The sequence below is a fragment of the Thalassobius vesicularis genome (assembly GCF_004799325.1).
GTDB classification, from domain to species: Bacteria; Pseudomonadota; Alphaproteobacteria; order Rhodobacterales; family Rhodobacteraceae; genus Thalassobius; species Thalassobius vesicularis.
Window position 1 is genome coordinate 57473 of the sequence record NZ_SSMD01000011.1, and the last position, 57671, is coordinate 115143.

48 protein-coding genes and 1 pseudogene (2 of these 49 running past the window's edge) are annotated in these 57671 nt (G+C 63.3%); 29 read left to right on the forward strand and 20 right to left on the reverse strand.

Annotated elements, in window-relative coordinates:
* Together E7681_RS17440 and E7681_RS17445 are read left to right on the forward strand one after the other, a co-directional pair.
* Positions 1 to 1308 carry the 3' portion of a UbiA family prenyltransferase gene (locus E7681_RS17440; RefSeq protein ID WP_136340544.1) on the forward strand. 162 nt of this gene lie to the left of the window's left edge, so the window shows 1308 of its 1470 coding nt (coding positions 163–1470); its start codon lies off the left edge, out of view; the stop codon is at positions 1306 to 1308.
* Positions 1305 to 1673 (forward strand): DMT family transporter, encoded by a 369-nt coding sequence (locus tag E7681_RS17445; protein ID WP_136340545.1) that lies wholly within the window; start codon positions 1305 to 1307, stop codon positions 1671 to 1673. Before E7681_RS17440 ends, E7681_RS17445 begins: the two co-directional genes overlap by 4 nt.
* Here the strand turns inward: E7681_RS17445 and E7681_RS17450 are convergent.
* The 4 genes from E7681_RS17450 to E7681_RS17465 form a co-directional block, all read right to left on the reverse strand.
* The gene (locus E7681_RS17450; RefSeq protein ID WP_136340546.1) at positions 1670 to 2125 is read right to left on the reverse strand and encodes a hypothetical protein; all 456 of its coding nucleotides are present in this window, start codon (positions 2123 to 2125) and stop codon (positions 1670 to 1672) included. The two genes, E7681_RS17445 and E7681_RS17450, sit on opposite strands and share 4 nt — an antisense overlap.
* A gap of 114 nt (positions 2126 to 2239) precedes the next feature.
* Positions 2240 to 5521: an error-prone DNA polymerase gene (locus E7681_RS17455; RefSeq protein ID WP_136340547.1), complete on the reverse strand. Its 3282-nt coding sequence runs from the start codon at positions 5519 to 5521 to the stop codon at positions 2240 to 2242.
* Positions 5518 to 7005: a Y-family DNA polymerase gene (locus E7681_RS17460; RefSeq protein ID WP_136340548.1), complete on the reverse strand. Its 1488-nt coding sequence runs from the start codon at positions 7003 to 7005 to the stop codon at positions 5518 to 5520. The genes E7681_RS17455 and E7681_RS17460 overlap by 4 nt, the downstream gene beginning before the upstream one ends.
* On the reverse strand, positions 6920 to 7501 hold the full coding sequence (locus tag E7681_RS17465; RefSeq protein ID WP_136340549.1) for an ImuA family protein: 582 nt from the start codon (positions 7499 to 7501) through the stop codon (positions 6920 to 6922). The genes E7681_RS17460 and E7681_RS17465 overlap by 86 nt, the downstream gene beginning before the upstream one ends.
* Positions 7502 to 7731: 230 nt before the next feature.
* On the opposite strand from E7681_RS17465, the gene E7681_RS17470 reads away from it, so the two are divergent.
* The 12 genes from E7681_RS17470 (at position 7732) to E7681_RS17525 (ending at position 17816) form a co-directional block, all read left to right on the forward strand.
* Complete coding sequence (locus tag E7681_RS17470) at positions 7732 to 8250, forward strand: ferredoxin-type protein NapF (RefSeq protein ID WP_136340550.1); 519 nt, start codon at positions 7732 to 7734, stop codon at positions 8248 to 8250.
* Complete coding sequence (locus E7681_RS17475) at positions 8244 to 8507, forward strand: chaperone NapD (RefSeq protein ID WP_136340551.1); 264 nt, start codon at positions 8244 to 8246, stop codon at positions 8505 to 8507. Before E7681_RS17470 ends, E7681_RS17475 begins: the two co-directional genes overlap by 7 nt.
* 13 nt (positions 8508 to 8520) lie before the next feature.
* A complete protein-coding gene (napA, locus tag E7681_RS17480; protein ID WP_136340552.1) occupies positions 8521 to 11010 on the forward strand; it encodes a nitrate reductase catalytic subunit NapA in 2490 nt (829 codons plus the stop codon).
* Positions 11011 to 11036: 26 nt separating this feature from the next.
* Positions 11037 to 11855 carry a ferredoxin-type protein NapG gene (gene napG / locus E7681_RS17485; protein ID WP_136340553.1) on the forward strand — a complete coding sequence of 273 codons (819 nt, stop codon included), beginning with the start codon at positions 11037 to 11039 and terminating at the stop codon, positions 11853 to 11855.
* Positions 11852 to 12772, forward strand: coding sequence for a quinol dehydrogenase ferredoxin subunit NapH (napH, locus tag E7681_RS17490; protein WP_136340554.1), 921 nt, complete (start codon positions 11852 to 11854; stop codon positions 12770 to 12772). Before napG ends, napH begins: the two co-directional genes overlap by 4 nt.
* Positions 12773 to 12792: 20 nt before the next feature.
* Positions 12793 to 13224: a nitrate reductase cytochrome c-type subunit gene (locus tag E7681_RS17495; RefSeq protein ID WP_136340555.1), complete on the forward strand. Its 432-nt coding sequence runs from the start codon at positions 12793 to 12795 to the stop codon at positions 13222 to 13224.
* Between the two features lie 21 nt (positions 13225 to 13245).
* The gene (locus E7681_RS17500) at positions 13246 to 13953 is read left to right on the forward strand and encodes a NapC/NirT family cytochrome c (protein ID WP_136340556.1); all 708 of its coding nucleotides are present in this window, start codon (positions 13246 to 13248) and stop codon (positions 13951 to 13953) included.
* A gap of 51 nt (positions 13954 to 14004) precedes the next feature.
* Positions 14005 to 14511, forward strand: a complete 507-nt coding sequence (locus E7681_RS17505; RefSeq protein ID WP_136340557.1) for a DUF2478 domain-containing protein — start codon at positions 14005 to 14007, stop codon at positions 14509 to 14511.
* Positions 14512 to 14667: 156 nt separating this feature from the next.
* Positions 14668 to 15348: a fused DSP-PTPase phosphatase/NAD kinase-like protein gene (locus E7681_RS17510; protein ID WP_136340558.1), complete on the forward strand. Its 681-nt coding sequence runs from the start codon at positions 14668 to 14670 to the stop codon at positions 15346 to 15348.
* Positions 15349 to 15372: 24 nt separating this feature from the next.
* Entirely contained in the window at positions 15373 to 16326 is a 954-nt protein-coding gene (locus E7681_RS17515) for a Gfo/Idh/MocA family protein (RefSeq protein WP_136340559.1), read from the forward strand.
* A 1-nt stretch (position 16327) separates the two neighbouring features.
* Positions 16328 to 17032 carry an acylneuraminate cytidylyltransferase family protein gene (locus tag E7681_RS17520; RefSeq protein WP_136340560.1) on the forward strand — a complete coding sequence of 235 codons (705 nt, stop codon included), beginning with the start codon at positions 16328 to 16330 and terminating at the stop codon, positions 17030 to 17032.
* Positions 17025 to 17816, forward strand: a complete 792-nt coding sequence (locus E7681_RS17525; RefSeq protein ID WP_136340561.1) for an SDR family NAD(P)-dependent oxidoreductase — start codon at positions 17025 to 17027, stop codon at positions 17814 to 17816. The genes E7681_RS17520 and E7681_RS17525 overlap by 8 nt, the downstream gene beginning before the upstream one ends.
* Here E7681_RS17525 and E7681_RS17530 read toward each other — a convergent pair whose 3' ends face one another.
* Genes E7681_RS17530 through neuC form a run of 3 tightly spaced genes read right to left on the reverse strand, consistent with a single transcriptional unit; the run spans position 17817 to position 21503 of the window.
* Positions 17817 to 19145 carry a 3-deoxy-D-manno-octulosonic acid transferase gene (locus tag E7681_RS17530; RefSeq protein WP_136340562.1) on the reverse strand — a complete coding sequence of 443 codons (1329 nt, stop codon included), beginning with the start codon at positions 19143 to 19145 and terminating at the stop codon, positions 17817 to 17819. It abuts the gene before it with no gap.
* On the reverse strand, positions 19142 to 20395 hold the full coding sequence (locus E7681_RS17535; protein WP_136340563.1) for a 3-deoxy-D-manno-octulosonic acid transferase: 1254 nt from the start codon (positions 20393 to 20395) through the stop codon (positions 19142 to 19144). Before E7681_RS17535 ends, E7681_RS17530 begins: the two co-directional genes overlap by 4 nt.
* Complete coding sequence (gene neuC / locus E7681_RS17540; protein ID WP_136340564.1) at positions 20382 to 21503, reverse strand: UDP-N-acetylglucosamine 2-epimerase; 1122 nt, start codon at positions 21501 to 21503, stop codon at positions 20382 to 20384. The genes E7681_RS17535 and neuC overlap by 14 nt, the downstream gene beginning before the upstream one ends.
* 122 nt (positions 21504 to 21625) lie before the next feature.
* Here neuC and E7681_RS17545 point away from each other — a divergent pair, with 122 nt between their 5' ends.
* Complete coding sequence (locus E7681_RS17545) at positions 21626 to 22378, forward strand: glycosyltransferase (RefSeq protein WP_136340565.1); 753 nt, start codon at positions 21626 to 21628, stop codon at positions 22376 to 22378.
* On the opposite strand, the gene E7681_RS17550 is transcribed toward E7681_RS17545, so the two are convergent.
* The 3 genes from E7681_RS17550 to E7681_RS17560 form a co-directional block, all read right to left on the reverse strand.
* A complete protein-coding gene (locus E7681_RS17550) occupies positions 22375 to 23166 on the reverse strand; it encodes a glycosyltransferase family 25 protein (RefSeq protein ID WP_136340566.1) in 792 nt (263 codons plus the stop codon). The two genes, E7681_RS17545 and E7681_RS17550, sit on opposite strands and share 4 nt — an antisense overlap.
* On the reverse strand, positions 23148 to 24176 hold the full coding sequence (locus E7681_RS17555) for an N-acetylneuraminate synthase family protein (protein WP_136340567.1): 1029 nt from the start codon (positions 24174 to 24176) through the stop codon (positions 23148 to 23150). Before E7681_RS17555 ends, E7681_RS17550 begins: the two co-directional genes overlap by 19 nt.
* A gap of 72 nt (positions 24177 to 24248) precedes the next feature.
* On the reverse strand, positions 24249 to 25547 hold the full coding sequence (locus E7681_RS17560; protein ID WP_168733245.1) for a 3-deoxy-D-manno-octulosonic acid transferase: 1299 nt from the start codon (positions 25545 to 25547) through the stop codon (positions 24249 to 24251).
* 183 nt (positions 25548 to 25730) lie between these two features.
* Here E7681_RS17560 and kdsB point away from each other — a divergent pair, with 183 nt between their 5' ends.
* The 3 genes from kdsB (at position 25731) to E7681_RS17575 (ending at position 28225) form a co-directional block, all read left to right on the forward strand.
* Positions 25731 to 26492: a 3-deoxy-manno-octulosonate cytidylyltransferase gene (kdsB, locus tag E7681_RS17565; protein ID WP_136340569.1), complete on the forward strand. Its 762-nt coding sequence runs from the start codon at positions 25731 to 25733 to the stop codon at positions 26490 to 26492.
* Complete coding sequence (locus E7681_RS17570) at positions 26492 to 27121, forward strand: HAD family hydrolase (protein WP_136340570.1); 630 nt, start codon at positions 26492 to 26494, stop codon at positions 27119 to 27121. Before kdsB ends, E7681_RS17570 begins: the two co-directional genes overlap by 1 nt.
* A gap of 90 nt (positions 27122 to 27211) precedes the next feature.
* Positions 27212 to 28225: a YeiH family protein gene (locus E7681_RS17575; RefSeq protein ID WP_136340571.1), complete on the forward strand. Its 1014-nt coding sequence runs from the start codon at positions 27212 to 27214 to the stop codon at positions 28223 to 28225.
* Positions 28226 to 28273: 48 nt separating this feature from the next.
* Here E7681_RS17575 and E7681_RS17580 read toward each other — a convergent pair whose 3' ends face one another.
* The 5 genes from E7681_RS17580 to E7681_RS17600 form a co-directional block, all read right to left on the reverse strand.
* The gene (locus tag E7681_RS17580; RefSeq protein WP_136340572.1) at positions 28274 to 28606 is read right to left on the reverse strand and encodes a hypothetical protein; all 333 of its coding nucleotides are present in this window, start codon (positions 28604 to 28606) and stop codon (positions 28274 to 28276) included.
* Between the two features lie 10 nt (positions 28607 to 28616).
* Entirely contained in the window at positions 28617 to 29816 is a 1200-nt protein-coding gene (gene pcaF, locus E7681_RS17585) for a 3-oxoadipyl-CoA thiolase (protein WP_136340573.1), read from the reverse strand.
* Between the two features lie 9 nt (positions 29817 to 29825).
* Positions 29826 to 30509 (reverse strand): 3-oxoacid CoA-transferase subunit B, encoded by a 684-nt coding sequence (locus E7681_RS17590; RefSeq protein WP_136340574.1) that lies wholly within the window; start codon positions 30507 to 30509, stop codon positions 29826 to 29828.
* Positions 30506 to 31213, reverse strand: coding sequence for a 3-oxoacid CoA-transferase subunit A (locus E7681_RS17595; protein ID WP_136340575.1), 708 nt, complete (start codon positions 31211 to 31213; stop codon positions 30506 to 30508). The genes E7681_RS17590 and E7681_RS17595 overlap by 4 nt, the downstream gene beginning before the upstream one ends.
* Before the next feature lie 159 nt (positions 31214 to 31372).
* Positions 31373 to 32020, reverse strand: coding sequence for a TetR/AcrR family transcriptional regulator (locus tag E7681_RS17600; protein ID WP_136340576.1), 648 nt, complete (start codon positions 32018 to 32020; stop codon positions 31373 to 31375).
* A gap of 119 nt (positions 32021 to 32139) precedes the next feature.
* Here E7681_RS17600 and E7681_RS17605 point away from each other — a divergent pair, with 119 nt between their 5' ends.
* Genes E7681_RS17605 through E7681_RS17620 form a run of 4 tightly spaced genes read left to right on the forward strand, consistent with a single transcriptional unit; the run spans position 32140 to position 37907 of the window.
* The gene (locus tag E7681_RS17605) at positions 32140 to 34185 is read left to right on the forward strand and encodes an NADH:flavin oxidoreductase (protein ID WP_136340577.1); all 2046 of its coding nucleotides are present in this window, start codon (positions 32140 to 32142) and stop codon (positions 34183 to 34185) included.
* A gap of 1 nt (position 34186) precedes the next feature.
* Positions 34187 to 35203 carry a trans-3-hydroxy-L-proline dehydratase gene (locus E7681_RS17610; protein WP_136340578.1) on the forward strand — a complete coding sequence of 339 codons (1017 nt, stop codon included), beginning with the start codon at positions 34187 to 34189 and terminating at the stop codon, positions 35201 to 35203.
* On the forward strand, positions 35200 to 35931 hold the full coding sequence (locus E7681_RS17615) for an NAD(P)-binding domain-containing protein (RefSeq protein WP_136340579.1): 732 nt from the start codon (positions 35200 to 35202) through the stop codon (positions 35929 to 35931). Before E7681_RS17610 ends, E7681_RS17615 begins: the two co-directional genes overlap by 4 nt.
* On the forward strand, positions 35928 to 37907 hold the full coding sequence (locus E7681_RS17620) for an oxidoreductase (RefSeq protein WP_136340580.1): 1980 nt from the start codon (positions 35928 to 35930) through the stop codon (positions 37905 to 37907). Before E7681_RS17615 ends, E7681_RS17620 begins: the two co-directional genes overlap by 4 nt.
* A gap of 307 nt (positions 37908 to 38214) precedes the next feature.
* Here E7681_RS17620 and E7681_RS17625 read toward each other — a convergent pair whose 3' ends face one another.
* Positions 38215 to 38844 carry a helix-turn-helix domain-containing protein gene (locus tag E7681_RS17625; RefSeq protein WP_136340581.1) on the reverse strand — a complete coding sequence of 210 codons (630 nt, stop codon included), beginning with the start codon at positions 38842 to 38844 and terminating at the stop codon, positions 38215 to 38217.
* A 112-nt stretch (positions 38845 to 38956) separates the two neighbouring features.
* Between E7681_RS17625 and E7681_RS17630 the strand changes: the two genes are divergently transcribed.
* From E7681_RS17630 to E7681_RS17655, 6 genes are read left to right on the forward strand one after another with little or no spacing between them, the layout of a single operon-like run.
* Positions 38957 to 40099 carry an NAD(P)/FAD-dependent oxidoreductase gene (locus E7681_RS17630; RefSeq protein ID WP_211089822.1) on the forward strand — a complete coding sequence of 381 codons (1143 nt, stop codon included), beginning with the start codon at positions 38957 to 38959 and terminating at the stop codon, positions 40097 to 40099.
* Positions 40096 to 41379 (forward strand): TRAP transporter large permease, encoded by a 1284-nt coding sequence (locus tag E7681_RS17635; RefSeq protein WP_136340582.1) that lies wholly within the window; start codon positions 40096 to 40098, stop codon positions 41377 to 41379. The genes E7681_RS17630 and E7681_RS17635 overlap by 4 nt, the downstream gene beginning before the upstream one ends.
* Before the next feature lie 43 nt (positions 41380 to 41422).
* On the forward strand, positions 41423 to 42397 hold the full coding sequence (locus E7681_RS17640) for a TRAP transporter substrate-binding protein (protein WP_246032531.1): 975 nt from the start codon (positions 41423 to 41425) through the stop codon (positions 42395 to 42397).
* 5 nt (positions 42398 to 42402) lie between these two features.
* The gene (locus E7681_RS17645; RefSeq protein ID WP_136340583.1) at positions 42403 to 42933 is read left to right on the forward strand and encodes a TRAP transporter small permease; all 531 of its coding nucleotides are present in this window, start codon (positions 42403 to 42405) and stop codon (positions 42931 to 42933) included.
* A 46-nt stretch (positions 42934 to 42979) separates the two neighbouring features.
* Entirely contained in the window at positions 42980 to 44440 is a 1461-nt protein-coding gene (locus tag E7681_RS17650; protein ID WP_136340584.1) for a M81 family metallopeptidase, read from the forward strand.
* Positions 44440 to 44829, forward strand: coding sequence for a RidA family protein (locus E7681_RS17655; protein WP_136340585.1), 390 nt, complete (start codon positions 44440 to 44442; stop codon positions 44827 to 44829). Before E7681_RS17650 ends, E7681_RS17655 begins: the two co-directional genes overlap by 1 nt.
* A gap of 62 nt (positions 44830 to 44891) precedes the next feature.
* On the opposite strand, the gene ilvD is transcribed toward E7681_RS17655, so the two are convergent.
* Together ilvD and E7681_RS17665 are read right to left on the reverse strand one after the other, a co-directional pair.
* The gene (ilvD, locus tag E7681_RS17660) at positions 44892 to 46763 is read right to left on the reverse strand and encodes a dihydroxy-acid dehydratase (protein ID WP_136340586.1); all 1872 of its coding nucleotides are present in this window, start codon (positions 46761 to 46763) and stop codon (positions 44892 to 44894) included.
* Positions 46764 to 46778: 15 nt separating this feature from the next.
* A complete protein-coding gene (locus tag E7681_RS17665; protein WP_136340587.1) occupies positions 46779 to 50360 on the reverse strand; it encodes an indolepyruvate ferredoxin oxidoreductase family protein in 3582 nt (1193 codons plus the stop codon).
* 62 nt (positions 50361 to 50422) lie between these two features.
* Between E7681_RS17665 and E7681_RS17670 the strand changes: the two genes are divergently transcribed.
* Entirely contained in the window at positions 50423 to 51331 is a 909-nt protein-coding gene (locus E7681_RS17670; protein WP_136340588.1) for a LysR family transcriptional regulator, read from the forward strand.
* 1537 nt (positions 51332 to 52868) lie between these two features.
* Here the strand turns inward: E7681_RS17670 and E7681_RS19195 are convergent.
* Together E7681_RS19195 and E7681_RS17680 are read right to left on the reverse strand one after the other, a co-directional pair.
* A pseudogene (locus E7681_RS19195) lies at positions 52869 to 53063 on the reverse strand (IS6 family transposase); the annotation flags it as partial.
* Positions 53064 to 53093: 30 nt separating this feature from the next.
* Positions 53094 to 57671: the 3' portion of a DEAD/DEAH box helicase gene (locus tag E7681_RS17680; protein ID WP_136340589.1), read on the reverse strand. Its footprint extends 1443 nt past the window's final position; 4578 of the gene's 6021 nt are visible here — the last part of the coding sequence; its start codon lies off the right edge, out of view — the gene reads right to left on this strand; it ends in the stop codon at positions 53094 to 53096.

Here is a 57671-nt window from a genome sequence, read left to right on the forward strand (position 1 = left end):
GGGCTGGGCGGGCTGAAACGGGCGCTCTCGCGCGAGGTCGGCTTTCGCGCCGATCTGTTGCCCTATGACCCGCATGTGATGGACTATATCCGCACTGCCCGCGCCGCCGGGCGTCAGGTGATCCTGGCCACCGCCGCCGACCGCGACGTCGCCGAAGAGGTCGCGGCCTATACCGGCCTGTTCGACGCGATCCTGGCCTCGGACCCCGGCAGCAACCTGAAGGGCGAGGCCAAACTGGCCGCGATCCGCGCGATGGCGGGCAATGGCCCGTTCGAATACCTGGGCGACTCCACTGCCGATCTGCCGATCTGGCAGGCCGCCCCGTGGCGCGGGTTCGCCCGCATCCCGCAGGCCGCACAAGCGCTGGCCACGCCCGACCACACCACCCTGCGCCCCGGCACGCGCCCGGCAATGCTGCCCGCGCTGCGCCGCGCCATGCGCCCGCATCAATGGGCCAAGAACGTGCTGGTGCTGGCACCGCTGCTGTTCACCCATCTTTACGGCGATCCCGTCAGCATCCTGCGCGCGCTGCTGGCCTTTGCCGTGTTCTCGATCTGCGCCTCCTCGGTCTACCTGCTCAACGACGTGCTGGACATCGAGGCCGACCGCGCCCACCCTACCAAGAAGACCCGCCCCTTCGCCGCCGGAGACCTGCTGCCCCGGCACGGCGTCATCGGCTCGGTCGGTTTGCTGGCGATCGCGCTAGGGCTGGCCTTTGGCGTGCTGGGGCCCGCTTTTGGCGTGACCATGCTGGCCTATTTCGGGCTGACCACGGCCTATTCCTTTGTTCTGAAAACCTATTCCACCGTCGATGTGGTCGCGCTGGCGCTTCTGTATACCTTGCGCATCATCGCCGGGGCCGTGGCGCTGCACACCTTCCCCAGCCCGTGGCTGCTGACCTTCTCGATGTTCTTCTTCCTCAGCCTGGCCTACCTCAAACGCTATATCGAGCTGTCAAAGGCGACCGGCACCCAGCGTCTGGCCGCGCGCAATTACTGGGCCTCGGACCTGACCGTGGTGCAGACCTTTGGCATCGCCAACGGCGCGCTGTCGCTGCTGACGCTGGCCGAATACGTCACCAGCGCCGAGGTCATCGCCCGCTACGAGACTCCCGGCATCCTGTGGCTGATGATCCCCGTGATGATGTTCTGGACCTACCGCGCCTGGATGTGGGCGAACCGGGGGATGATCGGGGATGACCCCGTCGTCTTTGCCAGCAAGGACAGGATCAGCCGCATCACCGGGCTGGTCGTGCTGTGCATCTTCATCGCCGCCCGTTACCTCTCGATCCCCTGGATGACGCCATGAACGCTGCTGCCTTTGCCCTTGTCTTCGTCTCGGTCTCGCTGTCGGCGCTGGCCCAGACCGCGTTCAAATACGGCGTCGCGCGGGTGCATCTGCCCGATGGCGCCAGCACCCTGCTCAAGGCCTGGGCCTTCCTCAGTTCGCCCTTCGTGCTGGGCGGGCTGGCGCTGTATGGCATCGGTACGGTGCTGTGGCTGTTCGCCCTGCGTCAGTTGGACCTGTCTCTGGCCTATCCCTTCGTGGCGCTCAGTTTCGTCATGGTCGCCGCCGCCGGCATCCTGGTGCTGGGCGAACCCGTCAGCGCCGGCCGTCTGGCCGGGCTGGGGCTGATCGTTCTGGGCATCCTGGTGATGGCCCGCGCGGGCTAGCCCCCCTGCCCCGCAACCGAGCGCAACCTGGTCTCATGATCCGCGGGCGGCGTATTCCCGCCCGTGTGCTGCATCAGCCAACTGACTGCCTCGGACAGCACCTCGGTGATGGTGATCCGGTCTTCGTTCGTGACGCCGCTCAGGTCCGAATACATGCTGGCCATCCGGATCAAGGCCTGATCCTGCAATGTGCCAACGACATAAGCCACGGGGATATCGGTGATATTCTTGGGCAGCACGCTCTTGCGCATCAGGAAACGGCGCAGGTCCGGTTCGGTCAGGCGCGTCAGGTCCACCTCGCGGAAATCCATTAGCACCGGCTTGCCGGACGAGGGCAACATAGGCTCCCTCAGCGGGGCGCTTACCAGATCGTATAACTCGTCCAGAGAAAACGGCTCGCTCGCCAGGATATAGTTGAAACCAAGGTCTTCCAGATACGCATGTCGTAACATTGCGGCACCTCGCACCAGCACGCAAAATAACTTAGGCAATTGTGGGAAAACCGTAGCGTCAATCCTACGTTGCGTCCATCTGCAAGAAATACCTGTTTTTCCCTTATTTTAACCTCAGTGAAAATCACGGCTGGGGAACAGCTTCTTCGCCTGTTCGCGCGGATGGCGAGCGCGTGGGGCATGGCGCGGCGCGCGCGGCGCGTCGTCGGCGGCCGGTTGGGTGATGCCCACCGCGTCCTCCAGCGGGTGGCCCAGCTCTGACAGGCGCGGCGACAGGTCCTCGATGGTTTCGGCGATGACATGGACCACGATCCCCTCGCGCTGGATCCATCCGTTCACCCGCAGCAGCCGCCCGCCCATCACCACGCGGCGGAACCGTTCATAGACCTTGGGCCAGACGATGACGTTGCTGACGCCGGTCTCGTCCTCCAGCGTCAGGAAAATCACCCCCGAGGCCGTGCCCGGCCGCTGCCGCGTGATCACCAGCCCGCAGACCGACAGCCGCCCCAGCGCCGCAGTCGGCAACTCGGCATGCGGCGTCAGGCCGGGGATCACCGGGCGCAACAGCTCCATCGGGTGGGCGCGCAGGGTCAGCCGGGTGGCGACGTAATCCTCGACCACCTCCTCGCCCAGATGCATGGCGGGCAGATCGACCGCCGGTTCGCGCAGCCCCTCGCCGTCCAGCGGGTCGGAAAACAGCGGCAGCGGCTTGGGCGCCCGGATCGCCCGCACCTGCCACAGCGCATCGCGGCGCGTCAGGCCCATGCCGCTGAAGGCGTCCGCCTCGGCCAGCCGTTCCAGCACCGCCGGGCCGACGCCCGCGCGCAGCCACAGGTTTTCCGGGTCGGGATAGCCGTTGCCCCGCGCCGCCACGATCCAGCCGGCGTCCTCCTCGCGGAAGCCGCGAATCTGCCGGAACCCCAGCCGCAGCGCCAGCGCCCCGTCGGGTCGTCGCTCCAGCCGGTTGTCCCAGTCGGACTGGTTCACGCAGATCGGGCGCACCTCGATCCCGTGCTCGCGCACGTCGCGCACGATCTGGGCGGGGGCGTAGAACCCCATCGGCTGCGCGTTCAGCAAGGCACAGGCAAAGATCGCCGGGTGATGGCATTTCAGCCAGGACGACACGTAGGTCAGCATCGCAAAGGCCGCCGCGTGGCTTTCGGGGAACCCGTATTCGCCGAACCCCTCGATCTGGCCAAAGCACCGTTCCGCGAAATCCGGCGTGTAGCCGCGCGCCAGCATCCCCTTGACGAAACGGTCCCGGAACGTGCCGATCGTGCCCATCTTGCGGAACGTCGCCAACGAGCGGCGCAGCCGGTCCGCCTCTTCCGGGGTGAAGCCCGCGCCCACCACCGCGATCTGCATCGCCTGTTCCTGGAACAGCGGCACGCCCAGCGTCTTGCCCAGCACCGCCTCCAGCGCCTCCGAGGGGAACTCGACCGCCGCCTTGCCCTGCCGGCGGTTGATATAGGGATGCACCATGCCGCCCTGGATCGGGCCGGGCCGCACGATCGCCACCTCGATCACCAGGTCGTAAAAGGTGCGCGGCCGCATCCGGGGCAGGAAATTCATCTGCGCCCGGCTTTCCACCTGGAACACCCCCACCGCGTCGGCCACGCACAACATGTCATAGGTGGCGCGGTCCTCTTGCGGGATGGTGGCCAGCGTCGGGCGGTGGCCCTCGTGCTGCTCCATCAGCTCGAACGCCTTGCGGATGCAGGTCAGCATGCCCAGGCTCAGGATGTCGACCTTCAGGATGCCCAGCGTGTCGATGTCGTCCTTGTCCCACTCGATCACCGTGCGCCCCTCCATCGCGGCGTTCTCGATCGGGCACAGCTCGTCCAGCCGGCCGCGGGTGATGACAAAGCCGCCCACATGCTGCGACAGGTGACGCGGAAAGCCGATGACCTCGCCGATCAGGCGGATGGTCTGCGACAGGCGCCGGTCGGTCAGGTCCAGCCCCAGCTCGCGCAGGCGTTCGGGGTCCGGCCCGCGCCCCGAGATGCCCCAGACCTGCCCCGACAGGCTGGCGGTCACGTCCTGGCTCAGGCCCATGACCTTGCCCACCTCGCGGATCGCGGCGCGGCTCCGGAAATGGATCACCGTCGCGCACAGCCCCGCCCGGTGGCGGCCATAGCGTTCATAGATCCACTGGATCACCTCCTCGCGGCGTTCGTGTTCGAAATCCACGTCGATATCCGGCGGCTCGCCCCGGTATTTCGAGACGAAGCGTTCGAACACCATGCTGATCTGGTCGGGGCGCACATCGGTGATCCCCAGCGCCCAGCACAGGATCGAGTTCGCCGCCGACCCCCGCCCCTGACACAATATCCCGATCGAGCGCGCATAGCTGACGATGTCGAACACCGTCAGGAAATAGGCGGCAAAGCCCAGCTCGCCGACCAGCCGCAACTCCTTGTCGGCCAGCGCGCGATAGCGTTCGGGGATGCCGTCCGGACAGCGCCGCAGCAGCCCCTCGGCGGTCAGCCGGGCCAGCCGTTGCTGGGGCGGCTCGTTGCCCGACACCTCGTCGGGGTATTCATAGCTCAGCTCCGACAGGCAAAAGGCGCAGCGGGCCGCGATCTCCAGCGTGCGGCGCAGCGCGGCGGGGTGACGGCGGTAAAGCCGCGCCATGTCCTCGGCCCCTTTCAGCCGGCGTTCCGCGTTGGGCAGGGCACGGGTGCCGATGCGGTCGATGGTGCAGCCCTCGCGCAGGCAGGTCAGCACATCGGCCAGCTGGCGGCGGCTGGCGTGGTGCATCAGCACGTCCCCCACCGCCACCATCGGCGCGCCAGCGCGCAGCGCCAGCCCGGCGCAGGCATCAAACCACCCCTGATCCGAGCCATCATAGCGCGGCGCCGCCCCCACGAAGACATGCTCGGGGAACCGCCGCCGCAGCCGTTTCAGCACCGAGGCCGCCGCCGCGATCCCGTCCACCGGCGGCAGGCCGATCAGGATCAGGCCCTGTCCGTACTCCTCCAGATCGGCCAGCGTCAGCTCGCACCCGGCCTTTTCGGCGCGCCGTTTGCCCAGCGTCAGCAGGCGCGACAGCCGCTGATAGGCGGCGCGGTCGGTGGGCAGGGCCAGCCAGTTCACCGGATCGTCCCGCAGCACCAGCCGCGCCCCCACGATCAGCTTGGGCAATTGGCGCTCGGGTGCCTCGCGCTGCAATTCGCGCAGCGCCGCATAGGCCCGCACCACCCCGGCAAGCGAGTTCCGGTCCGTCACCGCCATCGCCGTCAGCCCCAGTTCAGCCGCGCGGGTGATCAGTTCCTCGGGGTGCGAGGCCCCGGTCAGGAAGGTGAAATTCGTGGTCACCCCCAACTCGGCATAGCCCGCCATCCGGCCGGGCGGCTCGGGCCCCTCGACCGGCAATGTGAACCGCCGCCCGCTCATGCGAATTCCCCCTGCGCCCACCAGCCCGGGCTTTGCGGGGTGTGGAACAGCCACAGCCGCCGCCCCTCTTGCGTGTCCACCCGCCAGTAATCGCGCACCCCGCTGCGCCAGGCGTCATCCTGCATCCACCATTCCGGCGCGATGCGTTCGGGGCCAATGGCGCGCAGGGTACTCAGCCCCATGCGCCGCCAGCGGAACCGCTTCGGAGGCGTCCCCCCCTGCGCCTGCACCGGCTCGGGCGGGAACAGGATCAACGGGCGCGGACGCGGGGCCGACCAGCCGCTGTCCGGCTCGGACCAGGCGGCGGCGGCCAGCACAAAGGCGCGCTCGGGGATGTGGCTGTCGGCGGGCAGGACGCGCTGGATGTTCTCCAGCCCGATGCGCGTGCCGATCCGGGTCAGCAGATCCTCCAGCCGGTCGCCGCCACGCGGGCGCGCGCTGCTCGACAGCTGCTGCACCGGCAGGGGTTCGACCTGCACCGCCTCCAGCCGCAGCTGGTCGATGCCATAGCCCGCGTCGATCCCGTCCACCCCGCGCTGGAACAGCGGCAGGATGCGGGCCGGGTCGCGCATCGGGCCGGCCAGCCGCAACTCTACCTGCTGGCTGGCCTGATCGACCCGGCGCAGGGTCAGGCACAGCACCCGCGCGCCCGCCTCTTGCGCGTGCAGCTTGTCGCACAGCGCCGCCAGCAGGCGCTCTGTCCCGGCCATCACGTCCTGCTGCCGCCCGATCGGTTCGGGCAGGGTCAGGCGCACGCCGTAATGCGGCGGGTCGGCCTGCGGCGTCACCGCCTCGGCCCGCGCGCCCAGGGCCTGGTCCAGCCGCGCCAGCACATCCGGGCCGAACCGTCGTGCCAGCGGGGCCCGCGCCGTCCCCGCCAGATCCGCGACCGAGCGCAGCCCCAGCCGTTGCAGCCCCGTGACCGCCTCCGGCTCCAGCCGCAGCGCGGCCACCGGCAGCATCCCGATCGCCCCCAGCCCCGCCCCCGGCGGCGCAACCGAGACCCCCTCGCCGTAATGCGCCAGCGCCCAGGCCGCGCCGCGCGTGTCCGCCAGGCCCAGCCGCACCGACAGGCCCGCGCGCTCCAACCGGGCGGCCATGTCGGCCAGCATCCCCGCCTCGCCACCCCACAGATGCGCCGAGCCCGTCACGTCCAGCACCAGCCCGTCCACGCCATCCGTCCCCACCCAGGGGCAATAGCGCGTGGACCAGCGCCGCAGCGCCTGCATGAACCGCGCGTCCTGACGCGGGTTCGCCGGCAGGGTGCGCAGCTGCGGACAGAACGCGCGCGCATCGGCCAGCGGCATCCCCCGCCCCAGCCCCAGCGCCTGCGCGGCCGGGTTCAGGCAGTACAGCCGCTCGGTGTTGTCCTGTTTCAGCGTCAGGGCAAAGGCCCCGTCAGTCGGGCGCGCCCTCAGCGCCCGGTCGCTTGCCAACCGGGGAAACCACATGCACACGACGCGACGCGTGATCCCATCGAACATCCCAAGACCCAATTGTTCCTGTTTTGTTCTTTATAATTTCCCACCGCATCCGAGTCGAGTCCGTCTCCTCTGCGACAGGGCTACAGGACCAGCGGGTTTCGGCCGCATTGCTGCCCATGCCCTCGCCGATCAGGCACAGCCCCGTGGCGCGCCCGGCCTTGGCGGCCAGTTGCAGGCGGCGCCCTTCGCGCAGGTCCAGCGGGCGGCTGATCGCCACGATCACCAGCGGCACCGCCCCGTCGCGCAGCGATTCTTCGGCGACGGCCAGCATGTCGGTCTGGTCTTTGGCCTGCGCCAGCAACAGCCGCGCCGGGTCGAAGAACGCCAACAACCCCAGTGGGTTCGGCATCTCGGGCCGCCAGGATTCGCGAATCCACAGCACCGGCCCCTGCCCCTGGGCCGCGCAAATCGCGGCAAAGGCGGGGGCGGCGGGGCCCGTGGCCTCGTGCACGCGCCCACTGCGCAGGGGGAAAGAGGGAATCTGCCGTTGCGTCATGAAAAAATCATACAGCCCCCCCGGGCCAAGATAAATCCCGTCGCCGGAAATGCTGCGTCGCGGCAAGGTCATGAAACCGCACAACAATTGGGCAATCTGCTTAACGTATTCTAAATAGTGTATGTTTTTCAAACCTTTGCGGTCGAAAAAAACCACCGAAATTTGACAGAGATCAACATGAACCACCGCGCGCCCGGGTAACACATCCGTGATCCAGAGGGTGTCGAACCATGACCCAGACCGCCAGCAGACGTGCTTTCCTTCGGGGGCAGTTCAGCCAGCGACGCGTAATGCGGCCGCTGGGTGCACTTGCGCCCGAGGCTTTTGCGCGCGCCTGCACCGGCTGCATGGACTGCGCCGAGGCCTGCCCCGAGGGCATCATCATCACCGATTCGGACAACCTGCCGGTGGTTGACCTGCGCCTGGGCGCCTGCACCTTCTGCGGCGACTGCCTCAATGCCTGCGAAACCGGCGCGCTGGATGCCGACACCCCCTGGGACTGGAAGGCCACCGTTACCGACGACTGCCTGTCGCTGAACGGCGTCTCGTGCCGCACCTGCGAAGACCAGTGCGACGAGCAAGCCCTGCGTTTCCGACTGATGACCGGCGGGCGCGCCCAGCCGATCGTCGACCCCGAACTGTGCCGCGGATGCGGTGCCTGTGCCGCCGCCTGCCCGGCCGGTGCCGTCACCTTTACCCATCAAGACCCCCGGCCCGACCTTCAACATGACGGAGTGAACCCATGCTGAACATTTGCGGATGCCTAGTGCATGCGATGCCCGGCCTTGTACCCGGCGTCGTCTCCGAGCTTGGCGCCATGGAAGGCGTCGAAGTTCATGCAGAAAAAGACGGGCGCATCGTCGTCACCGTCGAAGACACCGAAACCACACGCGCCTCGGACCAGATCATGGACATGCACAAGATCGCCGGCGTGCTGACCGTCACCCTGACTTATCACCACTTCGAACCGCAGGACGCCGCCGACGTCGCGGTTCCCGCCCTCTGAGGAGACCCTGCCAATGACCCTGCCCACCTCTCGTCGTTCTTTCCTGAAGGCCTCTGCCGCTGCGGCTACCGCATCGGCTGCGGGCATCACCCTGCCTGACGCGGCAACCGCTCAGGTCGGCACCCCCGACATCCGCTGGGATAAAGCGGCCTGCCGTTTCTGCGGCACCGGCTGCTCGGTTCTGGTCGGGGTCAAGGACGGCCGCGTCGTCGCCACCCAAGGCGACCCCAAGGCGCCCGTGAACCGCGGCCTGAACTGCATCAAGGGCTACTTCCTGTCCAAGATCATGTACGGCAAGGACCGCCTGACCCAGCCGATGCTGCGTAAATCCAACGGCGTCTATGACAAGAACGGCGAATTCACCCCGGTCAGCTGGGACGAAGCCTTCGACATCATGGCCGAGAAATGGAAAAAGGCGCTGGCCGAAAAAGGCCCCGATGGCATCGGCATGTTCGGCTCGGGCCAGTGGACCGTCTGGGAAGGCTACGCCGCCGCCAAGCTCTACAAGGCCGGCTTCCGCTCCAACAACATCGACCCGAACGCACGTCACTGCATGGCGTCTGCCGTGGCCGGCTTCATCCGCACCTTCGGCATCGACGAGCCGATGGGCTGCTATGACGACCTGGAACACGCCGACACCTTCGTGCTCTGGGGCTCCAACATGGCCGAGATGCACCCGATCCTGTGGTCGCGTCTGACCAACACCCGCCTGACCAAGCCGGGCGCCGAAGTGCACGTCCTGTCCACCTTCGAGCACCGCTCGTTCGAGCTGGCCGACAACGGCATGATCTTCACGCCGCAGACCGACCTGGCGATCCTGAACTACATCGCGAACTACATCATCGAAAACAACGCGGTGAACTGGGACTTCGTGAACAAGAACGTCAACTTCACCAAGACCCCGACCGACATCGGCTATGGCCTGCGCCCCGAACACGCGCTGGAACAGGCCGCCGCGAACCCCGCCGCGGGCAAGCTGGAACCGATCTCGTTCGACGAGTACAAGGCCTATGTCGCTGAATACACGCTGGAAAAAGTCTCGGAACTCTCCGGCGTGCCTGAGGCAAGCCTGCTGCGTCTGGCCCAGCAATATGCTGACCCGAACCGCAAGGTGATGTCGCTGTGGACCATGGGCTTCAACCAGCACACCCGTGGCTCGTGGGTCAACTCGCTGATGTACAACGTGCACCTGCTGGTCGGTAAAATCTCCGAGCCGGGCAACTCGCCCTTCTCGCTGACCGGTCAGCCCTCGGCTTGCGGCACCGCCCGCGAGGTCGGCACCTTCGCCCACCGTCTGCCCGCAGACATGGTCGTCGGCAACGACAAGCACCGCGAGATTTCCGAGCATAAGTGGAAACTGCCCGCCGGTCTGCTGAACGGCAAGGTCGGTGCCCACGCCGTGCTGCAGAACCGCCTGCTGAAAGACGGCAAGATCAACGCCTACTGGGTGCAGTGCACCAACAACATGCAGGCCGCGCCCAACATGAACGAAGAAGGTCTGCCGGGCTATCGCAACCCCGACAACTTCATCGTCGTGTCCGATCCCTACCCGACCGTCACCGCCCTGTCCGCCGATCTGATCCTGCCCACCGCCATGTGGGTGGAAAAAGAAGGCGCCTACGGCAACGCTGAACGCCGCACCCAGTTCTGGCGCCAGCAGGTCGACGCCCCCGGCGAGGCCAAGTCGGACGTCTGGCAGGTCATGGAATTCTCGAAACGCTTCACCACCGACGAAGTGTGGCCGGCCGAGATCCTGGACGCCAACCCCGAGTACAAGGGCAAGAACCTGTTCGACGTGCTTTTTGCCAACGGTCAGGTCGACAAGTACCCGCTGTCGGAAATCGCCGAAGGCTTCAACAACGACGAATCCAAGCATTTCGGCTTCTACGTCCAGAAGGGCCTGTTCGAAGAATACGCCACCTTCGGTCGCGGCAAGGCGCACGATCTGGCCGATTTCGACGTCTACCACCAGGCCCGCGGCCTGCGCTGGCCGGTCGTTGACGGCAAGGAAACGCTGTACCGCTTCCGCGAAGGCTATGACCCCTACGTGAAAGCTGGCGAAGGCGTCAAATTCTACGGCAAGCCCGACGGCAAGGCGAACATCATCTTCGCACCGTACGAGCCGCCCGCAGAAAGCCCGGATGACGAATATAACCTGTGGCTGGTGACTGGCCGCGTGCTGGAACACTGGCACTCGGGCTCGATGACCCGCCGCGTGCCGGAACTGCACCGTGCCTTCCCGTCGGCCGTGGTGTTCATGCACCCCGAGGACGCCAAGGATCGCGGTCTGCGCCGCGGGCAAGAGATCACCATCTCGACCCGCCGCGGCGAGGTCACCTCGCGCGTCGAAACCCGTGGCCGGAACAAAATGCCCCGCGGCGTCGTGTTCTTCCCGTGGTTCGACGAAGGCCAGCTGGTGAACAAGCTGACGCTGGACGCCACCTGCCCGATCTCGAAGGAAACCGACTTCAAGAAATGCGCCTGCAAGGTTGCACGCGCCTGATCTGAGTTGAACTGAAAGAAAGACCCATGTCCGCCGCCAAGCGCCCCGCCAAAGCCATCGACCGCCGCCGCTTCCTTCAGGATGCGTCGCGCGGCGTGGCGGGCTGTGCGCTGGCGGGCATGGGGCTGGGTTGGCTGGCCACCTCTACGGCCCGCGCCCTGCCCGCACAGGCCCTGCGCCCCCCCGGAGCGTTGGCCGAGGACGATTTCCTTGCCGCCTGCATCCGTTGCGGGCTGTGTGTGCGCGACTGCCCCTATGACACGCTGTCTCTGGCCGAGCTGGGCGTCGACGCCCCCGCCACCGGCACCCCCTATTTCACCGCCCGCGATGTGCCCTGTGAAATGTGCGACGACATTCCCTGCGTTGTCGCCTGTCCCACCGGCGCGCTGGATCACGGGCTGGACCGGATCGACGACGCCCGCATGGGCGTGGCCGTCCTGATCGACGAAGAACGCTGCCTGAACGCGCTCGGCCTGCGCTGCGACGTGTGCTACCGCGTCTGCCCCGTCATCGACGAGGCGATCACGCTCGAGCAATCCCACAACGCCCGCTCCGGCCACCACGCGATCTTCATGCCGACCGTGCATGCCGACAAATGCACCGGCTGCGGCAAATGCGAAAAATCCTGCGTGCTGCCCGGCGCCTCTGCGATCAAGGTGCTGCCGCACCGCATCGCCTTGGCCGAAGCGGCCGAGCATTACAAACTGGGCTGGAAGGAAAACAACCCGCTGGTCGATGAGCTGATCGACCTGCCCGACCGCCTGCCCGGCCCCGGCACCGACAACCTTGTCGCGCCCGGCGGCTACGAGCCTGCTTTCAAACTGCCCGGAGGGCCGGGCCAATGAAGCTGAAAACCAAATCCCCCATCGGCGCCGAAGCGATCGAAGCCAAAGGCTGGATCGGCGCGCACCGTTTCCTGATCCTGCGCCGCATCAGCCAGGCGTTCTTCCTGTCGCTGTTCCTGATCGGCCCGTGGTTCGGCCTGTGGTGGGTCAAGGGCAACCTGTCCGGCTCGTTGACGCTTGGCATCCTGCCGCTGACCGACCCGTTCATCGCGCTGCAATCCCTCGTCGCTGGCCACTGGCCCGAGATGACGGCCCTGATCGGCGCCCTCATCGTCGGTGTCACCTACGCGCTGATCGGCGGGCGGGTCTATTGCTCGTGGGTGTGCCCGATCAACCCGGTGACGGATGCCGCGCACTGGCTGCACGACAAGCTGAACATGCCCAAGGGCTGGCAGCCCAAGGCCAACACCCGCTACTACATGCTGGCGATGGTTCTGGCCGTGTCCGCCGCCACCGGCACCATCGCGTGGGAGTTCGTGAACCCCATCTCGATGCTGCATCGCGGGCTGATCTTCGGCGTCGGCTTTGCCTGGGCCTTCGTGCTGGGCGTCTTCGTGATGGACTTCGTGCTGGCCCGGCGCGGCTGGTGCGGCCACCTGTGCCCCGTCGGCGCCTTCTACGGCCTGCTTGGGCGCGGCTCGGTCCTGCGCATCACCGCCGACAAACGCGCCGCCTGCGACGACTGCATGGATTGCTTTGCCGTCTGCCCCGAAATGCACGTCATCACCCCTGCCTTGCGCGGCGGCGATGACGACACCCCGCTGATCCTCAGCCCCGATTGTACCAACTGCGGCCGCTGCATCGACGTGTGCTCGGTCGACGTCTTCCACTTCACCCACCGTTTCGACAAGACCCCTTCCCCGGGACGTGTGCGAACGCCTTCCAACTCTGCGTCCGGGGCCGATAAGGCCGCCTGAGCAAGCAACGGAGACCAACCATGAAAAAGACCAGCATCATCAGCGCACTCACCGTGTCGGCCCTGCTGCTTGCAGGGGCCGCACTGGCCCAGCAGGCCGGAAAGGTCGCCACGCTTCGCGGTTCGGACGCGGCCGACGCCGACCAGGCCGGCGAAGTCTACCACCAGGACGAAAAGCGGTTCCCCCGCAACTATCGTCAGCAGCCGCCGCTGATCCCGCACACCATCGACAAGTACCAGATCGACCTGAAGGCCAACGAATGCCTTGGCTGCCACGACTGGACCAACGCCGGTGATCGCGGCGCGCCCACCCTGTCGATGACCCACTATCTGGATCGCGAAGGCAACCAGCTGGATACCGTCGCCGGCACCCGCTGGTTCTGCAACCAGTGCCACGTGCCGCAGGCCGATGCGCCCGCGCTGGTGGACAACACCTTCGCGCCGTCGAACTGACCCCCGGGAAGGAGAACCAACATGTCGGATCAATCCCCACAGCCCCGGCCGGGTTTCCTGCGCCGCGTATGGCGCTTCATCGCCTCTCCGTCGGGCGTCTTTTCGCTGGGCTTCCTTGTGGTCGTCGGTTTCATCGCCGGTGTCGTCTTCTGGGGCGGCTTCCACTGGGCGCTGGAAATGACCAACCGCGAGGAATTCTGCATCTCGTGCCACGAGATGAAGGATAACGTCTACGCCGAGTATCAGGGCTCCGTTCACCAGAACAACTCGTCCGGTGTGCGCGCGACCTGCCCGGATTGCCACGTCCCCAAGGATTGGGGCCCCAAGATCATCCGCAAGATTCAGGCGACCAAGGAGCTTTACGGCCACTTCGTCTCCAAATCGATCTGGACCCGCGAAAAGTTCGAGGACATGCGGCTGGAGCTCGCCTCGCATGAATGGGCGCGCATGAAGAAGACCGACTCGAAAGAGTGCCGCAACTGCCACAGCTTCGAGTTCATGGACTTCACCCTGCAAGAAAACCGCGCCGCCGCGAACCACCAGACCGCGCTGGACGACGGCAAGACCTGCATCGACTGCCACCAGGGCATCGCGCACGACCTGCCCGCCGGCTACCTGGAGAAATACCGCGAAGTCGTGGCCGAGCTTCAGGCCGATGGCACGCTGCCGCAAAAGACGCAGCCGACAGCCGTGGCCAAGCGTGAAATCGACAGCTATCTTGATAAATAAGTTCCCCGCCCCCGGCCCAAACCGGGGGCGGCCTTTTCGAAAGGCATCCAGATGAACCTGGCCTATGTGATCTCGGACCAGACCGGCGCGGTGAACCGCGCGCTCTCGTCTCTGGCGGATGCCCTGATGGCCCGCGGCCTGCGCGTGATCGGCACCACTCAGACCGACACGCCCCGCCCCAAGACCCACCATTGCGACATGGACGTCCGCGTTCTGCCCGAGGGCACGATCATCCGCATCTCGCAGGATCTGGGCCCCAATTCGCGCGGCTGCCGTCTGGACCCGAACGCGCTGGAATCCGCCGTGGCCCAGACCCAGGCCCGCCTTGACGGCGCCGACATCCTGATCATCAACAAGTTCGGCAAGCACGAGGCCGAAGGCCGTGGCTTCCGCGAGGTGATCGGCGAGGCCGCCGCCCGTGGCATCCCCGTCATCGTCGGCACCAACGGGCTGAACGTCGACGCCTTCCAGGACTTCTGCGACGGCACCGCCACCGCCCTGCCCGCCGAGGCGCAGGCCCTGCTGGACTGGGCCGACACCGCGCTGGTTCCGGCCTGAAATCACCGTACGAAAATCGTCCAAAACCTTACGATTCGCGCCCTTAACCGGGCGTGACACCCCCGTCCCGCGCGGTCACGTTCCGCATTTCAGCTTGCCCTGCGGGGTGCTAATCCCTATCTGCCGGGGGGCATCAAAACAACGCGGAAGGGCACCATGGGTCTGTTCAACAAGATACATCGCTGGGAACAGGGCCTGCACGCCTCTTACGACAACCTGCCCGACACGCCCGAGGGCAACAAGAAGTCGACCTTCTACATGAACTGGCTGGATCACGCGATCCTGCGCACCTTCTGGACCAACCTGGCCGAGGTCGTCCCCGGCGTCTGGCGCGGCAACCATCCCACGCCCAAGCGTTGGGAATCGTTGAAGGAAATGGGCATCAAGACCGTCCTGAACCTGCGCGCCGACAGCACCAAACCCTTCTACCAGACCGAGGTCCGCATCTGCGAACGGCTGGGGTTTGATCTGGTCACCGTCTCGCTGTCCGCCCGCGCCGCGCCGGAAAAAGAGCGCCTGTTCCGCCTGATCGAGGTGTTCCGCACCATCGACAAACCCTTCTTCATGCACTGCAAATCCGGCGCCGACCGCACCGGCCTGGCCTCGGCCATCTACCTGCTGGTGATCGAGGGCCGTTCGCTGGACGAGGCCCGCCAGATGCTGTCTCCGAAATTTTTGCACTTCAAATCAACAAAAACCGGGGTTCTGGACGCGGTTCTGGACGAGTATGAAAAGACCGGCGGAGATTTCGAGGATTGGCTGCGCAACGTCTATGACCGCGACGCGCTTCAGGCCTCTTTCAATGCCGCGTATAATGCCCGAAAAGGGCGGAAATAACGGCTGACGGGGGATACGGGCGGCATGGCGAAACTGCGCATTCTGGTGATCGGGACCGGCTCGATCGGGACCCGCCACGCCAACAATCTGGCCCAGCTGGGGGCCGAACCGATCCGCCTGTCCTTGCGTGAATTGGGGCTGGACGGGGTGCTCTCCGCCATCGCCAACACGCCTGATGTACAGGGGGCCGTTATCGCCACCGCCACCCAGATCCGGCAAGTGCTGATCGAGGCGCTGTCCGCCCGCGACCTGCCGGTTTACGTCGAAAAACCAATCGCTTATGAGCCGCAGGCCCTGGCCGATTTCTACGCCGCCGCGTCCCAGCCCGAGCGCAGCATGGCCGGTTTCATGATGCGCTATCACCCGCTTTTGGCCCGTCTGGTCGAGCGCGCGCAAGAGGACGAGACCTTCCGCTTCGACTTCGAAATCGGCCATGACGTGACCCAATGGCGCGCCAACTGGCGCTTTGGCGACAGCTACGCAGCCCTGCCCGAAGGCGGCGGCGTGTTGCTGGATCTGTGCCACGAGCTGGACCTGGCCCACACCCTTTTCCCCGGAGCCGTCGCGCACAGCGTCCACAGCCTGGGCCACGCGGATTTTCCGGGCGTCGACATGGCCACCCAGATCGCCCTCAGCGCCCCCGGCGCGACCGGTTCGGTGGCGATGGACTACCTCTCGCCGGTGTTTTTACGCCGGATTCGCCTGCGTGGTCAGCGCGCCGTTAACGAATGCGACCTGCTGGCGGGCACCCTGACCCGTTTCACCCCCGACGGCGCCCAAGACCTCACCCAAGTCGCCTTCGATCGCAACGAAATGTTCCTCGGCGCGATGGGTGATTTCCTGGCCCTGGTCGAGGGGCGCGCCCCCTCGGGCAACCCCCATATGCCCCGTCTGGACCTGGCCCGCCCCAGCTGCGATCTGATCGCCAACGCCTGGGCCAGCCGCCAGTTCAACAGCCTGATTCAAAAGGAATTTTGACATGATCCTTGGCCATATCGGCGCCCGCAAGGGCAGCAAGGGCGTCCCCGGAAAGAACTTCCGCGACATGTGCGGCAAGCCGCTGATCGACTGGTCTCTGGACCAGCTTTTCGCGCATCCCCGCGTCGATGCCGTGGTCGTATCTACCGATGATGAACGCATCTACGAGCACGCCCTCGCCAAGGGTGCCCTGCCGATGGGCCTGCGCCCTGCGCATCTGGCCAGCGACACCGCTGGCAAATGGCAGGTCTGGCAGCACGCGCTGGAGGTCTCGCAAACTCTGCTGGACAGCCCCGTCACCGCCTTTCTGGACCTCGACTGCACCTCGCCCCTGCGGCTGGAGGACGACATCACCAACGCGCTAAATCTCTTTGAAGATCAACGCCCTGACATGGTGATGTCCTGCTGCGATGCCCATAAGAACCCGTATTTCAACCTGGTCGAACCGGACGAGACCGGCGCCTTGCACGTCTCCAAACCGCTGCCCGGCGGCGTGGTGGCGCGCCAGCAGGCCCCCAAGGTCTATGAGCACGCCGCCTCGACCTATGTCGTCGCGCCCGACTATCTGCGCCGGGCCACCTCGTTGTACGAAGGCCGCGTGATTCCGTACGTGATGCCGCAGGAACGCTGCCTGGACATCGACACGCCGCTGGATTTCCGTATCGTCGAATTCCTCATGAAGGACAGGGAGAGCACCCATGACTAAGCAACTGGACGGCCGCACCATTTTCATCACCGGCTCGGGCGGGGTGCTGGGCTCCACCTATGTGCGGCGGATGCTGGATCAAGGCGCGCGGGTGATTTCCACCGACCTGCCCGGCCACCGCGCCGACGCGCTGAAGGCCGCGCATGAGGGCAACGACAATTTCCGCTTCTACGATCTGGACGTCGGCTCCGAAGAGCAGATCACCGAGATTTTCCAACGGGTTATGGCCGATGGCTGGAACCCGAACGTGATCCTGAACAATGCCGCCATCACCGGCGAGATGCTGATGGGCGCGGGCAAACCCTTTCCCGATTTTGCCGACACCACCGTCGCGGATTTCGAGCGTACCCTGCGCACCAACCTGACCGGCGCCTTCATGATCGCGCGCCAGATGGACCGCGATATCGTCGGCAAATACCCCTGCACGCTGATCAACGTGGCCTCGATGTATGCCCTGAACGGCGCGCATCACCCGATTTATGACGGGATGCCGTTCAAGAATTTCTCGGCCTACGGCGTGTCCAAGGCGGGGATTCACGGGCTGACGGTCTGGCTGGCGGGCTATTGGGCCAAGCGTCAGGCGACCGTGAACACCATCGCGCCGGGCGCCGTGTTCAACGGCCATTCGGACGAGTTCCAGCGCCGTGTGGGCGAATTGATCATGGCCGGCCGCATGGCCCAGCCGGACGAGATCGCCGACGTGATGCTGTTCCTCGCCAGCCCGCAATCCGGGTACATGACCGGACAATTGATCAACGTCGATGGCGGTTTCAGCGCCTGGTAATTAACGAATGATCCCCTGCGCCCGCGCATGTTCCAGCAGCGCGGGCAAGGCGGCCATCGTCTTATCGACACCGCCCGCATGGGCCGCAAAAAACGCCGTCATCTCGGCCTCGCCGGGCAGGGGCGCATCAGGGGACAGGGCCTCGGCCAGCTGCTCTTCCGTCATGCAATGGCGCAGCACACCTGCCTCGATCGCCTCTTGCGCGGGGTATTCGATCGTCCAGATTTCCGGCCCGACGAAAACGGGTTTGCGCACGGCCAGGGGCTCGATCACGTTATGCGCGCCCTTGGGGGTAAACCCGCCGCCCACAACGGTTTTTTCGGTTAGCGACAGGTAGAAATACATCTCGCCCATGCTGTCGCCCAGCAGGATATCGGCGTCTAGATCGCCCACCAGATTAGCGTCCAGCGCCTCAGATCGGCGCGCCATCGGCCAGCCCCGCGCCGCGATCATCTGCGCCACGGTGTCAAACCGCTCCGGCGCGCGCGGCACATAGACGATGCGCGGGGGCTGCTTGCTGTTCGCGGCCGCTTGGGCGCGCAGGGTGGCAATGGCGTCCAGATAGGTGTCGTCCTCGCCCTCGACCACGCTGGCGAAGGTGATGCTGTTGCGGTCACCGGGCCACACCAGCCGCTGCGCGGCCTCGGTCAGACGCGGCGGAATCGGCTGGTCAAAGCGCATCTCTCCGGTCATGCGAATGGCCGCATCCGGCATGCCCAGCGACAAGAAACGGTCGCGCTGGACGGTGTTTTTCACCATCACTCCGGCAAAGCCGCGCACCAACTCGCCCCGCAAACGATTGCGGTCGCGGGCATAGCTTTTCGACGGGTACTGACCGTTACACAGGAACAGCGGCACGCCGCGTGCTCGGGCGCTGGCGATCATGCGGGGCCAGAATTCGACCTCCATCACCAGACCATATTTGGGCCGGAAGGCGCGGAAAAACCGTGCATAAGCAAGGTCATACTCGAACGGCACCCAAACCGAGGCCAGTTGGCCAGCGGCGATCTCCGCGCCGAACACCTTGGCGATCTCGCGCCGCGCGGCGGGGGTGAAATGGGTGACGACAACGCGCTCACCATCCGTCAGCAGTCGTCGGATCAGCGGCACCGCCGAGCGGAATTCGCCGATCGAGACCGTATGCACCCAGACCGAGCCATCCCAGCGCAGCCGGTGCCGCCCGAAGCGTTGCGCCAAATCGGTGCCGTACATCGGGTCACGCTTTGCGCGCTTGCGGATGTAGAGCAGGATCAGCGGCAGTGCCGCGCCCCAAAGCAAGGCCCAGCCTGCCAGAAACAGGCGCATCCGAAGGCTGGGAAAACGGCTCATGCGTCCATCCGGGTCAACAACTGGCTTGCCAGCGCATCTACCAAGTCGCGCCCCCGTTGGACAAGCACCGATGCGCGCCCGGTCTGGCACGACAGCAGCGGATCGTCCAAGGCGGCGGCCAGTGCGGCCCCGTCCGTCACCTGACGCGCGGCCCCGCCCGCGTCCAGAACGGCGTAGTCGGTGGCGAAGTTCGCCACGCGCAGGCCGTGCAGGATGGCGCAGTCCAAAGCGGCGGCCTCCCACGGGTTGTGGCCTTCGATGTCGTCATTGGTGCCGCCGATCAGCGCGGCCTCGGCCAGCCGATACCACAGGCCCATCTCGCCCAGCGTGTCGGCCACGTAGACCTGCGTTTGCGTGTCGGGTCGCTGGCCCGAGGAGCGTTGCGCCACCCGCAGCCCGCGCGCCCGTGCGTCGGCCACGATCTCGTCCCCGCGCTGCGGATAGCGGGGCGCGATCACCAGCAGACCGGGGGCCGCCAGATGGGTCAGCGCGTCCAGCGCCAGCGCCTCGTCCTGCGGATGGCTGGAGGCGGCCAGCCAGACCCGACGCTCGCCAATCGCAGCAGTCAGGGCGTCGCGTTCCTGTGCGTTGTCGGCCAGCGGTTGGGCGGCGGGCTTGAGCGAGCCATCCACCTGTGCCGTGACCCCAAAGGCCGCGATCTGCCGCGCTGTGTCGTCATCCTGGGCCGAGATCGTCTGGAAACACCCGTACACCGCCCGATAGAGCCGCGCCTGACGCATCCGCCGATCACGCGCGGCGCGGTTCATGCGGGCGTTGATCCAGACCTGCGGGATACCGCGTTCGGCTGCTGCGTGGACCAGACCGGGCCAGATGTCCTGCTCGGACCAGACCGCGAAATCGGGGCGCCAGTGGTCCAGAAATTGCGCCCGAGCCTTGGGGCAGTCCATCGGCAGAAACTGGTGGATCGCGCCACCGATGCCGTTCTTGGCCAGCGCCTCGGCCGAGCCGCGCGTGCCGGTTGTCACAAGGATGTTCAGCGCGGGGCGGCGGGCCTCCAATGCGGCGACCAGCGCGCGTAGGGCCAGCGCCTCGCCCAGACCCACGGCATGCATCCAGATCAGCGGGCCATCGGGGCGCGGCACGCTGGCCTCGCCCAGTTTTTCGCGCCAACGGCCCGGCATTTCCTTGCCCTTGCGCAGCCGCCAGCGCAGCGCCAACGGCACCAGCGGACACAGCAGCCGCGTCAGCGCCAGATACGGGCCGAACCCGGTCAGCTCAGAGGACGTCACGGAATTCTTTCTGGAACGAGCGCGCCCAGAACGCCGGATCGTTCAGCAGTTCGGCAAAGCGACCAGCCGTGTCGCCCGCACCAAAACCGGTATGCGCCTCGTGCCGGTGGCCCCATTGGTCGGCCAGAAACGCCGCGATGGCCGCGCGATCCCCTGCCTGAACCGAGGTGACCGAGGGCGCATCCGAGCGCCGCGCCTGTCGGGTGCCCACGTCCAGCGACGGGATGCCCAGAAACGGCGCCTCGCGCACCCCGGCCGAGGAGTTGCCGATGATCGCCGAGGCGTTCTTCATCAGTTCGGAAAAATGAGCGAACCGCATCGACGGGATCAGGCGGAACCGCTCGCGCGGCAGTGCCTCGATCACCTTCAGGATATCCGCGGCGCCGGGGTCGTTATTGGGCAGGATCACCACGAATTTGCGCCCCGAGGCGTCGAGCGCCGAGAACAGATCGGCGGCCTGAGCGCCCATGGTTTCCTGCTCGGACGTCACCGGATGGAAGGTGACGATCCCGAAATCGTCGAACGGAATCGCATAGCGCTCGCGCACCGCCGCCAAGCTGACGCCCGAGTCGCGCCCGTGGAAATCCAGCTCGGGCGAGCCGATGGTGTAGATCGATTCCTCCGGCTCCCCCAGCGCCATGACGCGGCGGGCGGCCTGATCCGAGCTGACCAGATGGCAATAGGCCAGCTTGGTGTTGCAGTGGCGGAAGATCTCGTCGATCGTGCCAGACACCTCGCCGCCCTCGACATGGGCGCAGCGGATGTAATTCGTCGCACAGACCAGCGCGGCGGCCAGCGCCTCGACCCGGTCGCCATGGACGACCACCAGATCCGGGCGCGCCTCGGTCAGGTGGTCGGAAAAGCCCACGATGGTCTTGGCCAGCACCATGTCCTGCGGATCGCCTTCGCGCTGGTTCTGGAATTCGTGAACGGTGACGCCCTGCATGCGGTGCACTTCCAGCTTGGTCAGCCCGTAGCGCGCCATCATGTGCATTCCGGTCACGAAAAAGGACACGTCGTGCCCGGCATCGCGCGCGGCGATGGCCAGCGGCTCGATCTTGCCGAAATCCGCGCGGGTGCCGCTGACGAATAGGATTTTGCGGGTCATGTCGCCTCGAGTCTCTGTGCCGCGCGACCATAGGGAAAACCGCCAGTCTGGGCAATCGCTTACGGTGGACATTGCCGGGGGGCGGCCATACTGTGCCCGCCAGTCACCCGCAGGAGGCCGCGATGGACCGCGTTGTACTATGCATGAAATGGGGCACGCTGTATGGCCCCGACTATGTGAACGTGCTGTACAGCGCCGTGCGGCGCAACCTGACCGGCGATTTCCGCTTTGTCTGCCTGACCGACGACCCCGCCGGTATCCGTGATGAGGTCGAGTGCCACCCGATCCCCGATATCGGACTGAAGCACGAAAACTGGTATCACGGCGCCTGGCCCAAGATCGCGGTGTTCCTGCCTGACCTGTACGGGCTGACCGGGCGCGCGCTGTTCATCGACCTGGACATGATCATCTGCGGCCCGCTGGACGAGTTTTTCACCTACGATCAGGGCCTTGTCACCATCGACGAGGGCGTCTGGAACGGTACGCCGCCCAGCACGATGACCTCGATCTTTGCGTTCGATCTGGGGCAGATGGGCTATCTGGTCGACCGCATCCGCGCCGACCGGGATGCGATCTGCGCCAAGTACGACATCGAGCAGAACTACCTGCACGGCGAGGTCGAGCGCATCGGGTACTGGCCGCATGACTGGCTGGTCAGCTTCAAGCGCCACCTGCGCCAGCCGTTGCTGATCGACCGGTTCAAGCAACCCAAATGGCCGGAACCGGGCGTCAAGATCATCGTGTTCCACGGCCGTCCGCGCCCGATGGACCTGATCCGCCCCGGCGGCGGCAACCGCGATCTGTTCCCGCATTGCGTCCCCGGTCAGGTGGACTGGGCGCGCGATTACTGGCTGGAAAACGGCGGGCGGCTTTAATCGGCCAGCGGCTTGTCCGAAGCCCGCAGCATTCCGTGCCGCCCCAGCCAGACCAGCCGACGTACGTAATTCGCCAGTTTTTGTACGTAATAGGGCAGTCGTTTGTGTTTGGGGAACTTCTTGGCCTCGGACATGGCCTGCCCGGTGATGAAGCTTTCGGCCTTGTCCTCGGGGTGGGCGGCGAAGGGCTCCAGCCCCATCAGGCGGAAATCATAGGCGAAAAAGCGGTTCAGCTCGTGATCATGCGCGCGCGAGATCGGCCAGAAATCACGCGCCAGACGCGCGGCCAGATCGCGCTTGATCAGGTAGCAGGCATTGCCCGTGAACGGCCCCCAATAGGCGTTCAGCAGATAGCCATCGACCGTGCCCTGACAAATCGCCCCCTTGGCGCGGATCTTGGCGAAACGGCAGATGTCCCATTGCCCGGCCACCTTGAGCGCGGCCTGCACGGCGGCGGGGAAATCGTCGTGGAACACCACGTCATCCTCGCACACCAGCACGATGTCATCGGGGCCGTTGCCGATTTCCTGCCACAGCTGCACATGCGAGGCATAACAGCCCAGATGCCCCGCCGCGATCGGCGCACCCATGTGGCTGTGCCAGCCCGGCACATCGGTTTGCTGCATCAGCCGGTCCAGCTCGGCCCGGCCATCGACGCCGGTGAACAGCGCATAGTCGATCCCCAGCCGCGCGCATTCGGCGGCAAAGCGTTCCTGACGGGCCACCGCCCGCGCCAGAGAAATCACCCTGACCGGAACGCCCAGACCGCTCACGCCAGATCGCTCCATTTCAGCTGAGTGTTGCGGGTGACTGCGCGGGTCAGGCGCTTGCCGACGACCTTGTCGAAGTCATAGCCCGCGATCTCGCCCGAGCCGGGACGGCGCGCCCAGATATCGGCCTCGGTGATGACATGCCCCTCGGGCAAGTCCGCGTCCGCCACGACCGACGCGCGGGCAAAGCGATAGACGTCTTCCTCGGGCCCGGTGCGTTTCTTGTCGTTGTTCGCCGCGACCCAAATCTCGCGCGAGCGGTCGATCAGGAAGCGCAGCTCGGCCGGGTCCATCGAGCACGAAATATCCGGCCCCTTGCGATAGCGGGTGTCGGTATAGTGCCGCTCCAGAATGCAGGCGCCCAACGCGACCGAGGCCAGCGCCATTTCCGGCCCGATCGAGTGGTCCGAGAAGCCGACAACGGCATTCGGGAAGGCGTTTTTCAGCTCGGTCACGCCTTTCAGCGAGACGATTTCAGCCGGCGACGGATACAAATTGGTGCATTCCAGCAGCGCGTATTCGACGCCCGCATCCTCTAGGATTTGCACGCTGGCGCGCATGGTTTCGATGGTCTGCATGCCCGTCGACAGGATCACCGGCTTACCCTTGCGCGCGATGTGGCGGATCAGCGGCAGGTTGTCCGCCTCGCCCGAGCCGATCTTGTAGGCTGGCACGTCCAGCGTTTCCAGGTAATCGGCGGCGGCCCGGCTGAACGGGGTGGAAATCCAGATCATCCCCAGCTCTTCGGTATAGCGCTTCAGCTCGGCCTCTTCGTCCAGCGTCAGCGCGCAGCCCGCCATCACGTCCCAGATCGAGACATCCGCGTTGGGCGGAAAGATCGACTTGGCCTCGTCGGTCATCTCATCCTCAAGGATGTGGGTCTGGTGCTTGACCATCTCACAGCCCGAGGCCGCGGCCAGACGGACCATTTCCTTGGCGACGGACAGATCGCCGCCGTGGTTGATACCGATTTCCGCGATCACCAGCGGCGGGTGGCCGGGGCCGATCTCTCGATGCGCGATTTTCATGCGGGGAACCTCCTGCGATTTGCCCGATCCCTAGCACGCGCCCGCGCCCGCTACCAGTAGAAGGGGCCAGTATCAGCCGTGCAGCAGCGCCTGCGCCAGCGTGGGCGTAAAGCCGCGCGTGGCCCAAAGGCGGGCGAACCCGTCGGACTGCCCCTGCTGATCCGCCAGCCGCAGGATTTCGCGGGCAATGGCGGCGGCATCGGGGGCGATGACGCACAGGCCCAACCCCTCCAGATAGCGGAAATCTGCGCCGAACAGTCGGGAATGAGAGCCTGCGATCACCTCGCAGCCTTTGAGGACCGGCTCATAGGGGTTGTGGCCCCAACCGTAGAACAGCGTGTCGCCCATGAACACGGCAACCGAGTCCTCGAACCAGGTGCCCAGCTCGCCATAGCTGTCGGCGATGAACACCGCGTCGTCGGCGCCTGGCAGCCCGTCGATGGATCGGCAGGGGGCGGCGACCATCTCTTGCAGCTCTGCCAGCTGATCCTTCCAGCGCGGGGCGAGGATCAGGCGCAGATCGGGGCGGGTGGCGCGGGCGATGTCCAGCGCCTCTAGCAGCACCGGCACCTCGACCGAGCGGACCGAGGCTGCCGTCACCACCAACCGCCCCGCCCAGACAGCACGCAATTGCGCCAGCAGATCGGGCTTGGCCACCAGAGGCGCGGCGTCGAGTTTGAGGTTCGGCAGGGTCAAGATCTGGGCATCGGTGCGCAGCCATGTGCGGGCATCGACGGCGCAAGCGTCTGAGAACACATGCATCACGTCGATATGGCCCATCATCCAGCGCCCCAGCCCCGGCAATTTGCGCAGATCGTCGCCCAGCCGCCCGTCCATCTGGCCGTTGACGATCCCCACCCGCGCGCCGCGTTGTTTCAGCAGGTGCAGGGCGACGGGCCAGAGGTCACGCTCGCAGAAGATCGCGGTGTCGGGCTGCCAGTGATCCAGAAAGCGGCGCATTACCAGGTATGTGTCGTAGGGGGCCAGTTGCACGGTGACGCGCCCGCCCTCGGCCAGCTTCGCGAACACCTTTTGCGCCGCAAATGTCCGCGTCGTCACCACGCAATGCACGCCCTGCGCCAGCAGTTCCGGGATCAGCGGCAGCAAAGCCGTGGAATCCCCCGGCCCGATCGAGTGCAGCCACACCACCCGCCCCTGCGGGCGTGGAGGCAGATCGCGCGCGATGCGTTCGTTGACGCGGTCCACGCCGATATCCTCGGGGCGTTTGCGGCCCATCCGCGCGACGACAGCCCGGATCAGCGCATCCGGGATCACCCGCGCCAGCCCGAAATAGGCCGTCATCAGCGCACGTTCCTTGAACGAGGCCGCCCGCCTGCGCGCTGTCAGTTCCTGCTGGACCGGGTCTGTCATGGCCATCCTTCCGCCTGTCCCATGCGCGGCCCGTCGCGCGCCGGGGGCCTGCGGCATTGACACCGCCCCGGATGACAGGCCATGAACGGGTCATCGGACCCGGGGAAGCTGTGACCTGTTTCCCCCTCAAGGTCAAGAAATCGCGGGCGAAACCGCCTTTTGGCCCGCCAAGGAACGAAGACCATGACCAGACACGTCGTCGCGCTGATCCCGGCCCGGATGGAAAGCTCTCGCTTGCCGGGCAAACCGCTGAAGAAGATTTCGGGCATCCCGATGATCGTTCACGTCGCCAAACGCTCGATGCTGGCTGACAGCGTGGACAAGGTGGTGGTGTGCACCGACTCGGTCGATATCCTGTTCGCCTGCGAATCCTACGGGATCGAGGTTTGCATGACCAAATCCTCGCACCAGAACGGCACCGAGCGGATCGCCGAAGCGGCCGAGGTGATGGGCCTGACGGACGACGACATCATCATCGACGTGCAGGGCGACGAGCCCTTCGTCAAACCCGAATACATCCAGCAGGTCGCTGATTTCGTTGCTGAAACCGACTATGGCTGCGTCGTGCCGCACCAGATGATCGACGAATACGGCAACCTGAACCGGGTGAAGCTGGTCTCGCATGGCGACCGCATTCTGTATTTCTCGCGCAGCGATGTGCCTTGCTATTTCGGGCAAGTGCAGCAGCCGATGAAGAAACACCTGTCGATCATCGGCTTCCGTCTGGCCGCGCTGCGCCGCTTCGTGTCCTCGGAACCGACCCCGCTGGAAAACATCGAACGGATCGAGCTGATGCGCCTGATCGAGCTGGGCGAGCCGATCGGCACCTTCCACCAGGACGGCGTCAGCCTATCGGTGGACACACCCGAAGACTACGAACTCGCCTGCCGCATGATGGAACGCGACCCGCTGTTCCGCACCACCATCGAACCGGAGCTGTCGTGATGACCACCCTCAAACATATCTCCTTCGATCTGGACGGCACGCTGATCAATTCCTTCGGCAACATGAAGATCGCCTGGCAGGGCGCGACCGAGGCCCTGCACATCAACTGCGGCTTTTCCGAATACCGCCGCTATGTCGGCCTGCCTTTCCCCAAGATCATGGAGATGCTGGGCCTGAAGAACTATACCACCGAGCTGTCCGAGGAATATTTCACCCGCACCCGCGCGCTGGCTGGCAACATCCCGGAAATCCCGGGTGCGAAGGATCTGGTGAAACTGTGCCGCGACGAGGGGTACAAGGTCTCGATCATCACGTCGAAGCCGCGCAAGAACTCGGAAGACATCGTTGAAAAGATGGGCTTTCAGGTCGACGAGCTGATCTGCGGCGACGATTTCACCAAGGGCAAGCCCGATCCCTATGCGGGCTTTCTGGTGTGCAAAAAGCTGGGCGTGACCCCGGCCGAGACGTTGTACGTCGGGGACATGGTGTTCGACTTCCAATTCGCGCTGAACGCCGGGATGCAGTTCGTTTATTTCGACGACAACGGTGCGAACCGGATGCCCTCGAACATGGTCAACCACTGTGACCGCATCCACACCCTGCCGGAACTGGCGGCACGACTGGCGTGACGACGGCGCGCCCGGAAGGGTCGCAATTGACCTCGACCGGATCGGCGAAGGGCGCGACACTGCGGGCACGTTTGTGACGAGGGGGAACGGATGCCGGGTGACGCGGGCAACATGGCGGGGCGCTTTGTGGCGGACAGGTATCGCGGCGTCCTGATCGCCGTGATCGTTGCCACAGCGGCCAAGTTCCTGTCCGAGCATTACGGCGCCCCCGCCATGCTGATGGCGCTGCTGCTGGGGATCGCCTTCAACTTTCTGTCCGAAGGCGGAGCATGCCAGCTGGGGATCGAGTTTTCGGCCCGCACGATACTGAGGATTGGCGTCGCGCTGCTGGGGGTCCGCATCAGTATCGAGACGATGATCGGCCTAGGGCCTGCGCTGATCCTGACCGTTATTGCGGGGGTTGTCCTGACCATCCTGTTCGGCATTCTGGCCGCGCGGGTTCTGGGGCGCAGCGCCCGGTTCGGCGTTATGACCGGCGGCGCGGTCGCGATTTGCGGTGCCTCTGCCGCGATGGCCATTGCGGCGATCCTGCCGAAATCCGAAACCTCCGAGCGTGACCTGACCTTTACCGTGCTGGGCGTGACGATCCTGTCGACGCTGGCGATGATCACCTACCCGATCCTGACCGCAACGTTCGACTTCGACGCCCGCGCCGCCGGGGTGTTTCTGGGCGGCACCATCCATGACGTCGCGCAGGTCGTGGGCGCGGGTTATTCCATCTCAGAGGAAACCGGCGACGTCGCCACGCTGGTCAAGCTGATCCGCGTCGCGATGCTGGCCCCGGTTGTTCTGGTGATTTCGCTCATCATGCAGCGCCGGGTTGCCGCCGGAGAAGGTGCCAAACGGCCGCCCCTGCTGCCGTTGTTTGTCATCGGCTTTCTGGCCCTTGGCGCGGCCAATTCGATGGGCCTGATCCCGGGCAGCGTCACGACGGTGCTCAGCACCGGGTCTCAGTGGGCGTTGTTGACGGCCATTGCGGCGGTCGGGATGAAAACCTCGCTCAAGACCATGTTCGACATTGGCGGGCAAGCGATCGCGCTGATCGTCGGAGAGACGCTGTTCATCATCCTGATCATTCTGACCGGGGTTCATCTGGCTACTTGATCTGCCCACGGGATGCGAAAAACCCGGGCGCGAGGCCCGGGTTTTCCATCATTTCAGCGCGACGTAGGTTTCGGCGTCCAGTTGCATGCACCGGAAGGCCGGGCTGGCGCCACTGGCCGCCTCGACCAGTTTCTTGACCTCAGCCCCGAACGATTCCAGCACCGGCCGGGTCCGGTTCGGACGCGGCATGATGTGGATTTCGACGTTGATCAGGGGCTGATCGGGCAAGCCGATCACCGGAACAATGGCCACCTGCACGGCGCTTGCCGGAACCTCGAGCCGCTCCATGATGCAGGCCCGCAGGGGTTCAAGCGCGGCTGACAGCTCGGCCTTGCGCTCGGCCAGCAGGTCTTGGTCTACGAACAGTTTCAGGTTCGGCATGGGGGCGTCCTCAGACCGCTTCCAGCGCGATGGCGATGCCCTGGCCCACGCCGATGCACATCGTCGACAGCGAGCGTTTGCCGCCGTTCAACTGCATTTCCAACGCTGCGGTGCCGGTGATGCGTGCGCCCGACATGCCCAGCGGGTGGCCCAGTGCGATCGCGCCGCCATTGGGGTTCACGCGGGGGTCATCGTCGGCGATGCCCAGCTCGCGCAGCGTCGCCAGACCTTGGGCCGCAAAGGCCTCGTTCAGCTCGATCACGTCGAAATCGGCCTGACCCAATCCCAGCAGCTTCATCAGCTTGGCCGAGGCGGGCGCCGGCCCGATCCCCATGATGCGCGGCGGCACGCCTGCGGTGGCCCCGCCCAGAATGCGCGCGATGGGACGCAGACCGTGGGTTTTCACAGCTTCTTCGGACGCGATGATCAGTGCTGCGGCACCATCATTGACGCCCGAGGCATTGCCCGCCGTGACCGAGCCACCGGCGCGGAACGGCGCGGGCAGCTTGGCCAGCGCCTCGATGGTGGTGGCGCGGGGGTGCTCGTCAGTATCCACGACGATGGGATCGCCCTTGCGCTGCGGGATCACGACCGGCACGATTTCCTTGGCCAGCCGGCCCGAGGCAATCGCCGCCGCCGCCTTGTTCTGGCTGCGCAGGGCAAAAGCGTCCTGATCGGCGCGGTTGATCTTGTAGTCCTCGGCAACGTTTTCCGCGGTTTCGGGCATGGAATCCACGCCGTACTGCTTTTGCATCAGCTTGTTGACGAAGCGCCAGCCGATGGTGGTGTCATAGACCGCGTTCGAGCGCGAAAACGCGCTTTCCGCCTTGGGCATCACGAAGGGGGCGCGCGACATGCTTTCGACCCCGCCGGCGATGGCCAGCTGAATCTCGCCCGCCTTGATCGCCCGCGCCGCTGCGATGATCGCATCCATCCCCGAGCCGCACAGGCGGTTCATCGTGGTGCCCGGCACGTCCACCGGCAGCCCCGCCAGCAGCGCGGACATGCGCGCGACGTTGCGGTTATCCTCGCCGGCCTGGTTGGCGCAGCCGTAATAGACCTCGTCCACGGTGGCCCAATCGATGTCGTGGCGCTCGATCAGAGCCTTGATCGGGATCGCCCCCAGATCGTCGGCGCGAACGCCGGACAATGCGCCGCCGAAACGGCCAATGGGGGTGCGCACGTAGTCGCAGATATAAGCGTCGGTCATGGTGTCCTCTTACAGCTCGGGCACAATCAGGTCGGCCACCGGGCCATCGGTCGTCAGAACGGCCCCGGTGACGGCTTGCAATTCGTCGAACGAGATATTCGGAATTTTCTCCCGCAGAACGAAATTACCGCCTTCAATATCGACAACCGCCAGCGAAGTATAGACCCTGGTGACGCAACCCACGCCGGTCAGCGGCAGCGAGCATTCGGCCAGCAGTTTCGGCTCGCCCTTCTTGGTGCAGTGATCGGTCAGCACGGCCACGCGTTTCGCGCCATGCACCAGATCCATCGCGCCGCCCACGGCCGGGACGCCGCCCTTGCCGGTGGACCAGTTCGCCAGATCGCCATTCTGCGCGACCTGGTAGGCCCCCAGAATCGCCACATCCAGATGCCCGCCGCGCACCATCGCGAAGCTGTCGGCATGGTGGAAAAAGCTGGCACCAGGGCGCAGCGTGATCGCCTTTTTGCCCGCGTTGATCAGATCCCAGTCCTCTCGCCCCTTGGCCGGGGACTCGCCGAAATCCAGCACGCCGTTTTCGGTGTGAAAGATCGCCTGACGGCCTTGCGGCTGGTACTTCGCCACCATCTCGGGGAAGCCGATGCCCAGGTTGACATAGGCGCCATCCTCGATGTCCTGCGCCGCGCGCCAGGCGATCTGAGCATTGCTCAGCTTGATCGCTTCGATATCGGTCATGGATAGACGGCCTCCGCCCGGTTCAGGATTTCTTCTTGCTGGGGGTTTGCCACCGTCACCACGCGGTTGACGAAGATGCCCGGCGTGATCACGTGCTCGGGGTCGATGCTACCCAGCGGCACCAGTTCGGACACTTGCGCAATGGTCGTTGTCGCCGCCATCGCCATGATCGGGTTGAAGTTGCGCGCGGCCATCCGGTAGGTCAGGTTGCCATGCGCGTCGGCCTGTTGCGCCTTGATCAGCGCGTAATCGGCCTTCAGCCAGCGTTCCTGCACGTAAGAGCGGCCCTCGAACTCCGCCACCGGCTTGCCGATCGCCAGATCGGTACCAAAGCTGGTGGGCGTGAAGAACGCCGGGATACCTGCGCCACCGGCGCGGATGCGTTCGGCCAGAGTGCCCTGGGGCACCAGCTCCAGCTCGATCTTGCCAGCCAAGTAGGCCTCGGTAAAGACCACCGGATCGGCCGAGCGCGGGAACGAGCAGATCAGTTTATCCACCTGCCCCTGTTCGATCAGCGCCGCCAGACCGACATGGCCGTTGCCTGCGTTGTTGTTGATCACCGTCAGGTGTTTTGCGCCATGGTCGATCAGCGCGTGGATCAGCTCGATCGGGCTACCCGATCCGCCGAACCCGCCGATCATCACGGTCGCGCCGTCGGGAATATCCGCGACGGCCTCGGCGACCGAGGCAATGCTCTTGTCCATTCCGAAATCCTTTGCTCAGACCTGCAAACCGGCAGGCCCCTTCGCCGATGGCATAGGGCCAGAGCGACAGCGAACCAAGGAAATTGTGCGCATTGTGACCTTTGTTCAAATACCAAAGAATGCTGTGCGCATATTGAACAAAGCGATATGCAAGGACGGTTAAGGCTGGAACTTCAGCCGCGCATGGAAGCGTGCCAATTCGCTGTCGGTCGGGATTTGCCCGCCGAAGGTTTTCACATACCCACCGATCCGAGCCATCCGGATCGCCTGATCCTCTTGCACCTGCATCGAGATATAGCCGATCTGGGTCAGGTACACGGTGCGCGCCCTGACGTCGGCCTCGGACTCCTCGAACCCAAACCGTTCAAACATCGCCCGAATCGCGGTCAGCCGCGTTTCGTCGGCCAGATGAACGCGCTTTGCGACGGCATCCGACTGGTGCGCCCAACCGCGGATCGCAAAATCCAGCTGCGGTTCGAACACGGTGTCGTCATGAAAGACGACGAAAAGGTTCAGGATCGCCTCGGAAATGGTTTCGGCATAGGCGGCGCAGGCATCGACAAAGGCGCCTGTATTCTTGACCTCCCACTCGTCCAGCAGGGCGTCCAGCAGCGCGTTCCGATCCTTGAAAAACCAGTAGAAACTGGTGCGCGAGATATCCAGCGCGCTGGCCAGGGGCTGGATCTTTACCGCATCGACACCCGAGGCAATCAGCGCCTTTCGGGCCGCGTCCAGCCAAACCTCGCGCGAGCCGCGCCAGCCGGTCGGTTTTTCAGTGTCAGTCGGGGTGCCAGCGAATGCGTTCATGCCCTTGTTCATAGTCGCGCCCGCGTATTGCGACAACAAAAATGTGCGGCCATGAACTCCTACTTGACACAAGTGAACATTTTATCATTGACTGCCCGCATCAGCCACGGAGTGCGCCCATGTCCAACGATCCCCTTCTGCAGCCGTACCAGCTTAAGCACCTGACGCTGCGCAATCGCATCATGACCACCAGCCATGAACCGGCCTACCCCGAGAACGGGATGCCCAAGGCGCGCTATGCCGCCTATCACGCTGAACGGGCCAAGGCGGGCGTCGCACTGGCGATGACCGCAGGCAGCGCGGCCGTGTCAAAGGACAGCCCACCGGTGTTCAACAACATCCTGGCCTACAAGGACGAGGTAGTGCCGTGGATCAAGCAGTTGACGGATGCCTGCCACGATCACGGCTGCGCGGTTATGATCCAGCTGACCCATCTGGGCCGCCGCACGGGCTGGTCCAAGGGCGATTGGCTGCCCTCGGTGTCGTCCTCCAAACACCGCGAGCCCGCGCACCGCGCCTTTCCCAAGCTGGCCGAAGAATGGGATATCGAACGCATCATCACCGATTTCGCCGACGCCACCGAGCGGATGAAGGCAGGCGGCATGGACGGGATCGAATTGCAGGTCTACGGGCACCTGCTGGATCAATTCTGGTCGCCCCTGACCAACGATCTGGACGGCCCCTATGGCGGGCAGACGCTGGACAGCCGGATGCAGCTGCTGATGGACGTGCTGGGCGGCATCCGCAAACGCGTGGGCAACGAGTTTATCGTGGGCATCCGCTATACCGCCGACGAAATGCAGGATCGCGGGATCACGCCCGAGGAAGGGATCGAAATCTCCAAACGCCTGAAAGACAGCGGCATGGTGGATTTCCTGAACGTCGTGCGCGGGCGTATTCATACCGACCCCGCGATGACGGACATGATCCCGGTGCAGGGCATGAAAAACGCGCCGCATCTGGATTTCGCCGGGGCTGTGCGCGCGGCCACCGGGATGCCGACGTTCCACGCCGCGAAAATCCCCGATGTGGCGACGGCACGCCATGCGGTGGCCTCGGGCCTGCTGGACATGGTGGGGATGACGCGCGCCCACATGGCCGACCCGCATATCGTGCGCAAGATCGTCGAAGGGCGCGAGGATGACATCCGCCCCTGCGTCGGCGCCACCTTCTGTCTGGATCGCATTTATGCGGCGGGCGAGGCGCTGTGCATCCACAACGCCGCCACCGGCCGCGAACTGACCATGCCGCACGAGATCACCCGAGCAGCGACGCGCAAGAAGGTGGTGATCGTCGGGGCCGGCCCCGCGGGACTGGAGGCCGCCCGAGTGGCCGCCGAACGTGGCCATGACGTCACTGTGTTCGAGGCGCAGCCTGATCCGGGTGGGCAAATCCGCCTGACCGCCCTGAACCCACGCCGCCGCGAGATGATCAGCATCATCGACTGGCGCATGTCCCAATGTGCCGCCCGCGACGTGGAATTCCGTTTCAACACCTGGGCCGAAGCGGCAGACGTGACCGCTCTGAACCCCGATGTGGTGGTGGTCGCCACCGGCGGGATGCCGAACGTAGAGCTTTATGAAACCGGCAAGGATCAGGATCTGGTCACCACCGCGTGGGACATCATCTCGGGCGATGTGAAGCCGGGCCAGAACGTCCTGATCTATGACGAAAGCGGCGACCACCCCGCCCTGATGGCCGCCGAAATCGCCGCCAACGCGGGCAGCAAGGTCGAGGTGATGACCCCCGACCGCGTGTTCGCCCCCGACATCATGGCGATGAACTTGGTGCCGTACATGCGCGCGCTACAGGACAAGGACGTGACCTTTACCGTCACGCGCCGCCTGCTGGGCGTGACCCGCGACGGCAACCGCCTGAAGGCCCGGATCGGCACGGATTACAGCGATTTCACCAGTGAAAAGACCTATGATCAGGTCGTCGTGAACTACGGCACCTTGCCGCTGGACGAGCTGTATTTCGAGCTGAAACCCCTGTCCTCGAACGGCGGGGCGGTGGACTATGACGCGCTGATCGACGGCCAGCCGCAGGCGGTCACGCGCAACCCCGACGGCGCATTCCAGCTGTATCGAATTGGCGACGCGGTCAGCGCGCGCAACACCCATGCCGCGATCTATGATGCCCTGCGGCTGATGAAGGACATCTAGGATGCGCTCGACCAAGACCATTCATGTCATCTCGGCCCATGCCGAGGGCGAGGTCGGCGACGTGATCGTCGGCGGCGTCACCCCGCCCCCCGGCGCCACCCTGTGGGAGCAGCGCAAGTGGATCGCGCAGGACCAGACCCTGCGCAACTTCGTCCTGAACGAGCCGCGCGGCGGTGTGTTCCGCCATGTGAACCTGCTGGTGCCGCCAAAACACCCGCAGGCCGACGCGGCCTTTATCATCATGGAGCCGGAAGACACGCCGCCCATGTCCGGGTCAAACTCGATCTGCGTGTCCACCGTGCTGCTGGATGGCGGGATCATTCCGATGGTCGAACCCGTGACCGAGCTGACATTGGAGGCCCCCGGCGGGCTGGTGCGGGTCCGGGCCGAATGTTCCAACGGCAAGGCGCAGCGGATCACGGTGCAGAACCTGCCCTCGTTCGCGCAGCATCTGGATGCAAAGCTGGAGGTCGAGGGGATGGGCACTTTGCAGGTCGACACAGCTTTTGGCGGCGACAGTTTCGTGATCGTCGACGCGCTTTCACTGGGTTTTGCCCTTAGCCCGGACGAGGCGGCGGACCTGGCCCGGTTGGGCGTGAAGATCACCAATGCGGCGAATGAGCAGTTGGGTTTCAGCCACCCGACCAACCCCGATTGGCGGCACATCAGCTTTTGCGGGTTCGTGACGCCGGTCGTGAACGGCCAGACCCGCCATGCGGTGGCCATTCAGCCGGGCAAGATCGACCGCTCGCCCACCGGCACCTGCGTTTCGGCTCGGATGGCCGTAATGGCGGCACGCGGGCAGATGGGCGTGGGCGACCGGCTGGAGTGCTACTCGATCATCGACAGCCGGTTTGACGGGCACATTGCAGGTACGCTCGACCTGAACGGAACGCCCGCGATCCTGCCCGAAATCTCGGGGCGCGGTTGGGTCACGGGTATCCACCAACACATGCTGGACCCGAATGACCCCTGGCCCGGCGGCTACAAGATCAGCGACACTTGGGGGGTGAAATGAAGATCGGGATCATCGGCACCGGCACGATCACCAGCGCGGTCGTGCACGGCATCGCGCAAGACGGGCACCAGATCACCGTTTCGGAACGCAGCGCTGACAAGGCGCGGGCCTTGGCGGACCTCTATCCAAACGTGCAGATCGCCGACAACCAAGGCGTTCTGGACCAGAACGACATCGTGATCACCGGCCTGATGGCCGAAGTGGGGCGCGCTATCCTGCCCGGCCTGCGCTTTCGCGCGGATCATCAGGTGATTTCCGTCATGGCCGGTGTGTCGCTGGAGGAGGTGGCCACGCTGGTCGCCCCGGCCCGCGGCGCAGCGGTCATGATGCCGTTCCCTGGCATCGCTCAGGGCGGCAGCCCGCTGATGATGCAGGGCGATGCCGATCTAGTGGGCAACCTTTTCGGGGCGCGCAACAGCCTGTTCGTTCTGGAAACTGCAGAAGAGCTGGACGCCTATATCTGCGCCCAAGCCGTGCTATCCCCCGTGGCCCGGATGGTCGAGGATGCCGCTCTTTGGCTTGGCCAACGCGTTAGTGACCCCGCTCAGGGCGAGGCGTTCCTGCGCGCCCTCGTCGCCTCCAGCCTGCGCGACACCGCAGCCAGCACGCTGATTGCGGCGCTGAACACCGAAGGGGGCTATAACCAACGCCTGCGCCAGCACATGGACGCGGCGGGCACCGGCGCGGCCCTGACCGAGGGTCTGAACAAGCTGGAGCGCGGCGCATGAGCCTGCCGCATGTGTTCACCCCGCTGAAGCTGCGCCACAAGACCCTGAAAAACCGCATCGTTTTCGGCGCGCACACCACCAACATGGCCAAGGACGGTTTGCCCGGCGATCAGCATCTTGGCTACTATCTGGAACGCGCCCGTGGCGGGGCGGCGATGATTACCGTCGAACCCATGCCCGTGCATCCCGCAGCCGTGCTGACGCGCGGCAACTTCCGCGCGAGCTCGGACGCGGTGATCCCCGGCTTTCGCCGTATTACCGAAAGCTGTCAGGCGCATGGCACCGTGATGATCCAGCAGTTGTACCATGTTGGCGCACATGGTGACTGGGACAACAGCTGGCACGCGCCCTGGTCGCCTTCTGGCGGGCCCAGCTATCACGACAACGACGGCAGCCACCCGATGACCGCCGCAGAGATCGAGGAAACCATCCAGTCCTTTGTCGATGCCGCGCTCCGCTGCCAGAAGGCGGGCTTTGACGGGGTCGAGGTCTGGGCCGCCTACAACTGCCTGCTGGATCAATTCTGGTCGCCGTTTTCGAACCAGCGCACCGACGATTGGGGCGGCAATCTGGAAAACCGCACCCGGTTTTCGCGTGACGTTCTGCGCCGGATTCGCGCGGCCTGTGGCGAGGATTTCATCATTGGCCTGTCCGTGTCCGACGATCAGGAAACCGGCGTTTTCCCCACGCAGGACGAGATGCTGGAAATCCTGCGCCTGCATGACGACCAAGGGCTGATGGACTACGTCACCATCGGCGCGGGCAGCTACATCAACTTTCAAAAGATCATCCCCAGTTTTCAGTTCGCCGAAAGCCTGACCTCTGATCTGGCCGAGCGGCTGAAAGCCGAAAACCTGTCCGCCCGCATCATATCCGAGGCGAATATCCGCACCCCGGACAATGCCAATATCCTGCTGGGGTCCGGACAGGCCGATCTGGTCTCGATCGTGCGGGGCCAAATTGCGGACCCTTACCTGGTTGCGAAGGCGCAAGACGATCGTATTGACGACATCCGCGGCTGCCTGAGCTGCAATCAGCAATGCTGGGGCCGGCGCGGGCGCGACTACTACATCTCTTGCCTGATCAACCCGTCGGCCGGGCACGAATACCTGTGGGGCGGGGATCGGTTCCAGCCCGCTGAAACGCCCAAGTCCGTGTTGGTGGTGGGCGCTGGCCCCGCAGGGCTGGAATGCGCCCGCGTTGCTGCCGAACGCGGCCACCGCGTCACCTTGGCCGAGGCCGCGCCCGATGCTGGCGGGCAATTCCGTCTGGCCGGGCTGCAACCCCGACGCGGCCAGATCACCGACCTGATCACCTGGTACACCCGCCAATTGGACAAACTAGGAGTCGATCTGCGCTTCAACACCTATCTGGAGGCTGATGAGATCGCCGCGCACGGTGCCGACATCGTGGTGCTGGCGACAGGTGCCCTACCCGCCGAAACCGGGTTTCAAAAAGCCCTGCCGCAGATGGCAGAGCTACCGGGGATCGGCAAACCCAACGTCTGGTCCGTTCAGGACGTGATGGAGCGCACGGCACGGCTGGGCCCCCACGTCCTGCTGCTGGACGAAGGCGGCCATTGGCGCGGCGTCGGCACCGCGTGGCATCTGGCCCAAGCGGGCCACGTAGTCACCTTGCTGACCCCCGATCCGATGGTTGGCAAGGAATTGGCGCGCATGGCGTCTGACTTCACCGCCCGGCAATCCCTTGCGCGGCTCGGGGTGCGGTTCGTCTGCGAAAGCGCGATTACAGAGTGGACGGGAACCAGCGCACGCTGTGTGTCCCTGCTGACGCACGATCCATTCGAAATCAAGGCCGACGCCCTGATCCTGTCCACCGGAACACGCGCCGACCACACCCTGCCCGACGCCCTGCGCGACAGTGGACAGACAATGCACCTGATCGGTGATGCTCTGGCCCCCCGCTCGGCTGCAGCGGCTATTTACGAAGGGCGAAAATTGGGGTTGGGGCTGTAATTCGGCACGTTGGGAACCGTACCCACGAAGCGGAGGCCGACCTAGTTTAGCTTTCCCTTACATCGGGCAAAAGCTTGTGGGCCATGTGCGTCAGCGGTGTGATGGGGCGGCTTACTGAACTCTTGCGATACGCCCGCATCGTGACCCAACTCTCGGGACAGTGCCGCGCAATGCCTTGCCGGGCGGCGGAAGCACCGTATCGCGCTTGAACTCTTCGCTGCAATTGCCGTCCCTATCTCGGCCTCCTTACCTCAAAATCCAGCGGCAAAGCGTCTAACAATCGATGCGCGCCTCAGCCTCAATCGGCTTAAGTTTGCCCAGTTTCGTATTTCCGTTCGCCTGGTTTCCAGCAGACACCGACCACGATCGCGTCTTGATCACCCGCCGAAACGTAGGCGTGCCCAACGCCGCTGTCAAAATAGATACTGTCCCCCTTTTCGAGCGCTACAGGCGCGCGCCCTTTCAGGTGAACGGTAACCGCGCCTTCGATCACGTAAACGAATTCTTCGCCTGGATGCGAGATGAAGTCCTCGAACTCGGCGAAGGTGTGCGCCTTGATGCGGCCGATCATCGGTACCATGTGCTTGCCCGTCATGTCGGATGCGAGCATGTCGTAGTCATAGGTGGCCGAGCGATGCAGCGGCGCCTCTCCGGCCCGCGTAACCGATACCGCTCCTGGTTCGAAGCCTTCGGCATCGGCATCAAACAGTTCCCCCACGTCCAGTCCCAGTCCCTGCGCAAGGCGCATGAAACGGTCGTAGGTCAGCGATATCTCTCCGCGCTCCATCTTCGAGATGGTTGACACGGCCAGCCCTGTCCGGTCGGCGGCATCCTGCAGCGTCCACTTCCTTGCCTTGCGAATCCCGCGAACCCGTTGGCCAAGGTCCTGTTCCGTTGCTGTAGGACTAGGTTCAAGACCGTTGATCAGTTTTGGCATTGTTTTCACAGCATTTTTCCTATTGGAAAATTTTCTTGTTTTTCGTATTGGAAAAATTAATATCATAGCAATCAACAAACGGAAACCAATTCCATCCTGCGAGGATAGATAATTGCCCAGTGATGCAACCCTGCTCGACGTGATCGTTATTGGCGCTGGCATCGCGGGTGCCTCGGTCGCAGCGGAACTCTCGGATGTGGCGCGCGTTCTGCTGCTCGAACAGGAACAGGTGCCCGGCTATCACACGACGGGTCGCTCGGCGGCCATCTATTCGCCCATCTATGGCCCGCAGCCCATCCGTGCCTTGACGCGCGCTTCCTTCGCCTTCTTCCAGGCGCCCCCGGAGGGGTTCTGTGAACATCCATTGCTGCGACCCATCGAATCCGTCTTCGTGGCGCGCGCCGATCAGATCGACCGCATCGATGCGATGGAAGCCGAACTTTCGGATGCGCCCAGTATTCGGCGCATGACCCGGGACGCGCTGGCCCAGAAGGTGCCGATCCTGCGCGCGGGCTATGCCGAATGCGCGATCCAAGACAACGGATCGTCAGAAATCGATGTGGCGGGGCTGCATCAGGGATATCTACGGCGTTTCAAGGCGAATGGCGGGATGTTGATGACACGAAGCCCGGTGACCGGACTGGCGCGCGAAAGCGATTGCTGGCGCGTTTCGACGCCGCAGAATGACTACCGCGCGGCCATCGTGGTCAATGCTTCGGGCGCCTGGGCGGATGAGCTGGGGACGATGGCCGGGGCAGAACGCATCGGCCTCGTACCCAAGCGGCGCACGGCCATTATGATTGATGCCCCCGACGGCATCAATGTTGGGGCCCTGCCAGTGATCATCGACGCCGATGAAGAGTTCTACCTCAAGCCGGACGCCGGTAAGTTGCTGATTTCGCCGGCGAACGAGGATCCTGAACCGCCTTGCGACGTGCAACCCGACGAAATGGACATCGCGATCTGCATCGACCGGATCGAGCGCGCCTTTGACATCAGCGTGCGACGGATCGACAGCAAATGGGCGGGCCTGCGCAGTTTCGTTGCCGACAAAAGCCCGGTCGCCGGTTTCTCGAAGCAGGTAGAAGGCTTCTACTGGCTAGCAGGACAAGGTGGTTATGGCATCCAGTCGGCGCCTGCGTTGGCCCGTTTTGCCGCTGCCGAAATCCTCGCACAACCCATCCCGGCCCATATCCTAGAAGAGCGATTCAACCCAGACACTGTCAGGCCTGATCGCACGGGGTTGCAGACATGATCTGGCTCGTTCCTTTTGCCATCGCAGCCTTACTGGCTTCGGGTCTCGCACTTGCCTATGTCGTCGGCGGGGCGGCGGTCCTGTCGTTTTTCCTGACCGACAACGCGCGCTATCTCGCAATCCTGCCGCAAAAGGTGTTTTCGCAAATCAGCGTATTCGCACTGCTGTCGATGCCGCTGTTTATTCTGGCGGGCGAGTTGATGAACCGGGGCGGCGTGACCAAGGCGCTGATCGACGTGTCGATGGCGCTGGTCGGTCGCATTCGTGGCGGGCTGGGACATGTGAACATCATGACCTCGGTGTTCTTCGCGGGCATCTCGGGCTCGGCCATTGCCGATGCGGCGTCGCTATCGAACACGCTGGTTCCGGCCATGGAGGAGCGCGGCTACAACAAGCTTTATGCCGGGGCCATCACGGCGGCATCGTCCATAATTGGCCCGATCGTGCCGCCGTCGATCATCCTGATATTTTACGGCGCGATCATGCAGACCTCGGTCGCGGCCCTTTTTGTCGCCGGCATCCTGCCTGGTCTGTTCCTCGCGACAGCCCTGTTCATCGTGAACAGTTTCTTCGCCTGGCGTGATGATCATCCACGCATCGAGAAGGGCGAGGCGCCCCCCCTGTTGCCGGCGATCGCACGCGCGCTGCCTGCAATATCCCTTCCGGTGATTATCGTAGGCGGTATCGTCTTTGGCTGGATGACCCCGACCGAGGCGGCTGCGGTGGCGGTGATGGCCGCTGGTCTGGCCGCCTTCTTCTACGACGGTCTGAGCCTGCGCGAAGTCCATGAGAGCGTCAGTCGAACGGCAATGTTGACCGGATCGATCTTTGTCATCCTCAGCGCCATCGCTGCCTTCGGGCATCTGGCGTCGCTGGAACGCGTCCCGCAGGCCATCGCAGCGCTGATCTCGGATATAGGGCTTGGTCCTGTCGGGTTCATGCTGGCGATGAACCTGCTCTTTATCGTTGCGGGGATGTTTCTGGATATCGCCCTCGCCCTGGCGCTGATCGTACCGCTTTTGGCCCCCGTCGCGCTGGCCAACGGGGCCGATCCGATCCACCTGGGCATCGTCATCTGCTTCAACCTGACCGTTGGCTTGGTGACACCGCCGCTGGGCGGGTGCCTACTGGTGGTGTCGACGGTGACCGGCCTGAATTACTGGGCATTGGCACGCGCGATCATCCCCTTTGTCGTCGTCGAGATCATCGTTCTCGGCATCATCATCTTCGTCCCCGAGATCAGCCTGCTGCTGCCCCGGGCGATGGGCCTATGGAACTGAACCGCGCCCGAGCGGCGCCCGAAATCAACTGGAGGAGACTAAAATGACGTTCTTCAAATACCTTGCGGGCATGACCTGCGCGCTGGTGCTGAGCACCGGTGCGGCTCAGGCCCAGACCGTCAAGATCGCGCTGGATTCGGCAGCCGACATGGAAAATTCGGGGCCTTATGTCTGGGTGCATACCTTTGGCCAATACCTGCAGGAACACGGGTTCGAGGTCGAGGAATTCGAACGCGGCGCGCTGGGTGGCGAAGCCGAACGCCTGGACCAGGTGCAGCAGGGCCTGCTGGAAATCTCGTCGTCAGACACCAAGGGCGTGGCGGCGCTGGCCCCGGTCCTGACGCCAATGACCCTGCCCTTCGTGTTCCCCGGCATCGAGGCGATGGATCGCGCGCTGGCCAGCGGGATCCTCGATGACGCCAACGCCGCTGCGACCGTCGAGGGCGTGCGGATTCTCGGCTTCTCGACGCTGGGTGGGCCGGTTGGCATCTTCAACACGCAGCGCACCATCAACAGTGCAGCCGACATGGCAGGGTTGCGCATGCGCGCTCTCGACGAGGCGCAGATTGCCATCTACGGCCTGTGGGGCACCACCGGCACGATTGTCGCCTGGGACGAAGTGCCCAACGCGCTCCAGACCGGGATCGCCGACGGCTATGTCAACCCGCCGCTGGTGCCGATCCTGTTCGGGCACACTGGCTTCATTCGCTACTTCACCGATGCGCGCATTTCCATCGGCACGCGGACGGTCATCGCGTCCGAGGACTGGTATCAGAGCCTGAGCAACGAGCAGCGTCAGATCGTTGGCGAAGCAGCCGCCGCCGCAACCGCGGCCAGCCGCGCTTGGCACGCGACCCGATCAGCAGAATTGCAGATGCTGCGTGACAACGGCATCGAAGTGACTGAACTGTCGGAAGAAGCATGGAACGAGTTCCGCACGCTGTCGATGCCCGTATACAGCATGGTCCCGATGCCCGAAGGCACTATGGACCGCTGGTTCGCGGCCATCGCGGAGTAAGGCCCATGCGCGCGATTGCCCATTCCCTCGATACGATCTCAGCAGCCCTGAATCGGCTTGCCCTGTATGGCGCGGTGGCATCCGTGCTGGTGCTGGTGCTGGCCGCATCGTGGCAGGTAATCGCGCGCTATATCCTTGCCCAGCCCCCCGTCTGGACCGAAGAACTGGCTCGCTACATGATGGTATGGGCGGGGCTCTTGGGAGCGTCGGTAGCGTTTCGCGCCCATGCCGACCCGTCGCTTTTCCCGGCCGCACGAGAGCTCTCGGACAGCTTGGGTCGGATTTTCGCCGTGTTTCGCGCGCTTGGGGTCCTTGGCTTTATCGCGCCCATCCTGTGGTTTAGCGCGTTCAGCCTGCGCGGCGACTTTTCGGGCGGCTATATCGCGCGGCAATCGCGACAGATGGCTGAGGCGATGGATGTCCCGATGGTCGTCTTTGCAACCGCTGTTCCCGCGGGTTTTTTCCTGATCTTTTTGCACGCGCTGGCGCATCTGACCAACACCTTCGTGACCAATTCCGAAGACGCGTCGAGCTGATCGTGCGCGTCTCCTTCGCCCTCTTTCCAGTGTAAGGATCCCTCCGATGAAACTGATGATCGCCGGACTGGCGACTGAGACCAATACCTTTTCCCCCATGCCCACCGGCCGCCTTGCCTTCGAGGCAGCGATGGTGACCCGCGAAGCCACGCGCAAGCCCGCCAACCTGTTTTCGGCCGCGCTGCTGGAATGGCGCACGATGGCCGAAGCCAAAGGCTGGGAGGTCGTCGAAAGCCTGACGGCCGCCGCACAGCCCTCGGGTATCACGGTGGGCGCGGTCTACGAGGGATTTCGCGACGAAATACTTGCCGATCTGAAAACTCATCAGCCCGATGTATTTCTGATCTCGATGCACGGCGCGATGGTGGCGGATGGCTACGACGATTGCGAAGGCGACATGATGCAGCGTGCGCGTACGATCATGGGCCCGGACCGGGTGATCGGGTTGGAGCTGGATCCGCACAACCACCTGACGCGTGCGATGATCGACAACGCGACCTTGATCATCAACTACAAGGAATATCCCCATGTCGATGCGCCCGATCGGGCGCGCGAGCTGTTCATCATGGCCGCCGATGCCGCCGAGGGGCGCACGCGCCCGGTCATGGCGTTACACGATTGCCGCATGCTGACGATCATCGAGACGATGAAGGAGCCGGCGCAGTCCTTTGTCCAGGCGATGAAGGATGTTGAGGGAAAGGATGGAATCCTCTCGGTATCCTTGACGCATGGTTTTCCGTGGGCTGACGTGGCAGATGTGGGCGCCAAGATGCTGGTGATTGCCGATGGTGATCGGGCCAAGGCCGCGCGCGTAGCAAAGGACTTTGCAGACCGACTGTGGAGCATCCGCGAAGGCTTGCGCATGAAATATCCAGATATCGCCAGTGCGCTGGACACTGTGCAGGCATCGAACCAGCGCATGATCACCTTGGCCGACATGGGCGACAACGCGGGTGGCGGGGCACCGGCGGACGCGACCTTTGTCCTGCAAGAGATCCTGAAACGCGGGATCAAGGATGTCGCGCTGGCGGTCTTCTGGGACCCTGTCCTGGTGGCGATGTGTCAGGACGCGGGCATAGGTGCCCACATGAAGGTGCGGCTGGGCGGCAAGGTTTGCGCAGATTCGGGTGAGACAGTGGATCTGGAGGTCACCGTTCGCGGCATCCGTGAAGACATGACCCAGATGCTTGGCGACACGGCGATGGAGATGGGAACGGGCGTCTGGCTGGAGGCGGACGGGGTGCACCTGATCCTGTCGTCCAAGCGCACGCAGTGTTTCTCGCCTTCGGTCTTCACCGATCTGGGCATCGACATTTCCACGCTCAAGGCGATGATCCCGAAATCCACCAATCATTTCTACCAGAACTTTGCCAAAGTCAGCCCGCAGATCATTCATGTCAAAACGCCGGGCGCCGTGACCCCCGACATGACGATCATCCCCTACACCAAACGCGATGGGAATTACTGGCCCAAGGTTGAGAACCCGTTTGAAACGGAGGGCAGGTAATGTCGGTCGAACGTCTTGGGTCTGCCCCTGTCCTGCCCAACGGGGCGCGCGTGCCGCTGGTGCCCGCGACACGCGTAGGCAACCTGATTTTTTGTTCCGGCGCGCTGGGGGTCGATGCCAGTTTCCGCGTAGTCGAGGGGGGCGTCGGTGCGCAGACCCGGCAGGCGATTGCCAATCTTCAGGCTGCGCTGGCTCTGGGAGGGGCGACGCTGGCCGATATCGCAAAAACGACCGTCTGGCTGACAGATCTGGCGCATTTCGCCGAGTTCAATGCGGCCTATGCGGCGGCATTTGGCGATGCACTGCCCGCGCGATCCACCGTAACCTCGGCGCTGGCCATTCCCGGCGCACTGGTCGAGATCGAGGCTATTGCGGCGTTACCGGCGTGACCCAGCCAGGGTAGCTTCATCACAGGGGATGCTTGTTTGATCAGCCGCGCCGGGCTCTGGCTTCAGTCCGGCGCCGCCAATTGCTCCAGCTTTTCCAACCGTTCGAGGTCACGCGCCCCCCCCTTGTCGGCCGAGGACGCCAACAGACCATAGACCCTGAGCGCAGTCGACACGGCGCGCTGTCGAGTTGCCGGTTTCCAGGCCTTGTCACCGCGCGCGATCATGGCTTTGCGCCGTCTGGCGAGTTCGGCATCATCGACCTCCAACGTGACCGTGCGAGACGGGATATCGAAGGCGATCGCGTCGCCGTCCTCGATCAGCGCGATGGGTCCGCCAGACGCCGCCTCGGGCGAGACATGGCCGACCGATAGGCCGGATGTGGCACCAGAAAAGCGCCCGTCGGTGATCAACCCAGCCTTGTCGCCCAGGCCCATCGCCTTAAGCACGCCCGTGGGCGTCAGCATCTCGCGCATGCCCGGCCCCCCGCGCGGCCCCTCGTAGCGGATTACCACGACATGGCCCGCCCGAACCGTGCCGTTGCGGATTTTGTCGAGCGCCTCCTCCATACTTTCGCAAACCACTGCCCTGCCGCGAAAGACCATCAGCACATCCGGCACGCCCGCGCTTTTGACGACGCAGGAATCGGGAGCGAGGTTGCCACGCAGCACCGCCAACCCGCCATCGCGTGAAAAGGCGTTAGGCACGTCGCGGATCACGCCGCCCGCACGGTCGGTGTCCAAGGTGATAAAGCGGTTTGACTGGGAAAACGCCTTCATCGAGCGCACGCCACCGGGCGCGGCAGCATACATCTGCCGGGCCTCGGCGTTGGACGGGTCGGCGATATCGTGCCGCGCAGCCTGCACGCCAATGCTGACGCCCATCGTTGTAGGCACCTCGGCATTGAAAAAGCCTGCATCGATCAGGCCTTTGGCCACTGCCATCACGCCGCCAGCGCGGTGCATGTCCTCGATGAACACCTCATGTGCCGAGGGCGAAACCTTGCAAAGACAGGGGGTTTCGCGGCTGATGCGGTCGAAATCGTCAATCGTCAGGTCGGCGCCCGATTCCTGCGCGACCGCCAGTAGGTGCAGGATCGTGTTGGTTGATCCCCCAATAGCCATGGTCATGCGCACCGCGTTCTCCAGACCCGCGCGGGTGCAGATGGAGCGGGGCAGCACGCTGGTATCGCCGTCGCGGTAATGCGCCAGCGCCATCTCGACGATCCGGTGCGCGGCCTGCGTGAACAGCGCCTGACGGTCGGTGTGCGTGGCGACGATGGTGCCATTTCCCGGCAGCGCCATGCCCAAGGCCTCGGTCAGGCAGTTCATCGAATTCGCCGTGCCCATCAGCGCGCAGGACCCGCAGGTGGGACAGGCGGCTTCCTGCACTGCGTCGATTTCGGCCTGCGTAGCATCGGGGGCACCGGCCACGTAGAGCGTATCGATGGCATCGACGCGCTTTTCCTGCCCGCGATAGGTGAACTTGCCAGATTCCATCGGCCCGCCCGACACAAAGATCGTCGGAATGTTCAGCCGGTTCGCGGCCATCAGCATTCCGGGCGTGATCTTGTCGCAATTCGACAGGCAGATCATCGCGTCAATAGCGTGCGCGTTGGCCATGTATTCAACCGCATCGGCGATCAGCTCGCGTGATGGAAGGGAATACATCATCCCCTCGTGCCCCATGGCGATGCCGTCATCGACGGCGATAGTGTTGAATTCCTTGGGCACGCCGCCTGCTGCGCGGATTTCCTGCGCGACTAGGCGCCCCAAGGCCTGCAGGTGGACGTGGCCTGGTACCATCTCGGTAAAGGAATTGGCGATGCCGATGATCGGGCGGCCGAATTCTTTCGGGGTGGTACCCGTGGCGCGCCACAAGGCGCGCGCGCCGGTCGCCAGCGGGCCAACAGTGACGATGTCGGATCTCAGTTTCATGGCGAACTCCCTCGGTCAGGCCACAGCTTGTTGCGGTTCGATCGTTGCCAAAATTTCGGCCCGGCGCTTGCCGGTGGCCTGCGCGTGGCGTTCGCGGACATGTCCATAACCGCGGATATGCTCAGGCAAGTCCAGAAGCTCGGCAAGCAGGGGCGCGGTCTCGGACGACCAGCAATGCATGGCCAATGCGATGTCGGCCTCGTAGTTGGCCAAAAGGCGGCGGGCCAGCCGCGCTTCGTCGGTGTTGCGGAACGGGTCGAGCAACGTGCCGCGCAGGAACCGCAACCGGTTCATCAGGCGGAAAGCGCGCATCGCGGTCTTACCTTTGACCGCGCCCTTGACAGGCTGGCCGGTCTTGGGATCGGTACCACCGAACGGCCAGGCGCCGAAATGAAAGGTTAACGACAGCTCGCCGTCAAAGGAGTCGCGCAGAGCCTCAGCGAAGGACGGCTTGGTATATAGGCGCGCGACCTCCCATTCGTCCTTTACCGCCATCAGCTTGTAGAGCCCGCGCGCCAGTGCCTTGAGCGCCTTGTCATCGAGACCTGCCTCGCGGGCCTTCCGGAGCGTGGCCTCGAACCGCCGGACGGCGCGGCTGCCCTGGCTGGCTGCCAGTTCCGAGGTGCGATGCACAACAATCTGATCCAGCGTTGCCGCACGATTTGCCTCGAGCGGCAAAGGCGCCTTGGCCTCGGTCAACTCACCGATCTTCTCGGGATCCGCGATAACCAGCCGCCCGAGGTCAAACGCCTGCCTGTTCTGGCCGATGGAAACCCCGTTCAGGGCGATGGCGTGCTCGATTGCCTCGAGAGACAGCGGGATCCCGCCTTGCTGCCACGCCGCGCCCATCAGGACGAAGTTGGCATAGACGCTGTCGCCCATCACCTGCCGCGCCAGCCCCTGCGCGTCGAAGCTGTGCAGATCGTCGCCCAGAACCGTCGACAGCCGCCCCACCTGCACGGCGCCGTCAAGCTGCCAGTCGGGGTTCATCGAGAACTCGGCGGTGGGAATGACGGTGGTGTCGGTCACAGCGCGCGTACGTCCCGGTGTCAGCTTGGACAGCGCCTCGTCGCCCGCTGCGACGACCAGATCGCAGCCGATCAGCGCGTCGGCCTCACCGGCGGCGATGCGAGTTGCACGCATCTGCTCGGGGCTGATGGCAAGCTTGATATGGCTGTGCACGGCGCCGTATTTCTGCGCCAGCCCGGTGATATCGAGGTTCGAGGCGTAATACCCGTCGGCATGCGCGGCGATGGCCAGAGTCTGGCCGATCGTTACAACGCCCGCGCCGCCGATGCCCGACACAAGGATCGACCAAGATCCGTCAATCGGGCGCGGCGCGGGCAAAGGCAGGCGCGACGCGTCGATCACGACGTCGGCGGTCTGGGCCTTGCGCGGCGTGGCGCCCTGAACTGTCACGAAGGAGGGGCAGAACCCCTCGACGCAGGAAAAATCCTTGTTGCAGGATGACTGGTTGATCTGACGCTTGCGCCCCAGTGGTGTTTCCAACGGCTCGATCGCCATGCATCCGGACACGGTCGAGCAATCGCCGCAGCCTTCGCAGATCTCGGGGTTGATGAAGGCACGTTTGTCCGGGTCCACCCATTTGCCGCGCTTGCGCAGGCGGCGGCGCTCGGTCGCGCAGGGCTGATCATAGAGGATGACGCTAACGCCCTTGTGCGACCGGATCTCGCGCTGGACATGCGCCATCTCTGTGCGTAGGTGCAGCGAAACACCAGCGCCCAGGTTTTTGCCCTCGTATCTCTCGGGTTCGTCCGCGACCAAAGCGATGCGCTCGACTCCCTCGGCGCGCAACTGGGCGATCATCGTCTCGGGTGACAGGTCGCCATCATGGGCCTGGCCTCCGGTCATCGACACGAAGCCGTTGAACAGCAACTTGTAAGTCATCGTGACCCTAGCAGCGACCGCCGCGCGGATCGCCATCATGCCTGAATGGAAATAAGTTCCGTCGCCCATGTTGGCAAAGACATGTTCCTCATTGGTAAAGGGAAACTGGCCCAGCCACATCGCCCCCTCACCGCCCATCTGGCTGATCGAGTTGGTTCGCAACGGGTCACGGAACACCGCCATGGTATGACATCCAATGCCGGCGAGCGCCCGGCTGCCGTCGGGTACTTGGGTCGAACGGCCATGCGGGCAGCCCGCGCAGAACGATGGCGGCCGGATCGTGCCGCCCTTAGGCAATGCAGGGGGCGTCGCGCGGTTGGGCATCGACACGCCGCAATCGGGGTCAAGCTCGGTCGCGGCGCGCATCAGAACGCGGGCGACCATGTTCGGGTCGATCTCACCGACGGCGGGAAAAGCACAGGAATCGCCGGTTGCAGACAGGCTGTGGCCGTCAAAGCTCTTGCCGATGATGCGCGGGCTCAGGCCCGAACCGTAAAGGATCGCCCTAATCTGGTCTTCCAGCAGCGGGCGCTTTTCTTCGATCACGATTATGGCCTCGAGGCCTTCGGCGAAGGCGCGGATTTCGGCGTCGTCGAGTGGCCAGACCATCCCCAATTTCAGCCGCCTTACCGGCAGATTGCCCAACTGGCCGTCACGGTACCCCAGGCCGCCCAACGCTTGGTTCAGGTCCTGCCAAGCCTTGCCCGCGGCGATGATACCAATCCGCGCATCCGCAGCCCCATCCTGAAGGTTCAGCCTGTTCGCGCGTGCATAGGCGCGGGCACGCCCCAGGCGCTCGGTCCACAGCAGGCGCTCTTGTTCCAGAACCGGCGTGAACGGTCGAATGCCCAAGTCCTTGTTGGGCGCATCCGTCAGGACGATGCGCGGGCTGTCTAGACCGACGCGGACGGACCCGCCGCCCTCGACCACGTCAGTCACCAGTTTCATGCCCACAAGTGTCGAAGCGAAACGACTCATCGCGATGCCGTGCAGACCATAGTCCAGCACGTCCTGCGCATTGGCCGGGGCCAGCAAAGGCGCCCCGAGCGATGCAAAGTTCATGTCCGAATAGCAGGCGACCGTCGAAGATTTGGCGCCGTGGTCGTCGCCGACCAGCAGCAGTGTCCCGCCCTTCGGGTTGGTGCCCGCCAGGTTCGCATGGCGCAGCGGGTCCATCGAGCGGTCCATGCCGGGTGCCTTACCATACCAGATCGAGAACACGCCATCGACCTTGGCGCCCGGGAACAACCCGACCATCTGCGCCCCCCAGGTCGCCGTGGCGGCAAGATCCTCGTTCACGCCGGGCTGGAAGTGGATGTTGTGCTCTTTCAGTGTCTTGTGCGCTTGCGTAAGCGCCATGTCATACGTGCCCACCGGCGAGCCCCGATACCCCGAGATATACCCGCCGGTGTTCAACCCGGCGGCGGCATCGCGCTTGCGCTGCTGGATGGGCAGGCGCACCAGCGCCTGCATCCCGGTCATGTAGACCCACCCCTCGTCCTGAGTCAGACGGTCGTGGAGTGTCATCGAAAGACGTTGTTGGCGCAAATGTTCGGTCAAAAGATGATTCTCCTCAGGGCTCTCTGCGCAATGCCAGTGTCGGGCACCTTGCAGGTAACAGGCAGGCCAAGCTGTCAGGCCAAGACTAAGCCGGAAATGAAATTCAAACAAATTTTGTTTTCTTTTCATAAAGCAAATATTAATGAATACTTCTGACCGATTCAGAAACGAGATCGGTGTATCAGCAAACCATGTACAGCCTTACACAACTGCACCACTTCCGCCTTGTCGCCATCACGGGCAATTTTGCCGAAGCAGCGCGTCAGGCCAACATCACGCAACCCGCGCTCAGCAATTCGGTCAGATCGTTCGAAGGCCGTACCGGGCTTCAGCTCTTCGATCGCAGCCAACGACCAATCCGATTGACGCCCGTCGGAAGGGATCTTCTGGCCAGGGTCGAGGCGCTGCTCGCTTCATCCAAAATGCTTGAACGAGAGATGGCACAACTGGCGACAGGCGAGGCTGGTCATCTGAAAATCGGCATGACCGCACATTCTTCGGCCAGTATCGGAGGCGCCGCATTGGGGCAGTGGCACGCGCGCAACCCGCGAATGCGCGCCGATGTGACTGTTGCGCATACCACCGAACTGCTACGGTTGTTGCGCGAAGAGCGACTGGATCTGATCGTGGGAGACGCACGCGATCTTCCGCACGGCCCTTCGGATCTTGATACGCAAGCCTTGCCGCAACACCTTGGCGCAGCGTTCTGTCGCCCAGGCCATCCACTGCTTGAGCGACAGGAGATCACGTTTCACGACCTTCTGCCCTTTCGGTTCGCCGGAGCGCATTTTCCGGTCGCGGTGCTGGACGACTTGGCGGAAACCTTCGGGCTTCGGGATAGGCACTTGATCGAGATCGCGATAGAATGCGAGAACATCGCCGTTGTCCGCGATGCGACGATGCAAAGTGATCTGATCTTGCTGACTACGTCGGGATGCGTTCGCCACGCAGTGATGGCGGGGTATCTCAGGGAATTGCCGGTCCAGTTGAAGACCAGAACGCAATGGCACGTCGTGACGCGGAAGCATGCGCTCCATCATCCCGCCTTGCCTAAACTGCGCGACGTGATTTTGGCAGGCAGTACGCTCCCGGGGCATTAGCAGAATGGACTTGCCCCGAATATGTGGAGAGCGTTTATCTCACACTCGGGGCCTTTCGCTCGAAGCGATGCGGGTTAGAAAGCCGAGCGATGAATACCGGCTGACGAGATTATTGAACCCGTCGATGTATCAGGCGATGGCATTTTCGGCTGGCTGGCGGGTTTGCCTTGCTATCAAAATGATGGATCAACTCCAGCGCAGGGTCGCGGTTCACAACGGCGAGCTGCAGAGCCTCGATTGCGAGGCCGCCCTTCAGCCGGTCACTCGTCGCCCAGCCGACGCCCCGCCGCGAGTGGAGAGCAAGCCCGACCACGAGATAGAGCCAGCCCTGCGCCTTCCAGATCTGGGAGATGTCGGCACCCCTTTTCCGAACCGGCTGTTCGGCTTCGAAGTCCCTAGCGGGCAAGTTCGGGGCGACCGGCTAGGCGAAGACCCCACTCTGACTAACGCCTAGGACACGGCGCATGCCGCTGATTGGAAAGATGGCCTTCTCCGCTTCGATGAAGGCAACGCTCATCGACTTGCGTCTTTCGCGAAGAAGGCATCGCCATTGTCGCTCGGACCAATGGCACAGCAAAGGCGACCTATTGTTAGGATGTCGCGCTCCGGTTTCGGCACGGCGTTCTCGGGTCGCAACCTCCCGCCGCGTCCGACCGCTGGTCAGAGCCAGTCTAGCTGCTTCGCGCCGAAACTCCGGCGTCGGTCAGCTTCCACAAAACACCTCCTGGTTCCTCAGATGGTGCTCTCCACTTTTTCAGGGCAAGTCCAATCGTCGCCTGAATCAGAAAAACAAGATGGAGAGTTCAGCCAGGATAAAAGTCGCTGCATCCGGACCGGAAGCGGCAGGCGAATGCATTCCCTAGAAATATTTTTGGTGGAAGCCATGCTGAAAAGACACCAATCAGCGACGATGTACGTTGTAAATCAATACATTGCGATGAGTGATGGCGGAGATGAAGTCCGAAGAACATTTTAAATAATAGCTTGTTTTTTATAATTAATTTAATGATCGAAAAAATTCATACCACAATAAATACCACACAGCGGATTCTAGGATGGAGATCGGTGATCAGCCCCACCTAAGTGGTCCGGTTTGCGTGTTAGTGCACGACCGGCCTCTGTTCCACCGGGACGATGGTTTTGCCCCAATGGCGTAGCCACGAATTGACGGACCTTGTCCGTCGCCGCATTGAACCCATCAAGCTAGGGTTGTTCTGCAAGAACGACATAATTTTGCGGATCTTGGCTCAGGCCATCCCTCCACTTCTCACCGGAAACCGCATTGATTTTGCCAGCGCCAATTTTCAGTGCAACGGGCAAATCTTACCGGCCGTAGCCGAGACTTCTGAAGTTCAGCCATAGTGCGTCCGTCTGAAACATCGGCATGATTATTCCGCCACGGGCTTTTCGATGATTGCGGACACCTAGGTCAAAATCTTCGATGTTACGAAGCGGAAAACGCCCCAGCCCCGGCGGCAAGTGATAGTTGCGGCTATTGTCAGGCAGTCGAAGGGGTAATCCCCCCGCTGGTCCTTCCTTATGCCATGCAAAGACCGCGCCACTCGGCGAGAGCGACGGCACGGTTAAGTTTGAAATTCGTTCCAGTTGAGAGGCTGCGCTCCTGATTAAAGTGACTGTAGACAGTAGCGTGAATGGCGGCGAATTTCTGCAGATTTCGCATACGCCTGAAACGAAGCATGGCCGTCTCCCGCCGTCTGAATGGTAGTGAACTGAGCCCCTGAATTTCCTCTCTTAGTGCCGATTACACGTTTAAATTAAATGCGATTGGCGCCCCCAGTTCAGTATTGCTTGCTAGCTCGCCCGTCTGATTAACCAGCATCTTTGCCTGTTGCATTGGAGTACCCTCAAAGTCATGGCGCACTGACCCTTGGGCGCGCCAAGCGCCAAATCCCTGATCCAGTAACATTACAAATTTGCGGCCATCATTCAGTTCACCAGACAGTGCGCGGTGGTGCGGCAAATCGTTTTTGCGTTCCAGCAACAGCGTCACGCCGGGAACGAGTGCTTTAAGAACGTCTATGCGCTGGGCGTCGGAGGCAAAGTTCTCCCAGATCATCCGAGGCTCGAAAGGAAGGTGTTCGGCCTTAGCCATATGAACGCACACTGCGGCATTCTTGATACCGGGCGTCGAGCGCAGAACGCTCGAAAGCATGCTGATAGCCATAGGGGTCATGACATACCTATCAGAATAAGAGAGCGATTTGAGGCCGACCTCTTTCAACGCGTTCACCTCAAGGGGAGCGTTGCTAGCCACAAACTTCCAGAACCTTTTGCCAAATCCCGGGATGGCCCCATCCAATGCGCGTCGAGGCCAGAACAGTTTGGTATTTCCGCTTCCAAGCTCCATCAGTTTTTCAACCGATAGGCCGCTCGACTCCGGCAAAGGTGGCACGTTCCCCATAACAACGGGAGCCTGCGTTCCTGCTCCCCAGTCTTCGCCTGGGATAGCTTCGCTGGCGGCAATTGCGACAAAGGCGGATGTCTCGCTTCCCTGTTTAAGGGTCGCGAGAACCGGGTATCCTGCCGCCTGAGGCATTTGGTCAGCCATCAAAATTTTCGCAAATGCCGCGAACCTATGAATCGACAATCTACAGCTAAGGTCAAAGTCAGCTGATGCCAACAAAGAGCGCGGGAAGTGCATACGAACTTCGACACCGGCCTCATGTAGCCTCGGCAACCATGACGACAGAATCCAGCCCTGCAGATCCCATTCTGATGGCGAGCCGTGCATCCAAACATTTAGTGCATCAAGCCGGCCACTCCTAAGCGCACGGTCAATGAATACCGAAACTGTCTGTCCAGCAAATTGCGTATCACTTCCCAGAACTCGACATTCAGCAGGCAAATCAATGTACGCCATCATATCTCGAGCCAAATTCAGGGCACGTTCGCGGTCCATCCGGACATCATTTTGATTGATATCTGGACGCAAGATACATGACGGACATCCGTGCTTGCATGAATCCGGACAATCCAGCAACTCCACAGCTTTCGTAAGGGCCTTTGTGAAGGTTTCTGTTTCGCCCATTCTCGCAGATAGCCCGGCACCACCTGCAGCGCGATCAAATAGGTAAATTGAAAGCCGGCCATCCCCATTGAGACCGCGCGAAGGTCCGGTTTCCAGGCCAACTTCTGCAGCCTCAACTCCCAAACGCTCTACGAGGGCTTCGCGCAACGCGGCCGCGAGTGCCTTTCCTACTTGCTCAGATATCTCGCCTGGAAGCTGCCATTCCCAAATGTCCGTATGAGTGATCTGCGCGAGATGTATCGCTTTCTGAATGCGGTTTGGATTATCTGATCCCGGGCAAAGCCCATCTCGCGTGAGCTTCATATCGACGCGCCGCTGAAGGGGCTTATGTCTCAGCATGAGCTTTGGAAGATCAGCGGCGGCACCGTGTTCCGGAGCATCCATGGGTGCAGCTCGACCACAATCCAGACAAATGGCAAAACCACCGCCCTTTTGTCCTGACGCCAATGTTGTCAACTGACCGGCGGGATCGACCCGCATGCGCCCTGCCTGTTCTTGCGGGAGCGCAATCCAATCGCCTCCTTGTGCTGAGAGGCTAACATCATCGATCGCTGTGCGGTTGATAAGTTCATAGCCTGTGTGGGCCTGCTTAGCGGATAGAAAACCGGCAGGCCTAATAACGCGTCTGTGTTTCAGTTTCTCAGCGCCACATTGAGGACAAGCTTCTGGTCTTATCGTGCTGACCCCAAAAGCGTGACAGTTAGAACACGCCCAAAACTCGCGAATGTCTTCGAGGTTACTGGCATCCGCTTGTGCTTGCCAAGCGGGGAGTATCCCTTCAGATTCAAACACCTGACCATCGATCACAACTTCATTTCCAGGGGCGTATTCTCGCAGTGCTTGATGCAGCTCGCGAGAGGCACCTCCGGCTCGCTGGAACGACGTAGATACGTCTGATGTTCGCGCCAACGAAAGTAGAGAGGTGAAGCTGACAACATCTGTAGGAAAGCCATATGCGGGCGTAAATCCACGACGCGCAAATTCACCGAGCATGAACTCGCCGGCCAGACGTTTAGCCCGCAACTTGTACGCCGCGATGACATCGTCTTCTTTCGCTCCCAACATGCCATCAAAAAGAGATTGATATTCCTCGCGCCACTTACCGATGAGACGCTGGAACCCATCTGAAGTCATGGCGATCAACGCTGAGACAGGACGGGCGCTAAGTATTGTTCCCTTCACAAGGGCCTTCAACTGCGTATGACGCAAATTCGACTTTGCCCAATCTCCCCGTAAATCATCAAGGAAACGATCTGCGTCCGAGACTTCTGTGAACGCTGTTTCGAAGGTTTCGTTGATCCCCATGAATGCGCCAATAGAGGACTTAACACTCACACCGCCTTGCTCGGCAAACCACTGAGCTAGGAGTGCAGCATTCACATGACGCTGGATCAAAGCGGCGCTGTCGAACCAAACTTTGGGCGCAACGATTGGTCTTTCCAAGAATTCGACAGGCTTTTGGAAAGCCTGATAATCCAATGGCAAATCCCGGCAAAAGGTCATCGAAAAGGCCCAAGGTTCGCGACGTCGCCCTGCCCGTCCCACACGCTGACGATAATTCGAGAGTGCGGGTGGCACATTGGCATTCACAACCAACTGAACGGCCGGAATATCGACGCCCATTTCCATTGTAGTCGAGCAGTTCAGGAGGTTGATCTTGCCCTCACCGAAGGCATCTTCATAGCGCGCGAGCACAGGCCGTGGGATTTGCGCAGAATGCTCTTGAGCTCGGATATATCGGGGATATTCCGCAACCCGATCATGGAGGTTACTCCATAGACCTGCTCTTCGAAGTTCCTGAACACTTACATCGTTTTGCAGCCACTTGCGCAGCTCTTTCCGCTGAGTGGAGAGTAACCCTCCCGGATTGGCTATGGGAAGAGCAGGATACTGCACTTCGGTCATCATTCGTGCAGGTGCATAGGGCGATCGCCCAGCAATATTGTAGCCAAACGGGCGTCGTGTAACCGGACAGAGCCACCCCGTCTCCAGCCGTTCCACGGCTGCTCGCTCGAAATTAAGACGCCATCCCCCAGCCCCTGTATTCTTACAAGCAGTTGATATTATTAAAGACCACAGTGCACTCAGAATCGCTGAGACACGATCCTCAATCACAGGGTCACCCTTCTCTCCGCCGGCCAACGCATAAACGAGTTTCACTATGCGATTGCGGTCATTGAACGCTGTCGGCCACCGCCGATCGTTCTTGTGCATGTCTTCTTTTGGGGCGTCAGGCGCGACCATCGACTTGAGCACACCCGCTTTGGGCGCGACAGGTCCGACCATCCAATGTGGCATCTCAACCGCCAGGTTTTGTCTGAAACCAAAGTCGATAGCGGCTTGCGCCAGTCCGATCCATGCCTCTCGCGTGATCCCTGCCGCATTGACCGCATCCGGAAGCGACATGGCCCGGGCCTTTGCATCCAGTTCTGGAAACACAAGACGGACCAGACCCATCGTCTCTGGGTTATTTTGAACACGCGGTCGACGCATCAACTCTCGGAAGAGCATCATCTCAGCGAGGTTTTTCGGATCCTCTTGAAAGAATTTATCAATCCAGCGGTTTTTCCAAATGTCACCTACAAATCCCTTCAGGTCAGGCTGTTCTGCAAACCCTGCAACAAGCTCTTTCCACGGCACAGCGCTTGCATCACCTTGAAATTCCGCCAGTTTCGCTTTCAAGGGGGCTTTCATATCCTCGACAATAGGACTGTCTGGCAGTTTCCCCAATTCAGCCAATTGCGCTTCGAGCTTTTTGACTTCTTCAGGATCGCCAAACTGTACTTTATTAACCCGGTGCCACAGGTATGATCGCGCCAATGTGCGTTCAGCATCTTGCTGCAGTTTCGCGGCGAGGCGAGCCACCCCTTGGCGACTATCGGAGAAAGTGATCGCGCGCCTTCCTCCCGACGGCAATCCCTGCGCTTCCATTGGCTGTGTTAACGTTTCCAGCAACGAGGGCATGGAGGTCGCCAAGAAAAAGGCTGGGCCAAAGCGAAACCCCATAAGCCGTGCTCTTGAAGCACCATCACAGCAGTCTCGGTCACTTGCATTTTCAACAAGATCAAAATTCCATGCGGAAGTGTCTTCTGGCGGTTTGTTGTCAAAGATTTTGCCATCTTTGGATAACCAAACCGACTTGCCAGGGACAATCCACGCGGTCCCTTTTTCGAAGGTTGCATCCTCATCGTCATCTGGCTCAACATCTAGAAGATAGTCATCAAGATCCTCTTGGTCTGGAGGATCTAGTCTTGGTTGTGCCCCCCCGACCAGCTGCCCTTGAAGATGTAC

Bases quoted from the DNA above. Each gene is read 5' to 3' on its own strand.
- E7681_RS17445 (WP_136340545.1), top strand. From the start codon at position 1,305: ATGAACGCTGCTGCCTTTGCCCTTGTCTTCGTCTCGGTCTCGCTGTCG.
- E7681_RS17450 (WP_136340546.1), bottom strand. From the start codon at position 2,125: ATGTTACGACATGCGTATCTGGAAGACCTTGGTTTCAACTATATCCTG.
- E7681_RS17455 (WP_136340547.1), bottom strand. From the start codon at position 5,521: ATGAGCGGGCGGCGGTTCACATTGCCGGTCGAGGGGCCCGAGCCGCCC.
- E7681_RS17460 (WP_136340548.1), bottom strand. From the start codon at position 7,005: ATGTTCGATGGGATCACGCGTCGCGTCGTGTGCATGTGGTTTCCCCGG.
- E7681_RS17465 (WP_136340549.1), bottom strand. From the start codon at position 7,501: ATGACGCAACGGCAGATTCCCTCTTTCCCCCTGCGCAGTGGGCGCGTG.
- E7681_RS17470 (WP_136340550.1), top strand. From the start codon at position 7,732: ATGACCCAGACCGCCAGCAGACGTGCTTTCCTTCGGGGGCAGTTCAGC.
- E7681_RS17475 (WP_136340551.1), top strand. From the start codon at position 8,244: ATGCTGAACATTTGCGGATGCCTAGTGCATGCGATGCCCGGCCTTGTA.
- napA (WP_136340552.1), top strand. From the start codon at position 8,521: ATGACCCTGCCCACCTCTCGTCGTTCTTTCCTGAAGGCCTCTGCCGCT.
- napG (WP_136340553.1), top strand. From the start codon at position 11,037: ATGTCCGCCGCCAAGCGCCCCGCCAAAGCCATCGACCGCCGCCGCTTC.
- napH (WP_136340554.1), top strand. From the start codon at position 11,852: ATGAAGCTGAAAACCAAATCCCCCATCGGCGCCGAAGCGATCGAAGCC.
- E7681_RS17495 (WP_136340555.1), top strand. From the start codon at position 12,793: ATGAAAAAGACCAGCATCATCAGCGCACTCACCGTGTCGGCCCTGCTG.
- E7681_RS17500 (WP_136340556.1), top strand. From the start codon at position 13,246: ATGTCGGATCAATCCCCACAGCCCCGGCCGGGTTTCCTGCGCCGCGTA.
- E7681_RS17505 (WP_136340557.1), top strand. From the start codon at position 14,005: ATGAACCTGGCCTATGTGATCTCGGACCAGACCGGCGCGGTGAACCGC.
- E7681_RS17510 (WP_136340558.1), top strand. From the start codon at position 14,668: ATGGGTCTGTTCAACAAGATACATCGCTGGGAACAGGGCCTGCACGCC.
- E7681_RS17515 (WP_136340559.1), top strand. From the start codon at position 15,373: ATGGCGAAACTGCGCATTCTGGTGATCGGGACCGGCTCGATCGGGACC.
- E7681_RS17520 (WP_136340560.1), top strand. From the start codon at position 16,328: ATGATCCTTGGCCATATCGGCGCCCGCAAGGGCAGCAAGGGCGTCCCC.
- E7681_RS17525 (WP_136340561.1), top strand. From the start codon at position 17,025: ATGACTAAGCAACTGGACGGCCGCACCATTTTCATCACCGGCTCGGGC.
- E7681_RS17530 (WP_136340562.1), bottom strand. From the start codon at position 19,145: ATGAGCCGTTTTCCCAGCCTTCGGATGCGCCTGTTTCTGGCAGGCTGG.
- neuC (WP_136340564.1), bottom strand. From the start codon at position 21,503: ATGACCCGCAAAATCCTATTCGTCAGCGGCACCCGCGCGGATTTCGGC.
- E7681_RS17545 (WP_136340565.1), top strand. From the start codon at position 21,626: ATGGACCGCGTTGTACTATGCATGAAATGGGGCACGCTGTATGGCCCC.
- E7681_RS17550 (WP_136340566.1), bottom strand. From the start codon at position 23,166: ATGGAGCGATCTGGCGTGAGCGGTCTGGGCGTTCCGGTCAGGGTGATT.
- E7681_RS17555 (WP_136340567.1), bottom strand. From the start codon at position 24,176: ATGAAAATCGCGCATCGAGAGATCGGCCCCGGCCACCCGCCGCTGGTG.
- E7681_RS17560 (WP_168733245.1), bottom strand. From the start codon at position 25,547: ATGACAGACCCGGTCCAGCAGGAACTGACAGCGCGCAGGCGGGCGGCC.
- kdsB (WP_136340569.1), top strand. From the start codon at position 25,731: ATGACCAGACACGTCGTCGCGCTGATCCCGGCCCGGATGGAAAGCTCT.
- E7681_RS17570 (WP_136340570.1), top strand. From the start codon at position 26,492: ATGACCACCCTCAAACATATCTCCTTCGATCTGGACGGCACGCTGATC.
- E7681_RS17575 (WP_136340571.1), top strand. From the start codon at position 27,212: ATGCCGGGTGACGCGGGCAACATGGCGGGGCGCTTTGTGGCGGACAGG.
- E7681_RS17580 (WP_136340572.1), bottom strand. From the start codon at position 28,606: ATGCCGAACCTGAAACTGTTCGTAGACCAAGACCTGCTGGCCGAGCGC.
- pcaF (WP_136340573.1), bottom strand. From the start codon at position 29,816: ATGACCGACGCTTATATCTGCGACTACGTGCGCACCCCCATTGGCCGT.
- E7681_RS17590 (WP_136340574.1), bottom strand. From the start codon at position 30,509: ATGACCGATATCGAAGCGATCAAGCTGAGCAATGCTCAGATCGCCTGG.
- E7681_RS17595 (WP_136340575.1), bottom strand. From the start codon at position 31,213: ATGGACAAGAGCATTGCCTCGGTCGCCGAGGCCGTCGCGGATATTCCC.
- E7681_RS17600 (WP_136340576.1), bottom strand. From the start codon at position 32,020: ATGAACGCATTCGCTGGCACCCCGACTGACACTGAAAAACCGACCGGC.
- E7681_RS17605 (WP_136340577.1), top strand. From the start codon at position 32,140: ATGTCCAACGATCCCCTTCTGCAGCCGTACCAGCTTAAGCACCTGACG.
- E7681_RS17610 (WP_136340578.1), top strand. From the start codon at position 34,187: ATGCGCTCGACCAAGACCATTCATGTCATCTCGGCCCATGCCGAGGGC.
- E7681_RS17615 (WP_136340579.1), top strand. From the start codon at position 35,200: ATGAAGATCGGGATCATCGGCACCGGCACGATCACCAGCGCGGTCGTG.
- E7681_RS17620 (WP_136340580.1), top strand. From the start codon at position 35,928: ATGAGCCTGCCGCATGTGTTCACCCCGCTGAAGCTGCGCCACAAGACC.
- E7681_RS17625 (WP_136340581.1), bottom strand. From the start codon at position 38,844: ATGCCAAAACTGATCAACGGTCTTGAACCTAGTCCTACAGCAACGGAA.
- E7681_RS17635 (WP_136340582.1), top strand. From the start codon at position 40,096: ATGATCTGGCTCGTTCCTTTTGCCATCGCAGCCTTACTGGCTTCGGGT.
- E7681_RS17640 (WP_246032531.1), top strand. From the start codon at position 41,423: ATGACGTTCTTCAAATACCTTGCGGGCATGACCTGCGCGCTGGTGCTG.
- E7681_RS17645 (WP_136340583.1), top strand. From the start codon at position 42,403: ATGCGCGCGATTGCCCATTCCCTCGATACGATCTCAGCAGCCCTGAAT.
- E7681_RS17650 (WP_136340584.1), top strand. From the start codon at position 42,980: ATGAAACTGATGATCGCCGGACTGGCGACTGAGACCAATACCTTTTCC.
- E7681_RS17655 (WP_136340585.1), top strand. From the start codon at position 44,440: ATGTCGGTCGAACGTCTTGGGTCTGCCCCTGTCCTGCCCAACGGGGCG.
- ilvD (WP_136340586.1), bottom strand. From the start codon at position 46,763: ATGAAACTGAGATCCGACATCGTCACTGTTGGCCCGCTGGCGACCGGC.
- E7681_RS17665 (WP_136340587.1), bottom strand. From the start codon at position 50,360: ATGAAAAGAAAACAAAATTTGTTTGAATTTCATTTCCGGCTTAGTCTT.
- E7681_RS17670 (WP_136340588.1), top strand. From the start codon at position 50,423: ATGTACAGCCTTACACAACTGCACCACTTCCGCCTTGTCGCCATCACG.